Origin of the sequence: Cupriavidus sp. H39 (assembly GCF_050271075.1) — a bacterium.
Taxonomy (GTDB): Bacteria; Pseudomonadota; Gammaproteobacteria; order Burkholderiales; family Burkholderiaceae; genus Cupriavidus; species Cupriavidus necator_B.
The window spans coordinates 1,186,189-1,241,262 of sequence record NZ_CP189846.1; the positions used below are offsets into that span (position 1 = coordinate 1,186,189).

At 67.2% G+C, this 55,074-nt stretch carries 54 protein-coding genes (2 of these 54 cut by a window edge); 21 read left to right on the forward strand and 33 right to left on the reverse strand.

What is annotated here, in order from left to right; genetic code table 11:
- Positions 1-179 carry the 5' portion of a response regulator gene (locus ACOCMH_RS05805; RefSeq protein ID WP_427308202.1) on the reverse strand. Its footprint begins 469 nt before the window's first position, so 179 of the gene's 648 nt are visible here — the first part of the coding sequence; it begins with the start codon at positions 177-179; the stop codon falls past the left edge of the window.
- Between the two features lie 405 nt (positions 180-584).
- Here ACOCMH_RS05805 and ACOCMH_RS05810 point away from each other — a divergent pair, with 405 nt between their 5' ends.
- Together ACOCMH_RS05810 and ACOCMH_RS05815 are read left to right on the forward strand one after the other, a co-directional pair.
- The gene (locus tag ACOCMH_RS05810) at positions 585-749 is read left to right on the forward strand and encodes an FmdB family zinc ribbon protein (RefSeq protein WP_171513866.1); all 165 of its coding nucleotides are present in this window, start codon (positions 585-587) and stop codon (positions 747-749) included.
- 144 nt (positions 750-893) lie between these two features.
- A complete protein-coding gene (locus ACOCMH_RS05815) occupies positions 894-1,148 on the forward strand; it encodes a hypothetical protein (RefSeq protein ID WP_427308203.1) in 255 nt (84 codons plus the stop codon).
- Between the two features lie 18 nt (positions 1,149-1,166).
- Here ACOCMH_RS05815 and ACOCMH_RS05820 read toward each other — a convergent pair whose 3' ends face one another.
- The gene (locus tag ACOCMH_RS05820; RefSeq protein ID WP_427308204.1) at positions 1,167-1,610 is read right to left on the reverse strand and encodes a BLUF domain-containing protein; all 444 of its coding nucleotides are present in this window, start codon (positions 1,608-1,610) and stop codon (positions 1,167-1,169) included.
- A gap of 38 nt (positions 1,611-1,648) precedes the next feature.
- Positions 1,649-2,395 carry a GTP cyclohydrolase I gene (gene folE / locus ACOCMH_RS05825; protein ID WP_427308205.1) on the reverse strand — a complete coding sequence of 249 codons (747 nt, stop codon included), beginning with the start codon at positions 2,393-2,395 and terminating at the stop codon, positions 1,649-1,651.
- A gap of 296 nt (positions 2,396-2,691) precedes the next feature.
- Here folE and ACOCMH_RS05830 point away from each other — a divergent pair, with 296 nt between their 5' ends.
- Entirely contained in the window at positions 2,692-2,883 is a 192-nt protein-coding gene (locus ACOCMH_RS05830) for an arsenite efflux pump ArsB (protein WP_427308206.1), read from the forward strand.
- Positions 2,884-2,892: 9 nt separating this feature from the next.
- Here ACOCMH_RS05830 and ACOCMH_RS05835 read toward each other — a convergent pair whose 3' ends face one another.
- Genes ACOCMH_RS05835 through ACOCMH_RS05845 form a run of 3 tightly spaced genes read right to left on the reverse strand, consistent with a single transcriptional unit; the run spans position 2,893 to position 7,269 of the window.
- Positions 2,893-4,146, reverse strand: a complete 1,254-nt coding sequence (locus ACOCMH_RS05835; protein ID WP_427308378.1) for an arsenic transporter — start codon at positions 4,144-4,146, stop codon at positions 2,893-2,895.
- Between the two features lie 37 nt (positions 4,147-4,183).
- Entirely contained in the window at positions 4,184-6,286 is a 2,103-nt protein-coding gene (locus tag ACOCMH_RS05840) for a penicillin-binding protein 1A (protein WP_427308207.1), read from the reverse strand.
- A gap of 32 nt (positions 6,287-6,318) precedes the next feature.
- Positions 6,319-7,269: an alpha/beta hydrolase gene (locus ACOCMH_RS05845; protein WP_427308208.1), complete on the reverse strand. Its 951-nt coding sequence runs from the start codon at positions 7,267-7,269 to the stop codon at positions 6,319-6,321.
- 190 nt (positions 7,270-7,459) lie between these two features.
- On the opposite strand from ACOCMH_RS05845, the gene ACOCMH_RS05850 reads away from it, so the two are divergent.
- Positions 7,460-7,702 carry a hypothetical protein gene (locus ACOCMH_RS05850; protein WP_171513859.1) on the forward strand — a complete coding sequence of 81 codons (243 nt, stop codon included), beginning with the start codon at positions 7,460-7,462 and terminating at the stop codon, positions 7,700-7,702.
- Positions 7,703-7,739: 37 nt separating this feature from the next.
- Here the strand turns inward: ACOCMH_RS05850 and ACOCMH_RS05855 are convergent, their stop codons facing one another.
- The 11 genes from ACOCMH_RS05855 to ACOCMH_RS05905 all read right to left on the reverse strand — a co-directional run bounded on the left by ACOCMH_RS05855 (position 7,740) and on the right by ACOCMH_RS05905 (position 24,011).
- Complete coding sequence (locus ACOCMH_RS05855; protein WP_427308209.1) at positions 7,740-8,141, reverse strand: DUF779 domain-containing protein; 402 nt, start codon at positions 8,139-8,141, stop codon at positions 7,740-7,742.
- A 2-nt stretch (positions 8,142-8,143) separates the two neighbouring features.
- A complete protein-coding gene (gene adh / locus ACOCMH_RS05860) occupies positions 8,144-9,664 on the reverse strand; it encodes an aldehyde dehydrogenase (RefSeq protein WP_427308210.1) in 1,521 nt (506 codons plus the stop codon).
- A 415-nt stretch (positions 9,665-10,079) separates the two neighbouring features.
- Positions 10,080-11,363, reverse strand: a complete 1,284-nt coding sequence (locus ACOCMH_RS05865) for a c-type cytochrome (RefSeq protein WP_427308211.1) — start codon at positions 11,361-11,363, stop codon at positions 10,080-10,082.
- Positions 11,363-11,923, reverse strand: a complete 561-nt coding sequence (locus ACOCMH_RS05870; RefSeq protein ID WP_427308212.1) for a (2Fe-2S)-binding protein — start codon at positions 11,921-11,923, stop codon at positions 11,363-11,365. The genes ACOCMH_RS05865 and ACOCMH_RS05870 overlap by 1 nt, the downstream gene beginning before the upstream one ends.
- Positions 11,920-14,754 (reverse strand): xanthine dehydrogenase family protein molybdopterin-binding subunit, encoded by a 2,835-nt coding sequence (locus ACOCMH_RS05875; RefSeq protein WP_427308213.1) that lies wholly within the window; start codon positions 14,752-14,754, stop codon positions 11,920-11,922. Before ACOCMH_RS05875 ends, ACOCMH_RS05870 begins: the two co-directional genes overlap by 4 nt.
- Positions 14,755-15,070: 316 nt before the next feature.
- Positions 15,071-17,557 (reverse strand): GcvT family protein, encoded by a 2,487-nt coding sequence (locus tag ACOCMH_RS05880; protein WP_427308214.1) that lies wholly within the window; start codon positions 17,555-17,557, stop codon positions 15,071-15,073.
- A gap of 89 nt (positions 17,558-17,646) precedes the next feature.
- Positions 17,647-18,498 carry an EamA family transporter gene (locus ACOCMH_RS05885; protein ID WP_427308215.1) on the reverse strand — a complete coding sequence of 284 codons (852 nt, stop codon included), beginning with the start codon at positions 18,496-18,498 and terminating at the stop codon, positions 17,647-17,649.
- A 256-nt stretch (positions 18,499-18,754) separates the two neighbouring features.
- Positions 18,755-19,888, reverse strand: a complete 1,134-nt coding sequence (locus ACOCMH_RS05890; RefSeq protein WP_427308216.1) for a 2-aminoethylphosphonate--pyruvate transaminase — start codon at positions 19,886-19,888, stop codon at positions 18,755-18,757.
- Between the two features lie 38 nt (positions 19,889-19,926).
- Positions 19,927-21,750, reverse strand: coding sequence for a putative 2-aminoethylphosphonate ABC transporter permease subunit (locus tag ACOCMH_RS05895; RefSeq protein ID WP_427308217.1), 1,824 nt, complete (start codon positions 21,748-21,750; stop codon positions 19,927-19,929).
- Positions 21,741-22,883 carry a putative 2-aminoethylphosphonate ABC transporter ATP-binding protein gene (locus tag ACOCMH_RS05900; protein ID WP_427308218.1) on the reverse strand — a complete coding sequence of 381 codons (1,143 nt, stop codon included), beginning with the start codon at positions 22,881-22,883 and terminating at the stop codon, positions 21,741-21,743. The genes ACOCMH_RS05895 and ACOCMH_RS05900 overlap by 10 nt, the downstream gene beginning before the upstream one ends.
- Positions 22,884-22,976: 93 nt before the next feature.
- Positions 22,977-24,011 (reverse strand): putative 2-aminoethylphosphonate ABC transporter substrate-binding protein, encoded by a 1,035-nt coding sequence (locus ACOCMH_RS05905; protein ID WP_427308219.1) that lies wholly within the window; start codon positions 24,009-24,011, stop codon positions 22,977-22,979.
- A gap of 264 nt (positions 24,012-24,275) precedes the next feature.
- Between ACOCMH_RS05905 and ACOCMH_RS05910 the strand changes: the two genes are divergently transcribed.
- The 5 genes from ACOCMH_RS05910 to gdhA all read left to right on the forward strand — a co-directional run bounded on the left by ACOCMH_RS05910 (position 24,276) and on the right by gdhA (position 30,498).
- Positions 24,276-24,980, forward strand: a complete 705-nt coding sequence (locus tag ACOCMH_RS05910) for a phosphonate utilization associated transcriptional regulator (RefSeq protein WP_427308220.1) — start codon at positions 24,276-24,278, stop codon at positions 24,978-24,980.
- Positions 24,981-25,041: 61 nt separating this feature from the next.
- On the forward strand, positions 25,042-26,304 hold the full coding sequence (gene phnA / locus ACOCMH_RS05915; RefSeq protein WP_427308221.1) for a phosphonoacetate hydrolase: 1,263 nt from the start codon (positions 25,042-25,044) through the stop codon (positions 26,302-26,304).
- An 89-nt stretch (positions 26,305-26,393) separates the two neighbouring features.
- Entirely contained in the window at positions 26,394-27,857 is a 1,464-nt protein-coding gene (phnY, locus tag ACOCMH_RS05920) for a phosphonoacetaldehyde dehydrogenase (RefSeq protein WP_427308222.1), read from the forward strand.
- Between the two features lie 249 nt (positions 27,858-28,106).
- The gene (locus ACOCMH_RS05925) at positions 28,107-28,862 is read left to right on the forward strand and encodes a DeoR/GlpR family DNA-binding transcription regulator (RefSeq protein ID WP_427308223.1); all 756 of its coding nucleotides are present in this window, start codon (positions 28,107-28,109) and stop codon (positions 28,860-28,862) included.
- Positions 28,863-29,154: 292 nt separating this feature from the next.
- Positions 29,155-30,498: an NADP-specific glutamate dehydrogenase gene (gene gdhA, locus ACOCMH_RS05930; RefSeq protein ID WP_427308224.1), complete on the forward strand. Its 1,344-nt coding sequence runs from the start codon at positions 29,155-29,157 to the stop codon at positions 30,496-30,498.
- Between the two features lie 366 nt (positions 30,499-30,864).
- On the opposite strand, the gene ACOCMH_RS05935 is transcribed toward gdhA, so the two are convergent.
- The 5 genes from ACOCMH_RS05935 to ACOCMH_RS05955 form a co-directional block, all read right to left on the reverse strand.
- Positions 30,865-31,149, reverse strand: a complete 285-nt coding sequence (locus tag ACOCMH_RS05935) for a hypothetical protein (protein ID WP_427308225.1) — start codon at positions 31,147-31,149, stop codon at positions 30,865-30,867.
- Between the two features lie 47 nt (positions 31,150-31,196).
- Positions 31,197-31,496 (reverse strand): hypothetical protein, encoded by a 300-nt coding sequence (locus ACOCMH_RS05940; protein WP_427308226.1) that lies wholly within the window; start codon positions 31,494-31,496, stop codon positions 31,197-31,199.
- Positions 31,497-31,568: 72 nt separating this feature from the next.
- Positions 31,569-31,997 carry a hypothetical protein gene (locus tag ACOCMH_RS05945; protein WP_427308227.1) on the reverse strand — a complete coding sequence of 143 codons (429 nt, stop codon included), beginning with the start codon at positions 31,995-31,997 and terminating at the stop codon, positions 31,569-31,571.
- A 26-nt stretch (positions 31,998-32,023) separates the two neighbouring features.
- Positions 32,024-32,929, reverse strand: coding sequence for a transporter (locus ACOCMH_RS05950; RefSeq protein WP_427308228.1), 906 nt, complete (start codon positions 32,927-32,929; stop codon positions 32,024-32,026).
- A complete protein-coding gene (locus ACOCMH_RS05955) occupies positions 32,926-33,534 on the reverse strand; it encodes a C39 family peptidase (RefSeq protein ID WP_427308229.1) in 609 nt (202 codons plus the stop codon). Before ACOCMH_RS05955 ends, ACOCMH_RS05950 begins: the two co-directional genes overlap by 4 nt.
- Positions 33,535-33,916: 382 nt before the next feature.
- Between ACOCMH_RS05955 and ACOCMH_RS05960 the strand changes: the two genes are divergently transcribed.
- Complete coding sequence (locus tag ACOCMH_RS05960) at positions 33,917-34,222, forward strand: DUF1272 domain-containing protein (RefSeq protein ID WP_427308230.1); 306 nt, start codon at positions 33,917-33,919, stop codon at positions 34,220-34,222.
- Here ACOCMH_RS05960 and ACOCMH_RS05965 read toward each other — a convergent pair.
- Positions 34,219-34,647 (reverse strand): phasin family protein, encoded by a 429-nt coding sequence (locus ACOCMH_RS05965; protein WP_427308231.1) that lies wholly within the window; start codon positions 34,645-34,647, stop codon positions 34,219-34,221. The genes ACOCMH_RS05960 and ACOCMH_RS05965 overlap by 4 nt on opposite strands.
- Before the next feature lie 281 nt (positions 34,648-34,928).
- Here ACOCMH_RS05965 and ACOCMH_RS05970 point away from each other — a divergent pair, with 281 nt between their 5' ends.
- A complete protein-coding gene (locus tag ACOCMH_RS05970) occupies positions 34,929-36,470 on the forward strand; it encodes a methyl-accepting chemotaxis protein (protein WP_427308232.1) in 1,542 nt (513 codons plus the stop codon).
- Between the two features lie 78 nt (positions 36,471-36,548).
- Here ACOCMH_RS05970 and ACOCMH_RS05975 read toward each other — a convergent pair whose 3' ends face one another.
- A complete protein-coding gene (locus ACOCMH_RS05975; RefSeq protein ID WP_427308233.1) occupies positions 36,549-37,931 on the reverse strand; it encodes an esterase-like activity of phytase family protein in 1,383 nt (460 codons plus the stop codon).
- Positions 37,932-38,279: 348 nt separating this feature from the next.
- Here ACOCMH_RS05975 and ACOCMH_RS05980 point away from each other — a divergent pair, with 348 nt between their 5' ends.
- On the forward strand, positions 38,280-40,517 hold the full coding sequence (locus ACOCMH_RS05980) for an NADP-dependent isocitrate dehydrogenase (RefSeq protein ID WP_427308234.1): 2,238 nt from the start codon (positions 38,280-38,282) through the stop codon (positions 40,515-40,517).
- Between the two features lie 93 nt (positions 40,518-40,610).
- Here ACOCMH_RS05980 and ACOCMH_RS05985 read toward each other — a convergent pair whose 3' ends face one another.
- Entirely contained in the window at positions 40,611-40,838 is a 228-nt protein-coding gene (locus ACOCMH_RS05985) for a hypothetical protein (RefSeq protein ID WP_171513832.1), read from the reverse strand.
- A gap of 261 nt (positions 40,839-41,099) precedes the next feature.
- Between ACOCMH_RS05985 and ACOCMH_RS05990 the strand changes: the two genes are divergently transcribed.
- The 4 genes from ACOCMH_RS05990 to ACOCMH_RS06005 all read left to right on the forward strand — a co-directional run bounded on the left by ACOCMH_RS05990 (position 41,100) and on the right by ACOCMH_RS06005 (position 42,651).
- Positions 41,100-41,303 (forward strand): cold-shock protein, encoded by a 204-nt coding sequence (locus ACOCMH_RS05990; protein ID WP_112775604.1) that lies wholly within the window; start codon positions 41,100-41,102, stop codon positions 41,301-41,303.
- A gap of 178 nt (positions 41,304-41,481) precedes the next feature.
- The gene (locus tag ACOCMH_RS05995; RefSeq protein ID WP_427308235.1) at positions 41,482-41,781 is read left to right on the forward strand and encodes a hypothetical protein; all 300 of its coding nucleotides are present in this window, start codon (positions 41,482-41,484) and stop codon (positions 41,779-41,781) included.
- A 67-nt stretch (positions 41,782-41,848) separates the two neighbouring features.
- Positions 41,849-42,175: a hypothetical protein gene (locus ACOCMH_RS06000; RefSeq protein ID WP_427308236.1), complete on the forward strand. Its 327-nt coding sequence runs from the start codon at positions 41,849-41,851 to the stop codon at positions 42,173-42,175.
- Positions 42,176-42,276: 101 nt separating this feature from the next.
- The gene (locus tag ACOCMH_RS06005) at positions 42,277-42,651 is read left to right on the forward strand and encodes a hypothetical protein (protein WP_171513829.1); all 375 of its coding nucleotides are present in this window, start codon (positions 42,277-42,279) and stop codon (positions 42,649-42,651) included.
- Positions 42,652-42,697: 46 nt separating this feature from the next.
- On the opposite strand, the gene ACOCMH_RS06010 is transcribed toward ACOCMH_RS06005, so the two are convergent.
- The 4 genes from ACOCMH_RS06010 to ACOCMH_RS06025 all read right to left on the reverse strand — a co-directional run bounded on the left by ACOCMH_RS06010 (position 42,698) and on the right by ACOCMH_RS06025 (position 44,956).
- The gene (locus ACOCMH_RS06010; protein ID WP_427308237.1) at positions 42,698-42,952 is read right to left on the reverse strand and encodes a translation initiation factor 1; all 255 of its coding nucleotides are present in this window, start codon (positions 42,950-42,952) and stop codon (positions 42,698-42,700) included.
- Between the two features lie 85 nt (positions 42,953-43,037).
- Positions 43,038-43,259, reverse strand: a complete 222-nt coding sequence (infA, locus tag ACOCMH_RS06015; protein ID WP_008646230.1) for a translation initiation factor IF-1 — start codon at positions 43,257-43,259, stop codon at positions 43,038-43,040.
- 104 nt (positions 43,260-43,363) lie between these two features.
- Positions 43,364-43,597 (reverse strand): isochorismatase, encoded by a 234-nt coding sequence (locus ACOCMH_RS06020; RefSeq protein WP_427308238.1) that lies wholly within the window; start codon positions 43,595-43,597, stop codon positions 43,364-43,366.
- Positions 43,598-44,047: 450 nt separating this feature from the next.
- Complete coding sequence (locus tag ACOCMH_RS06025; protein WP_427308239.1) at positions 44,048-44,956, reverse strand: LysR family transcriptional regulator; 909 nt, start codon at positions 44,954-44,956, stop codon at positions 44,048-44,050.
- Positions 44,957-45,104: 148 nt separating this feature from the next.
- Here ACOCMH_RS06025 and ACOCMH_RS06030 point away from each other — a divergent pair, with 148 nt between their 5' ends.
- On the forward strand, positions 45,105-45,782 hold the full coding sequence (locus tag ACOCMH_RS06030) for a hydrolase (protein ID WP_116602618.1): 678 nt from the start codon (positions 45,105-45,107) through the stop codon (positions 45,780-45,782).
- Between the two features lie 86 nt (positions 45,783-45,868).
- The gene (gene ycaC / locus ACOCMH_RS06035; protein ID WP_171513825.1) at positions 45,869-46,495 is read left to right on the forward strand and encodes an isochorismate family cysteine hydrolase YcaC; all 627 of its coding nucleotides are present in this window, start codon (positions 45,869-45,871) and stop codon (positions 46,493-46,495) included.
- A 102-nt stretch (positions 46,496-46,597) separates the two neighbouring features.
- On the opposite strand, the gene ACOCMH_RS06040 is transcribed toward ycaC, so the two are convergent.
- The 4 genes from ACOCMH_RS06040 to ACOCMH_RS06055 all read right to left on the reverse strand — a co-directional run bounded on the left by ACOCMH_RS06040 (position 46,598) and on the right by ACOCMH_RS06055 (position 51,726).
- Positions 46,598-47,965: an MFS transporter gene (locus ACOCMH_RS06040; protein ID WP_427308240.1), complete on the reverse strand. Its 1,368-nt coding sequence runs from the start codon at positions 47,963-47,965 to the stop codon at positions 46,598-46,600.
- A 49-nt stretch (positions 47,966-48,014) separates the two neighbouring features.
- On the reverse strand, positions 48,015-49,619 hold the full coding sequence (locus tag ACOCMH_RS06045) for a benzoate-CoA ligase family protein (protein ID WP_427308241.1): 1,605 nt from the start codon (positions 49,617-49,619) through the stop codon (positions 48,015-48,017).
- An 85-nt stretch (positions 49,620-49,704) separates the two neighbouring features.
- Positions 49,705-51,252: a 3,4-dehydroadipyl-CoA semialdehyde dehydrogenase gene (locus ACOCMH_RS06050; protein ID WP_427308242.1), complete on the reverse strand. Its 1,548-nt coding sequence runs from the start codon at positions 51,250-51,252 to the stop codon at positions 49,705-49,707.
- Between the two features lie 9 nt (positions 51,253-51,261).
- Entirely contained in the window at positions 51,262-51,726 is a 465-nt protein-coding gene (locus tag ACOCMH_RS06055; protein ID WP_427308243.1) for a DUF4863 family protein, read from the reverse strand.
- A 91-nt stretch (positions 51,727-51,817) separates the two neighbouring features.
- On the opposite strand from ACOCMH_RS06055, the gene ACOCMH_RS06060 reads away from it, so the two are divergent.
- The 3 genes from ACOCMH_RS06060 to boxB form a co-directional block, all read left to right on the forward strand.
- Complete coding sequence (locus ACOCMH_RS06060; RefSeq protein ID WP_427308244.1) at positions 51,818-52,780, forward strand: helix-turn-helix transcriptional regulator; 963 nt, start codon at positions 51,818-51,820, stop codon at positions 52,778-52,780.
- Between the two features lie 160 nt (positions 52,781-52,940).
- Positions 52,941-54,599 (forward strand): 2,3-epoxybenzoyl-CoA dihydrolase, encoded by a 1,659-nt coding sequence (gene boxC / locus ACOCMH_RS06065; protein WP_427308245.1) that lies wholly within the window; start codon positions 52,941-52,943, stop codon positions 54,597-54,599.
- 49 nt (positions 54,600-54,648) lie between these two features.
- Positions 54,649-55,074 carry the 5' portion of a benzoyl-CoA 2,3-epoxidase subunit BoxB gene (boxB, locus tag ACOCMH_RS06070; RefSeq protein WP_427308246.1) on the forward strand. 1,002 nt of this gene lie beyond the right edge of the window, so only the first 426 of its 1,428 coding nucleotides appear in the window; its start codon is at positions 54,649-54,651; its stop codon lies off the right edge, out of view.

A 55,074-nucleotide genomic window follows, 5' to 3' on the forward strand; every position in this document is an offset into this window, starting at 1 on the left:
CAGAAATCGGTGATGGCGATATCGGCGGGATGCCGCGCCAGCGTGCCCAGCAACTCGGTGCCGTTGCGGCATTCGCCGCTGATCTGGACGCGCGCGCTGCGCTGCAGGCAGTCGCGCAGCGCGGCCACCACCAGCGGGTGGTCGTCGGCCAGGGCAACGCGCAGGATGGGTTCGTTCATGGGCAATCTCCGGGTAAGACGGCAACCGGGTGCGTGCCGGTGGCGCCGCGCGGTGGCGTTATCACAAGACTCGGATTCTGGCGAGATTCGGCGCCTCGCTGAATCGGAATTCCGCTAGTTCCTGGAACCCGGCGGGGCGCGCAGGTGGCCGGGTCTGGCCAATGTCATGACATGTCTGGAAGATCGGCGGCATGCCGCACCGGCTTGACCCGGGTTTGTGCAGGATCCCTGCGCTTGTCTTGCGATACACCCATTGCGGGAGATCAATGCACGGCAAAGTGCGGCTGCGACGACATCGGCGGCCGCATGCCGGCGGACCGGAATCTTGGCGCTTGGCGGACCGCCGCTGTCCTAGAATGAAGCTGACACGCGCCCCGCGGCGTGTGCACCGCGTGGGGGAATACCATGCCCGTCTATCAATACCGCTGCGAGAAGTGCGGCCATGTGTTCGAAAGATCCGAACATCTCGCAGAACACGCCTCTGCCCATCCACCGTGCCCGAATTGCGGCAGCCAGTCCGTCCAGCACGCACCGGCCCCGTTCGTGGCGGTGACCCAGCGCAAGAGCTGAGTTTCGAACAATAAGATCCCAGGAAGGTGCGGACGCGCCGCCGGCCGGATACCGGGGCGCGTCCTGCTTGATGCGTGGCGCCTGCGGTGCCACGCGCGTTCGCGCTGCGCGCAAGCGGCGATCTCAACCTTGACGGAGGATGCCATGGCAACGAGACCGTTCACTGAATTTCCCGCCGACGAGCAGCAGCAGGTCGTGGACGCATGCAGGCATGTCGGGCTGGCGGCGGAGATGTTCGACATTACCGACGAGCGCGACGGCGACGGCGCGCGGCGCGTCAGCGTACGCCGCGTCGGCACCGACAAGACCAGCGTCTATGAGGCCGGCACCGGAACGGCCTGGATGGAAGAGTTCGAGAGCGACCTGGAGTGCGGCCTGTTCGGCCCGGTCACGGTCTAGCGGCGCCGCTGGCGCGGCTCAGTGGCGTCCGCGCTCGCCGGTGCGCGACACCACCGACGCGCCGGCGATCAGCTCCTTGAGCAGCGCCAGCGAGGCCGCGCCGCCGGTGCGGAAGGGGTCCAGCTCGGCGCGCGCCGAGAACTTGAGCAGGGTGGCGGTATTGAGCCGCGCCGCATTGACCTGCCCCATGGCCCAGCCGGCAAAGTCGCGTGTGCAGGTTTCCTCGAAATGCAGCAGGGTCACGTCGTGGTGGCGCGGATCGCGCGCAATCGACTGGAACAGCTGCGACACTTCCTGCCGGTCGCCTTCCAGCGCCTGCAGGAAGATGCCGTTGCCATGGCACAGCAACCCAGTGATGCCGTGGCGCGGATTGCGTTCCAGGCTGGTAACCAGGATGGCATCGAGCAGGGCGGCATCGATGGCCTGGCGGGCACGGCTGGCATAGAGCAGGCGGACAAGCATGGTCGTGGCGCTCCGTGGTGGCGGCCGGGCTCAGGCGGCTAGCCGCGGTTATGGTTCAGCAGCGTGAGGAATTCGCGGCGCAGGCTGTCGTCCTTCAGGAAGGAGCCGCGCATCACGCTGTTGGTCATCTTGGCGTCGGTGTCGCGCACGCCGCGCCAGTGCATGCAGAAGTGCTCGGCCTCCATCACGATGGCCAGGCCGTCGGGACTCATCTTTTCCTGCAGCAGGTCGGCCACCTGCGCCACCGCCTCTTCCTGGATCTGCGGACGGCACATGATCCATTCGGCCAGGCGCGCGTACTTGGACAGCCCGATCAGGTTGGAATGCTGGTTCGGCATGACCCCGATCCACAGCTTGCCGATGATGGGGCACAGGTGGTGCGAACAGGCGCTGCGCACGCGCAGCGGGCCCACGATCATCAGTTCGTTGAGCTGGCCGATGTTGGGGAATTCGGTCACCGGCGGAGCCTTGGCATAGCGGCCGGCAAAGATTTCCTTCAGGTACATCTTGGCCACGCGGCGCGCGGTTTCCTGCGTGTTGTGGTCATTGTCGACGTCGATCACCAGCGCCCGCAGCACATCCTGCAGCCGGGCCTGGACTTCGGCCTGCAGTTGCTCCATTTCGCCGGGCTCGATGTACGGGGCGATATTGTCGTTGGCGTGGAAGCGCTCCTGCGCGGCTTCCAGCCGCGCGCGGATGCGGGCGGAGACGCTGCCGGGAGGATGGCTGGCTGCTGCGCCGGCGTTGCTGTCCTGGGCGCGATGCGCGGCTTCCTTGCGGGTCATGGATGGGCGTGGTGATGGCGTGAATGGCGGCGCAACGGGAGTGTGCCGGATTCACTATATGGCAGATGCCGGGGCCTCACAACCCGCACTGGCGCTGGAAGCGAGCTTCGCGGTGGGCCGGATACGCCACAACCGACACGCGTTCGATGAAGAGTTCGTGACATCGCTCAAGCCTGCAACGCACGGCGCCGACAAGCCCACATAATGTCTGCACAACGCCAGGCAGCCCGTTGCAGGCTGCCGGCACCCGGCCGCGGCACGCGCGGCCTGACGCCTTGTCGGGAACCCACCTCATCATGCCGATCGCCTTTCCGTGCAGCAGCCTGATGTTGCTTCATGTGGTGACAGTGCCGGTGCCGGCCACGCCGGTGGAAACCGGCGTGGCGGAACACCATGCCAGCGCCGTGCGCCAGGGGGCGGTCGGATTGCGACGGCCGCTGTCGCCGGCGCCGCGCAGCGCCGCGGCCGAGGTTCCCGCCAGCGGCTGAAGGCTGCGTCTAAAGCAGCAGCAGCGCCAGCGCGGGCAGCATTGCCGCCGGCATGACCACCGCGCCCACGCGCAGGAACTGGCCGGCGCTGACCATATGCCCCTCGCGCCGCAGCGCCGTGAGCCACAGCAGCGTGGCGAGCGAGCCGGTGACGGACAGGTTGGGGCCCAGGTCGATGCCGACCAGGACCGCGCCGCTGACCGCGTGCGAGGCCTGCCCGGCCGCCAGCGCCGAAGCGGCGATCAGGCCGGCCGGCAGGTTGTTGGCGACATTGCCCGCCAGCGCCACCACCGCGCCCACGCCCAGCAGCGCCAGCGCGCCCCCATCGCGCGAGGCGGCCGCGACGGCGTCGGCAAGGTGCCGGATCGCCGCGGTCTGCTCCAGCGCCGCCACCAGCACGAACAGGCCCGCCACCATCGGCAGCACACTCCATGAGACCTCGCGCAGCGTCGGCAGCAGCAGTTCGCGCCGGGTGGCGCAGACCAGCAGCAGCGTGGCCACGCCTGCGGCGCAGGTGGGCCAGCCCAGTGCATTGCCGCGCAGCGAGGCCACCAGCAGCACCAGCCCGGTCAGCACGATGCCCAGCGCGCTCAGCCACGCCTGCCGCGACAGCGGCGGCACCGGCACGTCATCGGCGATGGGTTCGGCCAGCGCCGCGCGCTGGGTCCACCACAGCGCCGCCAGCGTGGCCAGGATCGCGGCCAGCGACGGCAGCGCGAAGCTCGCCAGCCAGCCGGCCAGCGGCGGCATGCGCTCGCCAAAGATCACCAGGTTGGCGGGGTTGGAGATCGGCAGCACGAAGCTGGCGGCGTTGGCGATAAACGCGCAGGCGTACAGGTAGGGCAGCGGCTGGCGCACGCGCGCGGCGCGGGTGGCGGCCAGCACCGCGGGTGTCAGCACCACGGCGGTGGCGTCGTTGGACATGAACGCCGTCACCAGCGTGCCGAAGCCGTACACCAGCAGAAACAGCCGCGGCGCCGAGCCGCGCGCCTGCCGCACCGCAAGCGCGGCAACGTGGTCGAACAGGCCGGTTTTGCGCGCCAGTTCCGAGATCAGCATCATGCCGGCCAGGAACAGGTACACGTCGTAGCCGCGCAGCACCGCGGCGAACGCGTCGGGCAGCGCCATCAGGCCGGTGGCGCACAGCAGCAGGGCGCCGGCGGCAGCCCAGAAGGCTTCAGGCAGGCGGAACGGGCGGAACAGGACGCCCGCGGTGGTCAGCGCGGCGGCCGACCAGATCAGCAGCGGGCTGTGGTTGGACAACATCGGGTTCGGCAGGGAAATCGTGGAAGCGGCAAGTCTACAGCGGCGCGTCGGCCGGCGCTGCCGGCGTGGCGGCGCCTGGCGCGTCGCTGGTAACGGGGGTTGGCGCGGCTGCGTCCGGAGCCGTCGGGGCTGGGCCGCCGAGGTTGCTGGCGACCGGATCGCTCGGCGGCGGGCTGGCTGGCGCAGGCGCTGCCGGCGGCGGGAAGCCGATCGCGGCGATGCCGTGGCTGCCGTCGGCATGCTCGGCGTAGATCCAGTCGCCGCCCGCCTGCACCACGCCGGCGGGCGCGTGCGCGTCGGCCACCGGCACGCCGGCCAGGCGGCCCTCCATGTAGGCGGCCCACACCGGCAGCGCGGTGGTCGCGCCGAACTCATGCTCGCCCAGGCTGCGGTTGTCGTCATAGCCCATCCACGCCACCGTGACCACGCCGCCGGCATAGCCGGCGAACCAGCCGTCGACCGAATCGTTGGTGGTGCCGGTCTTGCCGGCCACGTCGTCGCGGCGCAGGTAGCGGCGCACGCCGGCGCCGGTGCCGGCGTCGACCACGCTGCGCAGCAGGCTGTCCATGACGAAGGCGTTGCGGGCGCTGATCACGGCAGGCGGCGCGGGACGGTCGCCCGCCTCCTGGTCGGCGGTGAAGAGCACGTTGCCCTCGCTGTCGGTGATGCGCGCGATCAGGTAGGGCTCGATGCGATGGCCGCCGTTGGCGAACACGCCATAGGCCGCGGCCAGGCGCAGCGGCGAGGTGGTGCCGCTGCCCAGTGCCAGCGGCAGGTAGCGCGGCAAGCGCCGGGGCGAGAAGCCGAAGCGGCTGGCGAATTCCACCGCATAGGGGATGCCGATCGCCTGCAGCGTGCGGATCGCGGGCAGGTTGCGCGATTCGGCCAGCGCCTGGCGCACGGTGATGGGGCCGACGAAGCGGCCGTCGTCGTTGGCTGGCTGCCAGCGCGAACCGTTGGGCAGCGGTGCGTCGTTGACCAGCGTGCCGGGCGACACGCCGCGCTCCAGCGCCGCGGCATAGATGAAGGGCTTGAAGGTCGAGCCGGGCTGGCGCTGTGCCTGGGTGGCGTGGTTGAAGCGGCTGGCAGCGAAATCGGCGCCGCCGACCATGGCCTCGATCGCGCCGGTGCTGGTGTCGAGCGAGACCAGCGCGGCCTGCGGGCCCTGCGACAGGTCCTTGACGAACTTGCGGTGGCGGCGCGCGTAGCCCTCCAGCCCACCGTGCACGGCATCGTAGGCCAGGGTCTGGCGCACCGACGACACCGTGGTATAGACCTTCAGGCCGCGCGTGTAGGCCTCGTCGCCAAAGCGCTCGCGCGCCAGCTGGCGCGCCAGTTCGGCCACATGCTCGGCATGGCCGGCAAAGCTGCCGGGGCTGTCGTCGGTGATGGCCAGGCGCGCGGCGCGGGCCTCGCGGTAATCGTCCTGGCTGATCATGCCGAGCGCCAGCATGCGTCCCAGCACATACTCCTGGCGCCGCTTGGCGCGCGCGAAATTGACCACCGGGTTCATTGCCGAGGGAGCCTTCGGCAGGCCCGCCAGCATCGCGGTCTCGGCCAGCGACAGCGATGCCAGCGGCTTGCCGAAGTAGGCATGCGCGGCGCTGCCGAAGCCATAGGCATGCTCGCCCAGGTAGACCTGGTTCATGTACAGCTCGAGGATGCGGTCCTTGGATAGCGAGTGGTCGATGCGCCAGGCCAGCAGCATCTCATACCATTTGCGCGCCAGCGTCTTCTCGCGTGACAGGTAGAAGGCGCGCGCCACCTGCATGGTGATGGTGGAAGCGCCCTGGGCGTAGCCCTGGCCGAGATTGGCCAGCGCGGCGCGGAACACGCCGGGGATGTCGACGCCCTCGTGCTCGTAGAACTGGTCGTCCTCGGCTGCGAGCAGCGCCTGCACCATGCGCCGCGGCATCTGCTCGAAGGGGATGAACTCGCGGTGCTCGCTGCCGAACTCGCCGATCTGGACGTTGTCGCTGGTGTAGATACGCAGCGGGACATCCGGCCGGTAGTCGCGCAGCGCATCGACGGGGGGAAGCTGGCGCAGGCTGACCACGGCGGCAAAGCCGGCCAGCAAGGCACCGGCGGCAGCCAGCGCCAGCACGGCGCCGCCTGCCTTGACTGCGAATTTTTTCATGGGCCGCATTTTACCCGCTGCGACCGGCCGGATCAGCGGCTGGCAGCCAGCGGCAGCGGATTGCCCAGCTCGTCATGGTCGACCGGCTGCGGTGCCGCGGCGGCTGGCGCTGCCGGCCGCGCCGCGGGCTGCGCGGGTGCCGGCTCGGGCTGGGCCGCGGCCACGCGCAAGCGCGCCTGGCTGTGCTGGCGGGCGAATTCGCAAAGCGCCAGCCAGGTTTCCTCGCGTTCGATGATGGTGAAGTGATCGGTATCCGGCACGGTCTGCAGCGCCACCGGGCCGGGCCAGGCTGCCATGAGCCGTTCCGAGCAGGCGTGGGGCACCACTTCGTCGCTGGCGGCCAGCAGCACCTTGGTGCTTTGCACGACCTTTTTGCAATGCGAGATCGAGTCGAAGTGGTGGCGCATCAACTGGCGCAGCGGCACCAGCGGAAAGCGCTTGCGCACCAGTTCGAGCAGCGAGTCGTAAGGCGTGATCAACTGCAGGCTCTCGAAATCCTGCAGGTCGGCCAGCTGGATCGCCACGCCGGTGCCGAGGCTGCGGCCCACCACGTGCACGCGGGTTTCGGGAAACACGCGCCGCACGTGGAGCAGGAACTGGCTGGCGTCGGCGACCGCGGCGCCCTCGGACGGTCGTCCGTCGGAATGTCCCAAGCCGCGGTAATCGTAGGTGGCGAAGGCCATGCCGGCGGGCAGCCAGCGCGCGTATTGCAGCGTTTCCAGCACATCTTCGCCGCGGCCTGGCAGGTAGAACAACAGGTCGCGCACGGTATCGCCGGGGGCGTGGTAGATGTAGCCGCGCACCACGCCACCGGGGATGCGGTGCGAATAGCCGATGATGCCGTCGGGCAGGTCGCGCGGCGGACGCCGGCGCGCGTCGAACAGCAGCCGGTCCTGGTTCAGGGTCAGGTAGGTCCAGTAGCAGGCGAAGCCGCTGGCGGTCATCAGCGCGGCTGCCAGCGCGCGGCGGGTGTTCAATGGCATGGCGTTCATCAGTGGCCGCGGCCAGGCGTGGCGCGTGTGCGCAGGCCTTGCCGCCCAGCCGAGCAGCCTACCTTATTTTTGCCGGCGGCGTGGCCGCGGCGCAAGCCGGCCGGCGCAGTTCTTGTACGATATGCCTCATTCAGGCGCGCGCACCCCACCGAGACGACGCGCCTTCAGGGAGCCAACCGGCATGAACGAACAGAAGCATGAGCAGTACCGCGCCGAAGAGGCGCAGGCGATGGAGCGCGTGGTCGCCGCCACGCGGCAGGTGCAGGTCGCCTTCACGGCGCTGCAGGCCCACTATCCGCCGCAGGGCAGCGGCAAGCCGTCGAAGCTGGCGCTGCAGACCTTCGACGCGGCGCTGCAGGCGCTGGAGGACGCCCAGGGCGCGTTCGACGAGATCCTCAACGACCTGCTCGACGAGAAGCGCTGAACCGCGGCGCTGAACCGCGGCGCTGAACCGCCCGGCATTACGGTTCCGGCTGTTCCGCCAGCCACGCGGCCTCTGTGTCGCTGAACAGCTCCGAGCGCGTCAGGAACCGCCGGCCGGTGCGTCCCTCCAGCGAAAACATGCCGCCCGCGCCCGGCACCACGTCGATCACCAGCCGCGTGTGGCGCCAGTATTCGAACTGCGCGCGCGTCATGTAGAACGCGGCGCCGCCGATCTCGCCCAGGCAGACATCGCCCGGGCCCAGCAGCAGCTCGCCGGCGGGATAGCACATCGGCGCGCTGCCGTCGCAGCAGCCGCCGGACTGATGGAACATCAGCGGGCCGTGCCGCGCGGCCAGCTCGGCGATCAGCGCGAGCGCGGCCGGCGTTGCCACCACGCGCGCGACCGCCGCCGAAGCCGGCGCGGAGTTCGGGCCCGCCATGGTCAGAAGAACCCGAGCGCGTTGGGGCTGTAGCTCACCAGCAGGTTCTTGGTCTGCTGGTAGTGGTCGAGCATCATGCGATGGTTCTCGCGGCCGATGCCAGACTGCTTGTAGCCACCGAACGCGGCATGGGCAGGGTAGGCGTGGTAGCAGTTGGTCCACACGCGCCCGGCCTGGATGCCGCGGCCCATGCGGAACGCGCGCGCGCCGTCACGGGTCCAGACCCCGGCGCCAAGGCCGTAGAGCGTGTCGTTGGCGATAGCCAGCGCCTCTTCCTCGTCCTTGAAGGTGGTGACCGAGACCACCGGCCCGAAGATCTCTTCCTGGAAGATGCGCATCTTGTTGTGGCCGGCGAAGACGGTCGGCTTGACGTAGTAGCCGCCCGCGAGGTCGCCGTCCAGCATGTTGCGCTCGCCGCCGGCGAGGCACTGCGCGCCTTCCTTGCGGCCCAGGTCGATGTACGACAGGATCTTTTCCAGCTGTTCGGCCGACGCCTGCGCGCCGATCATGGTGCCGGTGTCGAGCGGATGGCCCTGGCGGATCGCCGCGACGCGCTTGAGCGCGCGCTCCATGAAGCGGTCATAGATCGATTCCTGGATCAGCGCGCGCGACGGGCAGGTGCAGACCTCGCCCTGGTTCAGCGCGAACATGGCAAAGCCTTCCAGCGCCTTGTCGAAGTAGGCGTCGTCGGCGGCGAGCACGTCCTCGAAAAAGATGTTGGGAGACTTGCCGCCCAGTTCCAGCGTGACCGGGATCAGGTTCTGCGAGGCGTACTGCATGATCAGCCGGCCGGTGGTGGTCTCGCCGGTGAAGGCCACCTTGCTGATGCGCGGGCTCGATGCCAGCGGCTTGCCGGCCTCCAGGCCGAAGCCGTTGATCACGTTGACCACGCCTGGCGGCAGCAGGTCGCCTATCACTTCCATCAGCACCAGGATCGAAGCGGGGGTCTGCTCGGCGGGTTTCAACACCACGCAATTGCCGGCGGCCAGCGCCGGGGCCAGCTTCCAGGTCGCCATCAGCAGCGGGAAGTTCCACGGGATGATCTGCCCGACCACGCCCAGCGGCTCATGGAAGTGGTAGGCGATGGTGTCGCCGTCGATCTCGGAGATGCCGCCTTCCTGGGCGCGGATGCAGCCCGCGAAATAGCGGAAATGGTCCACCGCCAGCGGCAGGTCGGCGGCGCTGGTCTCGCGCACCGGCTTGCCGTTGTCGATGCTCTCGGCCACCGCCAGCAGCTTCAGGTTGGCCTCGATGCGGTCGGCGATGCGGTTCAGGATGTTGGCGCGCTCGGTGGTGGAAGTGCGCGCCCACGCGGCCTTGGCGGCGTGTGCGGCATCCAGCGCGGCGTCGACGTCCTGCTGGTTGGAGCGCGGCACGCGCGTGAACGGCTTGCCGGTGATCGGCGTGATCGACTCGAAGTACTCGCCGCCGGCGGGCGGCACCCACTGGCCGCCGATGTAGTTGTCGTACTGCTGCTTGTAGGGGTTGCTGACGCCCAGCTGGGCGATTTCCGCCATGTCCATGTCTCGCTCCGTTCGAGTGATCTGTGTGGTGTCGTCACGGCCTTGGGGCCGTGCGCACGGGAGCAGATCGCAAGAGGTGTGCCGGGGGAGCGGGAGGAGGGAAAAGCGGGATGAAGCGAGAATCGGCCGGGAAATCGGGCCGCAAGTGTGCCAGTGCGTGACAGTGGTTGTTCCAGATTGGAACACTCGCTGTACTGCCGATGCGATGCGATGCGATAGCGCATGCCATGGCTACCACCCTTCGCAATCGCACCCCTCTCCCGCGAAGCGGGAGAGGGGTGGGGGTGAGGGCCGGAGCGTCAATGAAGCGAAGCGCGTCGGTATGCCAGCACCCGCCCTCACCCCCGGCCCCTCTCCCGCAAGCGGGAGAGGGGAGCAAACCGGCGGAATGGCTTTGCGCCGCTGGCAGTGGGCCTTAGTGCCCCGGCCCCGCCGCGCGCAGCGCCTTCACATCGCCCGGCTTTACATCGGCCGGCTGCCCGCCCCACGTAGCCCGCAGGTAATTGGCCAGCTGCGCCAGTTCCTCGTCGCTCATGCGCGCGGCAAAGCCTGGCATTTCCTGCATCGCTTCCACGCCGGGAAAGCGCTGCGCCTCGATGCCATCCAGCATCGACACGATCAGGTTGCGCGCATCGGCGTTGCGCACCGTCGAATTGCCGGCCATCGACACCGCCACATGCGGCTTGCCTTCGCCCTCGCGGCCATGGCAGCCCGCGCAGACCGCCACGTACTGGCGGCGCCCCGGTGCGAGCTGCGCGGCATCCGCATGCACCGCCTTCACGGGTTGCGGCGCGGGCGGCTGGTCGCCGAGCAGATAGGTGCTCATCGCGGCCAGGTCGCCCTGGGTCAGGTACTGGCTGCTCAGATGCACCACCGGGTGCATCTCGCCAAAGGCCGAACCCTGCGGCGCGATGCCGGTGGCGAAGAACTGCTGCAGGTCGCTGGCGGTCCAGCCGCGCGCGGCCAGTCCGGCGGGCGTGATGTCGGGCGCGCCGACGCGCGCCAGCGCGGCACCGGCCAGCGGCTTCGACAGGTCCAGGCGGCCAAAGGCGGCGCGCGGCGTGTGGCACTCGGCGCAATGGCCGAGCGCGTTGGACAGGTAGCGGCCGCGCTGCCATGACGCCGAATTGCCGGTGGAGGCGTCAGGCAGCTGGTCCTCGAGGAACAGCAGGTTCCAGCCCGCCAGCGCGAAGCGCAGGTTGTACGGGAACTGCAGGTCGTGCGGACGGTTGGCCACCGCGGCCGGCTTCACCTGCATCAGGTAGGCGTACATGGCATCGGCATCCGCGCGCGACACGCCGCGGTACGAGGTGTACGGCATCGCCGGGTAGAGCTGCTTGCCCGGCGCCTTGCCGTCATGCAGCGCCTGGTAGAAGTCGTCGGCGCTCCAGTTGCCGATGCCGTGGGTCTTGTCCGGCGTGATGTTGGTGCCGTAGAACTTGCCGAACGGCGAGGCCAGCTCCACGCCGCCGGCGAATGGCGCGCCTTGCGGCGCGGTATGGCACGCGGCGCAGTCCGCGGCGCGCACCAGGTAGCGGCCGCGCGCGATCTGCTCGGTGGCGGAGAGTTGTGCCTTGGGCGCGTGGTCGGCGGCGGGAGCCATCGCGTCGGTGCGGCTGCCGCAACCGGCCATGATCGCGGCCGCGGCAATCGCTGCCAGCGCGGCGCGCGTGGCCATCATCAGGGGCGTGCGCTGCATCACTTGTCGCTCCCGCTGTCCCGGACCAGCCCCGGGGTGCTGGTGATCACGTCCTTTACCGCCTCGTAGTAGCGCACATAGCCGGTGCAGCGGCAGATATGGCCGTCCAGCGCCTTGGTGATGGTGGCCTCGACCTGGTCTTTCGGCACCGGGTTGCGCTGGAGCTTTTCCACCAGGATGGTGGCGCCGTTGACGAAGCCCGGCGTGCAGTAGCCGCACTGGAAGCTGAAATGCTCCAGGAACTTCTGCTGCACCGGCGTCAGCTCGACCACTTCGCCTTGCGCGTTGCGCTTGCCGTGGCCTTCCACGGTGCGCACCTTGCGGCCCTGGAACCAGTGCGCGCCGGTGATGCAGCTGCGCACTTCCTCGCTGGTGCCGTCGGGCTTGTCGTGGATCACCACGCAGGCGTGGCAGATGCCCTGGCCGCAGCCCAGGCGCGAGCCGGTCAGGTCCAGGTACTCATGCAGGAAATCGATCATCATCAGGCCTTCGGGCACGTCCACCGGGCCGACGTCCTTGCCGTTGATGTTGAGCGTGATGGGTTGGGTGGCAATGCTCATGCCAGTACCTCCTGGATCTTGGCCGCCGTCACCGGCAGGTCGGTAAAGCGGTGGCCGATGGCATGCGCAATGCCGTTGACGATGGCGCCCACCACCGGGATCATCACCACCTCGGCGACGCCCTTGGGCGGGTCGGTTTCCGAGACCGGCGGCAGCACCGTGCCGGTCTGGGTCCACACCGCCACGTCGCTGGCGCGCGGCAGGTGGTAGCGGTTGAAGTTCCAGGTGCCGTTGCCGGGACCGTCCTCGTAGAGCGGCAGGTATTCATGCAGCGCGTGGCCGATGCCCATGGCAATGCCGCCCTGCAGCTGGCCGGACACCAGCTGCGGCGACAGCTGCGTGCCGCACTCCATGATCGAGTGGTGCGACAGGATGTCCACCTTGCCGCTGGCCTCGTGCACCGACAGCTCGACGAAGGTGCCCACCGCGCTGTAGTAGGTCACCGCGGCGTTGTTGCGCTGTGTTGGGGCGATATAGACCTTGCTGCGATCGAGCACGTGCCAGCCACCGGCGCTGCGCATTCGTGCCTTGCGCGTGGCATCGGCGCCGTCGCCGTAGCGCACCGAGAGGCCGTCCACCGGCAGGCGCGCGGCCTGCCCGTTGATGTCGAAATCGGCTTCGCTCCACTGCCAGCGGTTGAAGACGTGCACGGTGGCGCCGGTCACCAGCCCCAGCTCATGCGCCTTGGCGGCGACCTGTTCGAACGGCAGCGCCTGCAGCCCGCCGGCGCTCAGCTTGCCGTCGACCCAGCGCGCGTCTTCCACGCGCACTACCAGCGAGGCCGCCTGGCCGCCGCCGATGCCCTGGCGCCAGATCGCCAGCGCCGCCGGCCACAGGCCATGCATGAAGATGACGCGCGCGGCCTCGCGCGTGCTGTGCGTGAAGTAGTAGGCCGAGTTGGTGGCGCTGGCCGGCGACGCATAGGCCGGCGACCAGCGCGGGTTGGCCGACAGCTTGTCCTGTTCGGCCTGGCTCATCAGGTAGGGGTCGCCCGAGGTGGTCACCGGCAGGTCGGCCCAGTCGGTGACGGAAGTGCGCACCTCGCCCGCCGGCTTGCCCAGCCAGCGCGCCACCGCGGCGGCCTGCGAGGTCGACATGCCGGTGCCGATCTCGGCGCCGGAGTGATGCAGCACGATGCTGCCGTCGGCCTTCAGCTCGACCTTGGCGAACGACGCTTCCGCGCCGGTGCCGAAATCCTTCTGCACGCAGGCAAAGCCCACGCCATAGCGGCGGCCGGGATTGGCCGCCTCATATTCCGCCTTCTTGCTGGCGCGCTGCGTCCACAGCGGATAGGCCCGGGCCGCTTCCAGCACCTCGTCAACGCGGATCGAGCCGGCGGGGATCGCGCCCTGCGTGTTCTTCATGCCGGAGCGCAGCGCGTTCTTCAGCCGGAACTCGATCGGGTCCAGCTTCAGCTGCTCGGCGAACTCGTCGACCATCATCTCGGTCGCGGCCATGCTCTGCAGCGTGCCGTAGCCGCGCGCCGAGCCCGCGTCGATGGCGCGCGAGGCGATCGCCACGGCGGTCAGGTCGTTCTTCGGGAAGTAGTAGATCGATTGCGCAGCGGTGGCGCCCACCATCGCCACCGACGGCGAGAAGTTGGCGCGCCCGCCGCCGTTGGCTTCCAGGTCGCCCTGGAAGGCCTGGAACAGGCCGGTCTTCTTGTCGACCGCGATGCGGTAGCGCATCCTGAAGGCATGCCGCTTGATCGAAGTCTGGAACTGCTCGAAGCGGTCGTTGGCCAGCCGCACCGGCTTGCCGTCGGCGTAAAGCGCCGTGACCAGGCCGTAGAACGGGAAGTTGTAGTGGTCCTTGGAGCCGTAGCCGACCGTATAACAGGGGTGCAGGAACACCTGCTTCACCGGGAACGCACCCTTGGCCTTCGCCAGCATCTCGGCCGCGCTCTCGCCGACTTCGATCGGCGATTGCGTCGGCACCACCAGGTGCAGCGCCTGCGTGGCCGGGTCGTACCAGCAGTTGGCGTTGTCGGGTTCCAGCGCGGCGGTATCGACCGACTGCGAGTGGTACTCGCGCTCCAGCACCAGCCAGTCAGCTGACGGGCTGGCCAGTTGCGCGCGGATCTGGCCGGCGTGGTACATGCCCTGTTCACCGAGCTGGCCGTGGTCCTTGCCGTCCGGCCATACCGGCTGGTGCTTGCGCATCATGCTGGGGAACACCGGCGCGTGCTTCAGGCTGGAGAACACATCGTCTTCATAGGGCGTGGCGCCGCCTACGCGCACGAAGCGGAAGGTACCCCACGGGTCGCGTTCCAGCGGGCCGGTTTTCGCGCCATAGCGGATGACGTCGTCGCGGAACTTGAGCTTGTCCTTGGCGAAACGGAAGCGGGCGAAATCGTGGTAGATCAGGATCGCCACCGCGTGGCCAAGGTAGGCAGGGGTCTTGCCTGCGGGCAGCAGCATGTCCTCGCCGTAGAAGGCGGGGAAGGCGACGCCGTCGCGTGCCAGGTCATCGGCGGTGACGACGCGGTCAGGCCTCAACTGGTCGCCCAGCACGCCGAGGTCGAAGCCCTTGTAGCGGCGGTCGGCCTGGGTTGCGCGCAGGATGAAGGCATGCGACTGGTGCCGGGGCCAGTGCGGCATGTCGCGCGAGCGGATATCGCGCGCGAACACCTTGGCGCCGGTGACCTTGGCGATGCCGTCGATGCGGAATCTGGGGGCGCCGGCCTTGGCGTCCCACTGCACCGGGGTCAGGATCTTGTCTTCGAACAAGGCCGCGAAAGCCTTGCCGCCGAGGGGCGCGATATAGACCGACACCCCGGCCACGACGCTGGCTTTGAGGAAGGTGCGCCGTGAAGGGTTGAAGCTGGGCATGGAATTCCTTGGGGATTGCGCAAGATTGCGCGGCAAGGGCAGCCATCCGCGGGCCAGCCCGGGGGCTGGCACGGAAACGGTTCAGGTGTTCAGGGAGCGCGGCCGCGATGGTGCGGCCGCTGCAGGGCATGGCGTGCCGCCAGTCACTACGGCTGCGGCGCGGGTGAATCGGGGCGGGGCATGGTTGTCATGGTCCTGGCGCTGAACGGCTGCGCTGACCCCCGCGATTGTCGCCGTGTGGCCTAGGGTTTACCTCAAGGCGGGGCCCTGAATAATGGTTATCAGCCGGCGCGAATATTCCTCGCCGGCTCTCTGTTCAAGCCTTCGGGCGCGCCGAGGCCGGATCGTAGGGCGCGCGCAGGTGCACGCGCGCCGGCAGCACGGCGCCGGCCAGGTCGACGTGATAGGTGCCGGCTTCCAGCCACGCCGCATCGGCCGGCCCGTCCTCGCGCGCCAGCAAGGCCATGCCCACGGGGCAGCCCAGCGTATGGCCGAACGCGGCGGAACTGAGCGATCCCACCGCGCGCGCACTGCCGCCGGGCCCGGTGCGCAGCACGGCTTCGCCGCCCCACAGCATGGCATCGCTGGCGCCGTCCACCGTCACGACCACCATGCGCCGCGCGGGCGCGCCGGCCTGCCGCAGCCGCAGCAGCGCGTCACGGCCGCGGAAGTCGATGCCGCTGGCCAGCTTGCAGGCGAACGACAGTCCCGCCTCGAACGGATTGACCGACGGCGACAGCTCGCGGCCCCAGGCGCGGTAGCCCTTTTCCAGCCGCAGCGACTCGATCGCGTAGTAGCCGGCATCGACCAGCCCGAGCGTGCGGCCCGCCTCGTGCAGCGTCTCGTACACGCCCACCGCGAATTCCACCGGCACGTACAGCTCCCAGCCCAGTTCGCCCACATAGGTCAGGCGCGTCGCGCGCACGGTGGCATAGCCCAGGTCGATCTCGCGCGAGCTGCCGAAGGGAAAGCCGTCATTGGAGAAATCCGCGCGCGACACCCGCTGCAGCAGCTCGCGCGAGCGCGGCCCCATCACCGCCAGCACCGCGAACTGGCCGGTGACGTCGACGATCACGCAGCGCCGGTCGTCCGGGATCAGCCGCTCGATATAGCTGAAGTCGCGCGTGGTCTGCGCCGAGCCGGTCACCACCAGGTACTGGTCGTGCGCCAGCCGCGTCACGGTCAGGTCGGACTCATAGGTGCCGCGCTCGTTCAGCATCGCGGTATAGACGGTCTGCCCCGGCGGCACCGCCACGTCATTGCTCATCACGTACTGCAGCACCGCCTCGGCATCGGCGCCCTTGACCAGGTACTTGGAGAACGAGCTCATGTCGAACAGCGCCACGCCCTCGCGGCAGGCCCGGTGCTCGGCGCCGCTCCATGGCAGCCAGTTCTGCTGGCCGAAGGCGTATTCGATCCGCGGCGATGCGCCCGGCGGTGCGAAGAAGTTGGGCCGCTCCCAGCCCATCTTGCTGCCGAAACTGGCGCCGGCTTCGCGCAGGTGCGCATACAGCGGCGAGCGGCGGAACGGGCGCGCGGTCTCCAGTTCGCGATTCGGCCACGGCATCGCGTAATGCAGACCGAGGGTTTCCTTGATGCGGTCGTGCAACCAGCTCTGGTTGCCGTTGAAGCCGGCGAAGCGGCGGATATCGACGGGCCACAGGTCCATGGTCGGCTCGCCCGCGACGATCCATTCGGCCAGCGCCATGCCGGCGCCGCCGGCCGAGGCGATGCCCATCGAGTTGAAGCCAGCGCCGACGTAGAAGTTGCGCAACTCGGGCGCTTCACCAAGGATGAAGTTGTTGTCCGGCGTGAAGGATTCCGGCCCGTTGTAGAACTGCTTCACCTGCGCGGTTTCCAGCGCCGGCACGCGCACCAGCGCGTTTTCCATCAGGATCTGGAACTGGTCCCAGTCATCGGGCAGCAGCTGGAACTCGAACGGCTCCGGAATGCCCTGCATGCCCCAGGGCTTGGCGTCGGGCTCGAAGCCGCCCATCACCAGCCCGCCGACCTCCTCCTTGAAGTAGATAAAGCCGTCCGGGTCGCGCATCACCGGCAGGTCGGGATGCACGCCGGCGATGCGTTCGGTGACGATGTAGTAGTGCTCGGCCGAGTGCAGCGGCACGGTCACGCCGCACATCTGCCCCACCTGGCGTGCCCACTGCCCCGCGCAGTTGACCACGATCTCCGCTTCGATGCGGCCTTCGTCGCCGGCCTTGTTGCGCCAGCTGACGCCGGTGGCGCGGCCATCGCGGGTATGGACCGCGGTGATCTTCGTGTCTTGCACAATGCGGGCGCCGTGGCTGCGCGCACCGCGCGCCAGCGCCTGGGTCAGGTCGGTCGGGTTGGCCTTGCCGTCGCCCGGCAGCCATACCGCGCCCAGCAGGTCGTCGGTTCGCATCGCCGGCCACAGCTCGCCGGCCTGGGCGGGCGAGATCACCTCGCATTCCACCCCATAGGCGCGCGCCACCGCCGCGGTGCGGCGCAGTTGCGTCATGCGCTCCGCGGTGCGCGCCACCGACAGCGAACCGCATTGCTTCCAGCCGGTGCCCAGGCCCGTTTCCGCTTCCAGTTCGCTGTACAGCTGCGTGGAATAGCGGATCAGCCGGGTCATGCTTTCCTGCGAGCGTAGCTGGCCCACCAGCCCGGCGGCGTGCCAGGTCGTGCCGCACGACAGTTGCCCTTGTTCCAGCAGCACGACATCGGTCCAGCCCAGCTTGGTCAGGTGGTAGGCAACGCTGCAACCGATGATGCCGCCGCCGATGATGACGACGCGGGTTTGAGAAGGGAGGGCAGAGGACATGGGGGTCAACGCGCAGGGCGAAAGCGGTGGGAGATGAATGCCATGGTATGCCACAAAATGCCAATAAACAACGCAAAACGCAACATGCCTTATCGCGCCAGTTGCAGTGTCACGATGCCCAGCAGCACGAACGCGGTCGCCACCACGCGGCGACGGTCGAAGGCCTCGCGCAGCAAGAAATATCCCAGCAGCGCGGCGAAAATCACGCTCGACTCGCGCAGCGCCGCCAGCTTGGCCACCGGCGCCATGGTCATCGCCCACAGCATCAGCGCATAAGAGCCCACGCGGTTGACGCCGCCGATCCACGCGCGCTTCCACTCCGTGCGCAGCAGCGCCACCAGCGCCATGCCGCGGCGGGCGAAGGCATAGCCGGGCATGAACACATGCGACATCGCCTGCAGCCAGACGATGTAGGTAAAGACCTCGCCATGGCGCTTGACCGCGGTGCCGTCGATCACGGTGCCGCCCGCCAGGCAGGCCCCGGCCAGCAGCGCAAAGCCGAGCAGGTCTGCCGGCTGCCGGCGCCAGTGCACCAGGCTGACCAGGCCGCAGCAAATGAGCGCGATGCCGGCATAGCCGCCGGGCCCCAGCCGTTCGCTGCCGGTTAGCAACAGCAGGATCGCCACCATCATCGGCGCCGAGCCGCGCATCAGCGGATAGGCCTGGCTGAAGTCGCCGCGGTTGTAGGCGGCCACCAGCGACAGCTTGTAGACCACCTCGAGCGCCACCGTGGCCAGCAGGAACGGCCACACCTGGGGCGCGGGCGCAGGCACCAGGAACAGGAAGGGCAGGGCCACCAGCAGGCAGAAGGTGTCGATCAGCGCCATCGACGAGAGGCGGTCGCCGCCGATCTTGACGATGGCGTTCCACGACGCGTGCATCAGCGCCGACAGCATCACGGCGGCAAAGGCTAGGCCGTGGAAATCGGGGGGGAGGGACATGAAAGGGTGGTGGTTCTTGTGGTCGGCTGCGTCGGGGCGTTTCGCGATTCCCCCTTGTTTTCTCCCCTCTCCCGCGGGCGGGAGAGGGGCAGGGGGTGAGGGCAGGCGGTGGCAATGGCGCAGGATTCCACAGTGCGACAGGCAGTCTTGCATCGCGATGCGGTGGCCTGCGGTACTGCAAGCTCCGGCCCTCACCCCCACCCCTCTCCCGCAGGCGGGAGAGGGGAGCTTGCTGCCGGCGTTGAAGGAAATTGACTCAAGCCGCCTCCGCCAGCGGCGCCTGCATCGCGATCCCCATCTCCCGCAGCACTTCCCCGATCGCCGTCACCACGTTGCGCATCTCGTTGTCGTCGATCGCGCCGATGCAGCCCACGCGGAAGGTCTCCACCTGGGTCAGCTTGCCCGGATACAGGATGTAGCCGCGCTCGCGCACCTTGCTGTAGAACGTCTTGAAGTCATAGCGCGCATCCGCCGGCGCATGGAAGGTGACGATGATCGGCGCCTGCACCGCCGCCGGCAGGAAGGCGCGGAAGCCCAGTGCCGCCATGCCTTGCACCAGCGTGTCGCAGTTGCGGCGGTAGCGCGCGCCGCGCGCCGGCTGGCCGCCTTCCTCGAGGTACTGGTCCAGCGCCGCGCGGAACGCCGCGACCACGTGCGTGGGCGGCGTGAAGCGCCACTGCGTGGTCTTCTGCATGTAGACGTACTGGTCATAGAGGTCGAGCGCGAGCGAGTGGCTGTTGCCTTGGCTGGCTTCCAGCACGTCCTTCCTCACCAGCACGAAGCCCATGCCGGGCACGCCCTCGATGCACTTGCCGGTGGCAGCCACCAGCGCGTCGAACGGCATGGTGCGGGCATCGATCTCGATCGCGCCGAACGAGCTCATGGCGTCGACGATCAGGCCCTTGCCCAGCCGCTGGCACAGCAGGGCGATGTCCTGCAGCGGGTTGAGCACGCCGGCGCCGGTCTCGCAGTGCACCTGCGCCACGTGCGTGATCGACGGGTCGCGCCGCAGCGCCTCTTCGATCAGCGCGGCGCTGGCGGGCTGGTCTTCCGGAATCGGCAGTTCCACGCTGGCGCGCCCCAGCACCTTGCAGATCTTCAGGATGCGCTGGCAGTAGGCGCCGTTCTGCGGCACCAGCACCTTGCCGTCGCGCGGCACTACGTTGGCGATCGCCGCTTCCACCGAGAAGGTGCCGCTGCCCTGCATTGGCACGCAGACATGGGTGCCTTCGCCGTGGACGATGCGCACCAGGTCGTCGCACAGGCTGCGCGTGATGGTGTTGAAGGCGGCGTCCCACGAGCCCCAGTCGCGCAGCATGGCCTGCTTGGTCGCGAGCGAGGTGGTCAGGGGGCCGGGGGTCAGAAGGATCGGGTCGTTGCCGCGGATCATGGTGAGCTCCTGATTGGGAAGGAGTGAAAGAGGGAAGGTCAGTCGTTGCCCTGGCCCTGGCGCCAGGCCTGGGTCTTGCAATCGAGCACCCGTTGCAGCAGGTAATAGAGCAGGCAGGCGAAGGCCGAGGTCAGCACCACCAGCGTGGCCATCGCCGCGGCCGGGCCGATGTCGCCGGACTCGTCCAGGTTGACGATCTCCACCGAAGCCAGCTTGGTGTCGGCGCCGTACAGGAACACTACCGCCGAGACCGTGGTCATCGCATTGATGAACAGGTAGCGCGAGATCTCCAGGATGGCGGGCAGGCAGGCCGGCACCGTGACCTTGAAGAAGGTCTTGTAGAACGGCACCTTGAGCGACGCCGACACGGCCTCGAACTCGCTGTCGAGCTGCTTGAGCGCCGTCACCGCCGTCAGGTGGCACGAGGCGTAGTAGTGGACGATGGTCACCAGCACCAGGATGCCCAGGGTCTGGTACAGCCCGTGCATGGGGTTGGCGTGCGGCACGAAGAAGAAGATGTAGCCCAGGCCCAGCACCAGCCCCGGCACGCCCATCGGCAGCACCGCCATCAGCCGCACGAAGCTGCGCAGCCAGTCCATGCCGCGGGTCTTCTCCAGCAGGTAGGCGGTGGCGAAGATGAACACCGGTCCGATCACCGCGGCCAGGCCCGCCATGCGCACGCTGTTCAGGTAGGAATCGACCACGCCGCCCTCGACCAGTCCCACCCGGTAATGGTTCAGCGACAGCGAGAAGTTGTACGGCCACAGCTTGACGAAGGACGCGTACACCGCCATGCCCATCACCGCCAGCATCAGCGCCGCCATCAGCCAGCAGAACACCGCCATGGCCAGGTCGTAGCGCGGGCTGCGGCGCGGCACATAGGGCACCGAGCGCGACGACATCAGCGCCATCTGGCGACGTTGCACGCGCGCATCCACGCAGTAGGTCACGGCCACCGGCACCAGCAGCATCAGCGACACCACCGCGCCCTGCGAGAAGTCCTGCATGCCGATCACCAGCTTGTAGATGTCGGTCGCCAGCATATGGAAGTTGCCGCCGATCACCTTGGGGATGCCGAAGTCAGAGATCGCATAGGTGAACACCACCATGGCGGCGCTGACCAGGCCGTAGCGCGCGCCGGGCACGGTGATGGTGAAGAACTTGCGCACGGTCGAGGTGCCGAGCGCGTCGGCGGCTTCGTACAGCCGCGCGTCGGTGAGCGACAGCGCCGTGATCAGGATCATCAGTGCGTGCGGAAAGGTGGCGAACACCAGCGAGGCGACGATGCCCAGCGGCCCGTAGATCTGCGTGCTGCCCATCCACGGCTTGAACAGCCCCTGGTTGCCGAACCAGAAGATGAACGAGATCGCCGCCAGCAGCGAGGGCGCCAGCAGTGGGATCAACGCCAGGTTGCGCAGCAGGCCCTTGCAGGCGATGCGGCTGCGCGTGAGCGCGTAGGCAAAGCCGAACGCCAGCGGCACCGTGATGCAGGTGGCGAGCGCCGAGACCCACAAGCTGTTCCACACCGAGCGCAGCAGCGCGGGCGACTCGAAGTAGGCGCGGAAGTGCGCGATGCCGGCCAGCGTGCCGTCGCGGTTCTGCACGCTCTTGGCCAGGATCATCACGATCGGCGCCAGCACGAAGCAGGCCAGCGCCAGCGCGGCCAGCGCCAGCAGCAGGTGGGCGAGGCGGTCGGTCCAGTGCGCGCGCACCGAGGTGGCGACCAGCGCCGCTGGCGCGGGCTGCGCGCCGTGGTTGGCAGGCCCTGGCGGCACGCTGGCGGCGGGGGTGGCGGAAAGGGTGTCGGTAGCGGGCATGGTGGCAGACGTAGTGGCCGGCGCCGCAGTCAGGCTCATGCGCATGCGTGGCGGAAGATGCGGAGTCGGTCAGCGGGAATGGCCAGGCGCAGCCGGTCGCCGGTGTGCGGGCGCAGCTCGTGCAGGTCATTGAGCGAAAGGTCGGCATACAGCGCGCTGCCCGTTGCGCCGGCGCCACCGGGTGCCGCGGGCGCGGCGTCCGGCAGCCGCAGCGTCAGGCGCGAGAACGCGCCGAGAAATTCGATCTTGTCGACGGTGGCCTCCAGCACATTGGGGCCATGCTGTTCGATGCCGCGCACGCACACGTCTTCCGGGCGGAAGAACACCTGCACGTCCTCGTCGGGGCAGCAGCCCGCGGGCGCGGCGCAGCGCATGCGCACGCCGCCCAGGTGCAGCTCGCCGTCGCCGCAGATGCGCGCGCCCAGCATGTTGGTCTTGCCGACGAAGTCCGCCGCGAACGGCGTGGCCGGACGCTGGTAGATCTGCGCCGGCGTGCCGACCTGCTCGATCGCACCCTGGTTCATCACCACAATGCGGTCCGCCATCGACAACGCCTCTTCCTGGTCGTGCGTGACCAGGATGGTGGTGATGTTCAGCCGCTGCTGCAGCGCGCGGATCTCGCTGCGCAGCCGCACCCGCACGCGCGCGTCGAGCGCCGACAGCGGCTCGTCCAGCAGCAGCAGGCCGGGCGAGGTGGCCAGCGCGCGCGCGATCGCCACGCGCTGCTGCTGGCCGCCCGACAGCTGCGCCGGGTACTGGTTGCGGCGGTCCGGCAGTCCCACCAGGGTGAGCAGCTCGGCCACGCGCGCGCGGCGCTGGTCGCGCGGCATGCGCCGGTTGACCAGGCCGTAGGCGACGTTGTCGGCCACCGTCAGGTTTGGGAACAGCGCATAAGACTGGAACACGATGCCGTAGTCGCGCTCCATCGGCGGCAGCGTGGAGATGTCGCGCCCGCCCTGGCGGATGGTGCCGGCGCTCTGCGACTCCAGCCCGGCGATGATGCGCAGCAGCGTAGTCTTGCCGCAGCCCGACGGGCCCAGGAAGCACAGCAGCTCGCCCTGGCGCACGTCGAGGTCGATATGGTGGAGCGCGACAAAGGCACCGCTGCTGCCGCCGAAGCGCTTGTGGATGCCTTTCAGGCTGAGGTAGGTCTCGGCCGTGGATGTGGAGGTCTGCATGGCGTGGGGCCTGTGTGTTCTGTTGGGGGGACCCCGGCACCGCCTGCCCGGGAAACGGGCCGGCGGCGCCGGTACAGGACGGCGCTCAGGCGCTCAGGGCTGCTTTTCCGACTTGCTGGCGTAGCGCTTCTGCCATTCGGTCAGCACCCGCTCGCGGTTCTTGGCGATGTAGCTGAAATCGTTCTTGACCAGCATCTGCTCGTAGTTGGCCGGGATGGTCTCCACTTTGCGCGCCACGCCCGGGTAAGCCACGATGGCCCAGTCCCTGGCGAACAGCTGGTTGGCTTCCTTGCTGGCGAGCCAGTCCAGGTAGCGCTGCGCGGCCTCCATCTTCTTGGTGCCCTTGACGATGCCGGCGGCCTCGATGTCGTAGCCCAGGCCTTCCTTGGGGAAGATCATCTCGATCGGCGCGCCCGAGGCCAGCGTCTTGTGCGCGCGCAGCTCGAACGAAATGCCGATCGGGAATTCGCCGGCGCCTGCCTGCTTGCATGGCTTGGAGCCGGAATGCGTGTATTGCGCGATGTTCTCGTGCAGCGCGTCCATGTATTTCCAGCCGTCCTGCTCGCCGAAGAGCTGCAGCCAGGCGGTCACGTCGAGGAAGCCGGTGCCGGAAGAGGCCGGGTTGGGCATCACGATGGTGCCCTTGTAGACCGGCTTGGCCAGGTCCTTCCAGGTTTCAGGGCGCGGCAGGTTGCGCTTCTTGGCCTCGACTGTGTTGAAGCAGATGGTGGCGCCCCAGACGTCCAGGCCCACCCATGACGGCGGACTGGCCTTGTCGCTGTAGTCGCGCGTGAGCTTCTCGAAACCCTTGGGGGTGTACGGCGTCAGCATCCCTTCGTGCTTGAGCAGTTCCAGGCTCGACGCCGCCAGCCCGGCGATCACATCGGCCTGAGGGTTGCTTTTTTCGGCCAGCGCCTTGGCGGTGATGACGCCGGTGGAGTCGCGCACGTATTTCAGTTCGATATCGGGGGCCACCTTGGCAAAGCCTTCGGCATAGGGCTTGAGGGTCTCGGTCTCCCACGCCGTATAGACGATCAGCGTGGTCTTCTGGGCCAGCACAGTGCCGCTGGCGGCTAGCGCAAGCACGGCGGCGGCGGTGCGCAGGGTGGTGGTGAAGGACGGTTGCATGGGGACTCCTTCCGGCATTGTAGGTGGAGAAATGTGTCAATGTGGTGAATCTGTTGCAACGCCATGGGGCGCGCCGCACAACATTGAATCACCGTAAAACCCTTGTGCTACAACACTTGCAAGACATATGCCTAACTTTTTGCGCGCTGTGTGTCACCCGTTGCTCTGCGCCGATGTCTTGATTGTTGACAATATACAAACCGCTTGCTTTAATGGCAATAAGGATTTTCGATATTGCTGAATCCGTCACAAACGGGAGCTTTCATGTCACGCCAAGCGCCGCTGGCGAGCGAAATCACCATCCTGCAGAGCCAGTCCCTGACGACGCTGGTGCAGCGGGAACTGGAGTTGCGGATCATGTCGGGCGAGCTCGCACCCGGGGCCAAGCTCAACGAGATCGAAGTCGCGGGGCAGCTCAATGTGTCGCGCGGGCCGGTGCGGGAAGCCTTCCGTGCGCTGGAGCAGGCCGGGCTGCTGCGCACCGAGAAAAACCGCGGCGTGTTCGTGCGCGCCATCTCGGTGGAGGAGGCCGATGAAATCTATGAACTGCGTGCCGTGCTGGATGAGTTCATCGGCCGGCAGCTGGCCGCCCGCATCACGCCCGAGGACTTGCGCGAATTGCGCGCACTGGTGGAGGCCCTGGACGCGGCCAGCCAGGCGCGCGATGTCGATGAATACACGCGCCTGAACCTGGCGTTCCACGACCGCATGGTCGCGCTGGCCGGCAACCGCAAGCTGCTGGAGACCTACCGGCGCCTGGTCAAGGAACTGACGCTGTTCCGGCGCGAGGCGCTGTCCCGCAGCCACGCCGCCATGCCCGATTCCACCCGCGAGCACCGCGCCATCGTCTCGGCGATTGCCGCGCGCGACGGCGGACTGGCCGCGCGGCTGATGCGCGAGCACGTCGAGCGCGGCCGCGCGCGCATGCATGCCGCGGTGGCCTCATCCGGCACCGATGCCGCCGCCTGAACCTGACCGAATCCACTGCCGCTACCGCCTTACCGACCGCGATCCCGCACAGGAATCAACCATGCCTGAGACCAACGCCCGCACTATTACCGTCAACCAGCGCAGCTACCGCTGGATGCAGCAGCCCGTCGTGGTGGTCTGCGTCGACGGTTGCGAGTTCGATTACCTCGAAGCCGCCGCCGCCAGCGGCCGCGCCCCTTACCTGAAGCGCCTGCTGGACAGCGGCTCCGCGTTCCGCGGCGCCTGCGTGGTGCCGACCTTCACCAATCCCAACAACCTGTCCATCGTCTGCGGCGCGCCGCCGGCGGTGCACGGCATCTGCGGCAATTACTTCTTCGACCGCAGCGCCAATGGCGGGCGCGGCGAGGAAGTGATGATGAACGACCCCAAGTACCTGCGCGCCGGCACCATCCTGGCCGCCTTTGCCGAGGCCGGCGCCAGCGTCGCCGTGGTCACCGCCAAGGACAAGCTGCGCCGGCTGCTGGGCCACGGCATGCGCGGCATCTGCTTCTCGTCGGAGAAGGCCGACCAGGCCACGCTGGCGGAAAACGGCATCGACGGCGTGCTGGAGCTGGTGGGCATGCCGGTGCCGGATGTCTACAGCGCCGAGCTGTCCGAGTTCGTTTTCGCCGCTGGCGTGCGCCTGATGGAAACGCGACGCCCAGACCTGATGTACCTGTCCACCACGGACTATATCCAGCACAAGTTCGCGCCCGGTTCGGACGGTGCCAATGCTTTCTACGCGATGATGGACAAGTACCTGGCGCGGCTGGACGAACTGGGCTGCGTGGTGGCGCTGACCGCCGACCACGGCATGAACGCCAAGCACGACGAGGCCACCAAGGCGCCCAACGTGATCTACCTGCAGGACCACCTGGACGACTGGCTTGGGCGCGGCGTGGCAGACGGCGGCGCGCGCGTGATCCTGCCGATCACCGATCCGTACGTGGTCCACCACGGCGCGTTGGGCTCCTACGCCACCATCTACCTGCCCGACGATGCCGACCCTGCCGCCATCCAGGCGCGCCTGTCCGACCTGCAAGGCGTGGAGAGCGTGCTGACCAATGCCGAGGCCTGCGCGCGCTTCGAACTGCCGCCCGACCGCGTCGGCGACCTGGTGGTCACCAGCGACCGGCACGTGGTGCTGGGCACCAGCCGCAGCCGCCATGACCTGTCCGGCCTGGACGCGCCGCTGCGCTCGCACGGCGGCGTGTCGGAGCAGACCGTGCCGCTGGTGTTCAACCGCGCTACCGCCGGCATTCCCGGCAAGGCCGTGCTGCGCAATTTCGACATCTTCGATGTCGCGCTGAACCACCTGCACTGAACGCGTGGATCATATCGAGCGGTTCGGGAACGCAGCTTGAAGCTGCTGTTCGAGCCGCTGTTGGAGCTTGTATTGACCGGAGGAGACTCATGAACGCCCCCCAATTTCCCGCTGGCGCCGTCAGCCCCCATTTCCGCGCCGAGGCACTGCGCATCGATGGCCAGAAAATCGTGCGCGAACGCGTGATCGAAGTGCGCAATCCGTTTGACGGCTCGCTGGTTGGCACCGTGCCCAAGGCCACGCTCGAGGACGTGCGCCGCGCCTTCGAGGTGGGCCAGGCCTACCGCGCCACGCTGACGCGCTATGAGCGCGCCGCCATCCTGAACCGCGCCGCGGCCCTGCTGCGCGAGCGTACCGACGAGGCGTCGGACCTGATCACACTCGAATCGGGCCTGTCCAAGAAGGATTCGCTGTATGAGATCGGCCGCGTCGCCGACGTGCTGGGCTTTGCCGCCACCGAGGCGCTGCGCGACGACGGCCAGCTGTTTTCTTGCGACCTGACGCCGCACGGCAAGAAGCGCCGCGTGATGACCCAGCGCGAGCCGCTGATGGGCGTGATCTGCGCGATCACGCCGTTCAACCACCCGATGAACCAGGTCGCGCACAAGGTGGCGCCTTCGATCGCCACCAACAACCGCATGGTGCTCAAGCCGTCGGAAAAGGTGCCGCTGTCGGCGTTCTACCTGGCCGACCTGCTGTATGAGGCCGGACTGCCGCCGCAGATGCTGCAGGTGGTCACCGGCGACCCGCGCGAGATCGCCGACGAGCTGATCACGCACCCAGCGGTGGACCTGGTCACCTTTACCGGCGGCGTGGCGATCGGCAAGTACATCGCCAGCAAGGCCGGCTACAAGCGCGTGGTGCTGGAATTGGGCGGCAACGACCCGCTGATCGTGCTGGACGACGCCGACCTGGAGCGCGCCTCCGATCTGGCGGTGCAGGGCTCGTACAAGAATTCCGGCCAGCGCTGCACCGCGGTCAAGCGCATGCTGGTGCATCAGGCCGTGGCGGCGCGCTTCACCGAACTGGTGGTGGAGAAGACCCGCGCCTGGAAGTATGGCGACCCGATGGACCGCGGCGTCGACATGGGCACCGTGATCGACGAGCAGGCCGCGCAGCTGTTCGAAGCCCGCGTCAACGAGGCGGTGGCGCAGGGTGCGCGCCTGCTGGCGGGCAACCAGCGCAATGGGGCCAGCTACTCGCCCACCGTGCTGGACCGCGTCGATCCCTCGATGACGGTGGTGCGTGAGGAAACCTTTGGTCCGGTATCGCCGATCATCACCTTCCGCGACGTCGACGACGCCATCCGGATTTCCAACGGCACCGCGTTCGGGCTGTCGTCCGGCGTATGCACCAACAATATCGAGGCGTTCACCAAGATCGCCAATGCGCTGCATGTGGGCACGGTCAACCTGTGGGAAGTGCCCGGCTACCGCATCGAACTGACGCCGTTCGGCGGCATCAAGGATTCGGGGCTGGGGTACAAGGAGGGGGTGCAGGAGGCGGCGAAGAGCTTTACCAATCTGAAGACGATTACGCTGCCGTGGGGGTGAGTTCAGCCTGAAATCTCCTGCGGGTTTGCTCCCCTCTCCCGCTTGCGGGAGAGGGGCAGGGGGAGAGGGCAGGCGCCGGCCATAGCGACAGCCTGCACTTCGTTGACCCTCCCGCCCTCACCCCAACCCTCTCCCGCAAGCGGGAGAGGGAGCATGCAGGCGGTTGTTCGGGGCACGGCGCCTCGGCACGCCAAGGATAGGCTGCGCTAGAATCAGCTCCCAACGTCCCCTGAGCTTCCCGGAGTCACCGTGCTCGCCGAACAACGGCAGAAATACATCCTCGACCAGCTCTCCGCGACCGGCGCGCTGGCCATCAGCGAACTGGTGAGCGAACTCGACGTGTCGCGCGAGACCATCCGGCGCGACCTCAACGCGCTGGCCACGCGCGGGCTGCTGGTGCTGACCCATGGCGGCGCGCTGGCCCCGGACCGCACCGAGCCCGATACCCAGACGCGCGCGCTGGTCAATGCCGAAGGCAAGCGCGCCATCGGCGTGCGCGCGGCCGAGCTGGTGCGCGACGGCGCTTCGCTGATCCTGGACTACGGCACCACCACGCACGCGGTGGCGCAGGCGCTGCATGGGCACCACAACCTGCTGGTCTACACCAACGACCTTGCCATCGCCCAGCTGCTGGGGCGGCGCAACGGCAATCGCGTGATCGTGCTGGGCGGCGAGCTGCAGGACAACGAAGACGCCACGCACGGCTGGGACACCATCGAGCAGCTGTCGCGCTACCACACCGACGTTGCCTTTATCGGCATCGGCGGCATCACGCCGCGCGGCGAAATCTGCGATTTCTCGCGCGCCGCGGCCGAGCTGCGCAGCCGCATGCTGCTGGCCGCGGACGTGGCCTGCGTGGTGGCCGACCATACCAAGTTCGGCCGCAACACCGGCATCACCATCAAGCACGCCGAACTGGCGGCCTGGGTCATCACCGACATGGCGCCGGAGCCTGAGCTGGGCGCGGCCCTGAAGGAACGGGGCAACAAGCTGCTGATTGCGTAAGCGACGGTGCCTCAGCCCGGGGGCGCGCCTATGTCCGCTGATCGCACGGAAATCCCCTTGCAGTTGCACCAAAATGCGGCTTTGACGCCGCTGTCACAGGTGTTTTAACTGTCGGATGCCCCACGCCGGTGCTAAAGTGCGGGGTTGTCGGACAGGCATGGCCCGCCCTGGTTGTCCTAACAATGCGGAGGCGACCCACCTTCCATCGGCGCACGCCAGACGGCACCGCAGACCGGCACCCAGCCGGCAAGGCTGCCGGATCACTGCCACTCCAGCACAGCAAGAGACATTCGTGAATTCTCCTTCCCTTGACGCATTTCTGGCGGGGGTTGCCCGCCGCGACCCCAATCAACCCGAATTCCTCCAGGCCGTGAAGGAAGTCATGATGACGCTGTGGCCCTTCGTCGAGCGCAACCCGCGCTACGCCGACCAGGCCCTGCTCGAGCGGCTGGTGGAGCCCGAGCGCGTGATCCAGTTCCGCGTGGCGTGGACCGACGACCAGAACCGCGTGCAGGTCAACCGCGCGTTCCGGGTGCAGCACAGCTCGGCGATCGGGCCGTTCAAGGGCGGCATGCGCTTCCACCCGACCGTGAACCTGTCGGTGCTGAAGTTCCTGGGTTTCGAGCAGACCTTCAAGAACGCGCTGACCACGCTGCCCATGGGCGGCGGCAAGGGCGGCTCGGACTTCGATCCCAAGGGCAAGTCCGACGGTGAAGTGATGCGCTTCTGCCAGGCGCTGGTGACCGAGCTGTACCGCCATCTGGGCCCGGACACCGACATCCCGGCCGGCGACATCGGCGTGGGCGCGCGCGAAGTCGGCTTCATGGCCGGCATGATGAAGAAGCTGTCGAACCAGTCGGCCTGCGTCTTTACCGGCAAGGGCCTGGCCTACGGCGGCAGCCTGATGCGCCCGGAGGCCACCGGCTACGGCACGGTCTATTTTGCGCAGGAAATGCTGCACCGCCGCGGGCGCGGCTTCGACGGCCTGCGCGTGCTGATCTCGGGTTCGGGCAACGTGGCGCAGTACGCGGCCGAGAAGGCCATCGAGCTGGGCGCCAGGGTGCTGACGCTGTCCGACTCCGGCGGCGTGCTGCACTACCCGCAGGGCATGACCACCGAACAGCTGGCCGAAGTCATGGCCTTCAAGAATGAAGAACGTGGCCGCCTGTCGGACTTCGCCGCCCGCCACGGCATGGACTTCGAGGCCGGCCGCACGCCGTGGCACGTGCCCGCCGACGTGGCGCTGCCGTGCGCCACCCAGAACGAACTGGACGGCAACGATGCCGAGACCCTGCTGGGCAACGGCGTGATCTGCGTGGCCGAAGGCGCCAACATGCCGTCGACGCTGGAAGCGGTGGACCGCTTTGTCGACGCGAAGATCCTGTATGCGCCGGGCAAGGCCAGCAACGCCGGCGGCGTTGCCACCTCGGGGCTGGAGATGTCGCAGAACGCCATGCGCCTGTCGTGGCACCATGCCGAGGTCGACGAGAAGCTGCACGCGATCATGAAGGACATCCACCAGAACTGCATCCACCACGGCCAGAAGGCGGATGGCTACATCAACTACGTCGAAGGCGCCAACATCGCCGGCTTCGTCAAGGTGGCCGACGCCATGCTGGCGCAAGGCGTGATCTGACCGGAAGCCAGCGGCCGGCGCCATGCCGGCCGCTATCACGAGGTGGCTAGGATTGCTGCCGGCGCTGCTCTGCCATCCAGGCCCGGCGCGCGACCAGCGACATCCACAGGATAAGCAAGGGAACGACGCCTGCACCATATGGGGCCAGCGCTAGTCCGGACGGCAACACGTAACGCAGGAACAGGTAGTTCGTGCCCCAGACGGCTCCAAGCGCCACTGCTGCATGCAGGTAATGGCGGTCTTCAAAATGCGGGCGTCCCAGGAGCCGTGGGACGACGTACAGGAAGACGAAGCACAGATAGAGTGCTTTCAGCAGGGTGTGGTCCGCAGAGGGCTGGGAATGCGTCCATGTCCGCCATCCCGCGATTAGCTTGCCGGCGGCCGGGTCGTGGCCCCGGCCGGGAAGCGGCGAGCCGTGGCGCGATGGCATAGCAGCAGCGACACGCACAAGCTGAGGCAGGTACCGGCGAAGGCTTCATCGAGCGGTAAGCGCGGCTTGGCCGGCATCAGCACGGAAAATATGCAAAGGTTGAGCGCCAGTACGCCGGCCAGCGCAGCGGCCGCCCAGCCATACAGGCGCTGGCGAAGCGCCGGGATAAACCAATACTTGGGCGCCAGCACGATGAGCACGATGACGGTGTAACCGAACATGGCGATGCCTGGGACGGTGAGCTGGAGGCCTGCGATTGGGGTGCCTGTCATCTGCGACGCCCCGCACTGGTGAAGTAGCCGGGATTGTCTTTTTCGATCTTGCAGTGGAGCAGTGCCATCAGCAGGCTCATCACCGGGCCGAAGCATGCGCGGTAGAGCGTTGGCGCGGCTTCGCCGCCGAGGGTCTGCCACAGCACCAGACAGTTTGCTGCGAGCGCTGCGCACAATATCATCACCGTGCGCAGATAGCGCTCGCCATACAGCGACGGGAACAGCAGGTACCTCGGCACGAGATAGAAGAAGACCAGGCCGTTGCAGAGCACTTGGAGCCTTGCGTACTCAGTCATGCCTAAGTCCATGTCCATGAAAGGTCGTGAGCGGCCGGCGTCGATGGCGCCAGCCTGTTAACCTGACGTGCGTCAGCAAGCCAGCCCGGCAGCGCCGCATTTCTGCAGCGGCGGCTCGGGTAGTGCTGGGATGAACGGCGCGGCGCCGGTTGCCAGCACGGTGCCTACCTTTGGCAAGGTTGTCGCGATGCCACCCAGGAAGCCGGAGGTGAAGCCCGTTCCCGCGTTCCACGCCAGTCCGGCTGCGGTGGGGTTGGGCGTATTCACCCAATAGAACCCGCCATTGGCGACCGCGCCGGCGGCCGCGGCAACACCGGCAATGACGACCGGTGCCACCGACCCTTCCACCGATTCCATTTCCGTCGCCGACAGATGGCTGATGTACCGGCCTGATACGGTGTCCGCACGCTCGATCTCTTCGAATGTCACCGCCCTGGCGCACGCCGTGCCGCCGAGACTGGCCAGCGCAACCGCGGCCAGGGTCTTCTGAACAAGATCCATGGATGTTCTCCTTAGCTCAAAGCAAGTTATTGCAAACGTTCCCTTGCGGGCATGGCGCCCAGCTTCACTACCGTACCGAGCGTGATTTGCGCACCCCCGCGGCCGCTGATATTGGCGTTGCCGCTCAGGGAAATGGTGGACCGGTCACTGGCGCGATAGCCCAGGCCGAAGACCAGTGCGGTTTGCGTGCTGCGTTGCGCGGGCAGTCCTTGCGGGTTGTTGTCTGCCTGCTGTAATTGCCAGTTGATGCCGCCGTAGAGCGTGACGGTCTCATTGGCGGCAAATCCCACCTGCGGCGTCAGCATCAACACGTTGCCCGGCCTGGCGGTGCCGCCATGCCGCGGCGGGTTCAGGCGATAGGACGCATTCACGCTGAGCACGACCGGATCGATGGAGCGATAGAGCGTGCCGCCGGCGGTGAAGCTGCTGAAGTACGAGGCCGCATCGCCGCTGTGTTCCACCGCGCCGGTTTCGAGGAAGGCGACCAGGCCGGGGCTGCCTTGCTCCTTGAGCAAGCGGTGGCTGATGGCCAGGGACAGGCTGGAAAACCGGGTGCGATGGCTGGACTGCTGATCGATGCCCTCGAACAGCGTCCGCTCGCTTGTGTATGAACCGGTGCCGGAGAACGACAGCTCCGTATTCGCGGAGTAGCCGTAGCGCAAGCCGGCATACGCCACCAGCGAATCGACATTGCGCGTCTTCGGCACGACACCGGTCGCCACCGGGATGATGTTGGGACCCACCTGGATATAGATTGGCCCACGTGCCGCGGTGCCGCTTCCTTCCTGGTTGAAGTAAGACAAGCCGGCTTCGGCTCGCCACCGGTTCTGGGCCGTCAGCAAGTCTTCCAGCGTGGGTACGAATTGCGACCACGCGTGGCACGGCGCAAACGCGGCCGCGGCGGTGGCTACGCGTGTCAGGCGGCGGATCATGGCCGGAACGGTCTCAGGGTCAAACCGGCGAACCTGGCCGGAATCGGCCGCATGAACGCCGGATTTCCGGCTCGGCTTGCGTCGCGCGGCATCACGATCAAGGCGCGCCCCGGGTAGTCCCGACTCAGTCGGGTAGTCCACAGCCGCAAGAAATCCGTGGTGCTGTAAATGCGATTGCCGAGCGAAGGGTCGGCCAGTTCCACCGAATGCGCATCGATACTGCGCAGGACCGAAAAGTGATTGTCGTTACCCACGTGGAGAAACACGATCGCGGGCAGGTTGACCTGCCGCAGTGCCTCGAGCGACAGCGCATAGCCGCGCGCTTCGTAGCCAAAATGCGTTGCAGCGGCCGACAAGCTGCTGAGCGTCGCCGGGCCTTTGGCGGCGATCTGTTCCAGGACCTCAGCCTCGCTGACCGCGTCGCCGTAGTAGTGCTGCAGCAGCGTGGCCAGTGCCGCGGCACCGCAGGAGTAGTCATACTGTTGCTTGACCACGCCTTCATCGCGCATCGCCTTCCATGAGCGGACCGGCGGCCTGGCGGACGCCGTGGCGTGGCAAACCTGGGCAAGAGCCAGTGCCAGAAGCGTGATGGTCCGCCTGTGCATGTCAGTAGGTCGGGAGCCCGCCCTCGAGGTGTGGGCGCATCGCATGGTTGGAAATGATTCTCATTGCAGCCGATGTGATGCAGGTTAACGACGCCGGCTGGCCGACGGCGTCCGCGCATTCAGCAAAGCCATGTAGTGGTGGCTGTCCGGTGCAGAGAGATGTCTGCAGATGAGGAAGAATCTTCCGCCTGGGCATGCGCGGTCATGCCTGGATCGGCAAGCGCGCTCGGCGGTTGGAAGGCGTGGCGCAGAGAAGCGCCGGGGAAGTGGGCGGCGCGAAGCGGGAAGCAGCCCGGGTGCGCGCAGTCGTCGACAGGCCCGCGTGGAATCCGGCTACGATACCGGGATCCCGAAACCCTCATCCAAGACGGAACCAGGCGACATGCTGGAACTCAGACCAGGCTGCGAACACTGCAACAAGCCCCTGCCACCGGATTCCGCCGAAGCGCGCATCTGCTCGTACGAATGCACCTTCTGCGCGGGCTGCGTCGACCTGCTCGCCAACGTCTGCCCGAATTGCGGGGGCGGTTTCGCGCCGCGGCCGGTGCGCCCGGCGCGGGACTGGAAGAACGGCAACTACCTGGGCAACGACCCGGCCGGTACCAAGGTCAAGCACCGGCCGGTGGACCTTGCCGCGCATGCCCGCCTGGTCGAGGCGGTGGGCCAGGTCCTGCCTGAGCGGCGCTAGCCTTTGGATTTCGGCTGGAGCAGTTCGCCAGCCTCCTTCACGTTCTGCTCGGCGCGCTTGCTGATGACCGCAAGCGCCTCGGCTTGCGCCTTTTGCGCGGTCTCGGCCAGCGCGCGCATGTTTTCCAGCGCCAGGTGCAGTTGCTGTTGCACGAACTCGCTGTGCCTGGCCATGGCCTCGGCCGGATTGCCCGCCGTTCCATACTGCTGGGCGGCCGCCTGCAGCTGCTGCATGGTCTGGGCGAAGATCTCCTGCTGCTTCTTCACGACGGCCTGCATGCCTTCATAGGCCAGCCGGTTGGCCTCGGTCAGGGCCTCGATGTCCTTGCGGCGCGCTTCGATTACCGCGCTCATGTCCACGCCCGGCAGGCGGAACTGTTCCATCATCCTGGTGAAATCTGCAAAGGGGTTGGGAGGCGTGGCCATGCTGGGTCTCCTGGGGGAAGGACTGGCAGGTCGGCCGGCGGCTGGGATGGCATGCCCTTTGGCCGGGATCCTGTCCACTATAGCCGGTATCCGCACACTTCTGGCCGTCAATCGAGGAAGACCCTAAAGTTAGCGCCCCCCATGCCGTTGGCATCCATAGCCCGCCTGTGCGTCGGCCCGACCCGGCCCGCCCCGCGGACGATGAGAGCGAAGAGCGCTGCGCCGAGCCGTCTCGTGCGCTGCAGCACTTCGCCATGACCAATGCTAATCAGGTAGAAGATATGAAGAATCTAGGTATCGGGGTTCGCCTCGGCATCGGTTTTGGGGTGGTATTGCTGCTGGCGGCGCTTATGACGGGTTTGGGCATGCTGCGGCTGCAGCAGGTGGCCGAGCGCACTCACGCCATGATGCAACAGCCGCTGACCAAGGAGCGACTGGTCAGTGACTGGTACCGCCTGATGCATACCAGCGTGCGCCGCACCACCGCCGTGGCGCGCAGTGCCGACCCATCGCTGGGCGCGTTCTTCGCGGCCGAGACCAAGGCCTCGATCGACGGCATTGCCGCCTTGCGCGACAAGCTGCAGCCGCTGCTTGCGTCGGAACAGGAAAAGGCCGCGTTCCAGAAGATCCTGAGCGTGCGCGAGCCGTATAACAACGGCCGCGACAAGATCACCAGGCTCAAGCAGGAAGGCCTGACCGAGGAGGCCAACCAGGTACTGGAGAAAGAGTTCGTCCCCGCCGGCGACGCCTACCTGGCCGAGATCCAGAAGCTGCTCGACATCCAGCGCGCCAGCATCGACGCCACCGCACGCGAGATCAACGGCATCTACGTCAACGCGCGCAACAGCCTGATCGGGCTGGGCGTGGTGGTGCTGGGTATCGGCATTGCGTTCTCGGTCTGGCTGACCAGCGGCATTACGCGCCCGCTGCATCGCGCCGTGGCCGTGGCTCGCACCGTTGCTTCCGGCGACCTCACCAGCCGCATCGACGTCGACAGCCGCGACGAAACCGGCCAGTTGCTGCAGGCATTGGCGGACATGAACGCCAATATCCTGCGCATCGTGCGCCAGGTGCGCGCCGGCACCGAATCGATCGTATCGGGCACCAGCCAGATCGCGGCCGGTAACACCGACCTGTCGCAGCGCACCGAGGAACAGGCTTCGTCGCTGCAGCAGACCGCGGCCAGCATGGAAGAGCTGACCAGCATTGTGCGGCAGAACGCCGACAACGCGCGCCAGGCCAGCACGCTCGCCATCAATGCCTCGGATATCGCCGAGCAGGGCGGCGAAGTCGCGGGCAAGGTGGCCGAGACCATGGCAGAGATCAACGGCGCGTCGAAGAAGGTGGTCGACATCATCGCCGTGATCGAGGGCATTGCGTTCCAGACCAATATCCTTGCGCTGAATGCCGCGGTGGAAGCAGCGCGCGCGGGCGAGCAGGGCCGGGGCTTTGCCGTAGTGGCGGGCGAAGTGCGAACGCTGGCGCAGCGCAGCGCGACCGCGGCCAAGGAGATCAAGGCACTGATCGGGGATTCGGTGGACCGCGTCGAAAAGGGCTCCATGCTGGTGACGCATTCGGGCCAGACCATGGAAGAGATCGTCGCGGCGGTCAAGCGCGTGACCGACATCATGGGCGAGATCAGCGCCGCGTCGGCTGAGCAGAGCTCGGGCATCGAGCAGGTGAACCAGGCGGTGACGCAGATGGATACGGTGACGCAGCAGAACGCGGCCCTGGTGGAACAGGCGGCCGCGGCGGCGGGTTCGCTGGAGGAGCAGGCGCAGCGGCTGAAGGAGGCGGTGGCGACGTTCAGGCTCGCGGCTTGATCGCGAGCCGCTGGTTTTAGCCCCTCTCCCCCTGGGAGAGGGGTGGGGGAGAGGAGCGCACACCAAGCTGCGCGGAAGCTACCGCGCCTGCAAAAACTCCCCCACCTCCAGCAACACCAGTTCATTGTCATCCGCGCGATTGGGTTCGCGGCTGCTGCTGAAGGGCAGGTTGTTGTCGTTGCCGACCACGATGTGCGTGGCGTCGACCACTTCGACGTTCTCGATGGTAAAGAACGGGAACGCCAGCATCCCGTCGGTCAGCGGCTTGCGCGCCAGCTTGCGCGGGTCGGCAATGCGCAGCAGATCGACATAGCCGATCTTGCGCAACGGCCCGCCGGCATTGGCGTCGGTCAGTTCGACCTTGTAGACCCGCTTGAACTTCGCCACCTCATCGAAGCAATCCGGCCGCTTCTGCCCGGCGGGGCAGGCCTTGTCGGGCGTGCCCTCGCCGTTGTCGCGCTCGATGATCAGGCCGGTATTGGCGTCGATCATGTTGAAGTCGCCGATGGCGTGGCTCGCGTCTTCCGGCACGTACTTCCAGTGGCGGCCGGTCCAGGCCTGCTGCTTCACGTCGAATTCCAGCACGCGCAGGTAGGGTTTGCCGGCTTCGCTCTCGTAGCGCTTCGCGGCGTCGTTCCAGAGCGCGCCTTCCAGCAGCGCATACAGCTTGCTGCCGTCGGGCGACGCGGCCATGCCCTCGAAGCCCTTCGAACGCTTCACCTGGAACTTGATACCGCCGTCCGGCGCGGCGGGCGTGGTCACCGCCGGATGATCGGGCGAGCGCACCACCTTGCCGTCGACCATGGTTTCGAACACCGCCAGCACCTTGCCGTCCATGTCGGCCTTGATCAGGAACGGGCCAAACTCATCGCCGATCCAGATGGCGCCCCCCGCGAACTGGAAGCTCTCGGTATCGAAATCCGAGCCGGTCAGGTAGCGCTGCTTCGTGCCCTCATGGACGATGCGGAACGGCACCTTCTTGTCCGGATCGTGCAGGAATATCGTCTTCAGCCGCCGGAACTGGCCGGTGCCGAAATCCACCTGGTAATGGTTCAGGTACAGCATGAAGTCCGGCGAGTTGGCCTTGGCGCCCGCGCCATTGTCGGTCAGCAGCCAGAAGCTGCCGTCGGCCATGCGCTTGATGCCCGAGTGTCCCTGGGCCGGCTGGCCGCGGAACGGCAGCGAGACGCCGGTGGGCCGGCCGTTGGACTTCCCTTCGATCGTGCCCGGCGCCTCGGTGCGCTGCGCGGTGGTGAACTTGCCGCTGACCTGCAGGTCTGCCGGCGCATCCTTGGGCGCGGCCAGCAAGGTTTGCGCGGGCAGCACCGCATGGCCGGCGAGGGTGGCGGGGAAGGCTTGGGGCGCATCGGCCCAGGCGGGCAGCGCGCCAAGCAGCGCCGCGGCCACGGTGAGCCGGGCAAGCGGCCGGGCAAGCGACAGGGCAGGCAAAGGGTGGGACATGAACGGTTCCTTGGCGTTGAGAGGACAAAAGCCAACATTGTCGGCGCCCAGTTTGACAGCTCTGTGATCCGTCGGGCGCACTTCAAGGATGGCTCGCTTGGCCTCACCTCGCCCCGAAATGTCAACTGGAATACCAGACCGGCACCGTTCGGGTGCAACGGGCGAAAGCTGGCGCCGCCAGGCCGGACGCCGGCGCCATTTTCTTTCCGATTGCCGCGCAAAATGCGCTGGTTTTCAGATTCCTGAAAGCAAACTGAGGCAAAATTCTACTTTTCGCCTAGTTTGTTGCCCTGACCGTGACCCGGCAGGCAGAAGTCCTACCCACCGATAGAGGATCTGAGAGAGCCAATGAGTACCCAGCAACCCACCATCATCTACACGCTGACCGACGAAGCCCCGCTGCTGGCGACCAGTGCGTTCCTCCCGATCATCCAGACCTTCACCAAGCCGGCCGGCATCAACGTGACCACCAGCGATATCTCGGTGGCCGGCCGTATCCTGGGCGAATTCCCCGAATTCCTCACTGAAGAACAGCGCGTGCCGGACAACCTGGCCGAGCTGGGCAAGCTGACGCAGCTGCCGGATACCAACATCATCAAGCTGCCGAACATCTCGGCCTCGGTGCACCAGCTGGTCAGCGCCATCCGCGAACTGCAGGGCAAGGGCTACAAGGTGCCCGACTATCCGGAAGACCCGAAGACCGACGAAGAAAAGGCGATCCAGAAGCGCTATTCCAAGTGCCTGGGCTCGGCCGTGAACCCGGTCCTGCGCGAAGGCAACTCCGACCGCCGCGCCCCGGCCGCGGTCAAGAACTACGCGCGCAAGCACCCGCACAGCATGGGCGAGTGGAGCATGGCGTCGCGCACGCACGTGGCCCACATGAAGCACGGCGACTTCTACCACGGCGAAAAGTCGATGACGCTCGACAAGGCGCGCGACGTCAAGATGGAGCTGATCACCAAGAGCGGCAAGACCATCGTGCTCAAGCCCAAGGTGTCGCTGCAGGACGGCGAGATCATCGACAGCATGTTCATGAGCAAGAAGGCCCTGTGCGCCTTCTATGAAGAGCAGTTCGAAGACGCGCGCAAGACCGGCGTGATGCTGTCGCTGCACGTCAAGGCGACCATGATGAAGGTGTCGCACCCGATCGTGTTCGGCCACGCCGTCAAGATCTTCTACAAGGAAGCCTTCGCCAAGCACGGCGCGCTGTTCGACGAACTGGGCGTCAACGTCAACAACGGCCTGGTCAACCTGTACGAGAAGATCGAGTCGCTGCCCAGCTCCAAGCGCGAAGAGATCATCCGCGACCTGCACGCCTGCCACGAGCATCGCCCGGAACTGGCGATGGTGGATTCGGCCAAGGGCATCTCGAACCTGCACGCGCCGAACGACGTGATCGTCGATGCCTCGATGCCGGCCATGATCCGCATCGGCGGCAAGATGTGGGGCGCCGATGGCCGTCCGAAGGACACCAAGGCGGTGATCCCGGAAAGCACTTTTGCCCGCATCTACCAGGAAATCATCAACTTCTGCAAGACCAACGGCAATTTCGACCCGACCACCATGGGCACCGTGCCCAACGTCGGCCTGATGGCGCAGAAGGCCGAGGAATACGGCTCGCACGACAAGACCTTCGAGATCGCCGAAGACGGCGTCGCCAATATCGTCGACCTGGCCACCGGTGAAGTGCTGCTGACGCAGAACGTGGAAGCGGGCGACATCTGGCGCATGTGCCAGGTCAAGGACGCGCCGATCCGCGACTGGGTCAAGCTGGCCGTCACGCGCGCGCGCAACTCGGGCATGCCGGCGGTGTTCTGGCTGGACCCGTACCGTCCGCACGAGGCCGAACTGATCAAGAAGGTGGAAACGTACCTGAAGGACTACGACACCACCGGCCTCGACATCCAGATCATGTCGCAGGTGCGCGCCATGCGCTATACGCTGGAACGCGTGATCCGCGGCCTGGACACCATCTCGGTGACCGGCAACATCCTGCGCGACTACCTGACCGACCTGTTCCCGATCATGGAACTGGGCACCAGCGCCAAGATGCTGTCGATCGTGCCGCTGATGGCCGGTGGCGGCATGTATGAAACGGGTGCCGGCGGCTCGGCGCCGAAGCATGTCAAGCAACTGGTGGAAGAGAACCACCTGCGCTGGGATTCGCTGGGCGAATTCCTGGCACTGGCGGTGTCGCTGGAAGACGTCGGCATCAAGACCGGCAACGCCCGTGCCAAGATCCTGGCCAAGACGCTCGACGCCGCCACCGGCAAGCTGCTCGACAACAACAAGAGCCCGTCGCCCAAGACCGGCGAGCTGGACAACCGCGGCAGCCAGTTCTATCTGGCGATGTACTGGGCCCAGGAACTGGCCGCGCAGTCGGACGACGCGGAACTGGCCGCCAGGTTCGCGCCGCTGGCGAAGACGCTGACTGACAACGAGAAGAAGATTGTCGGCGAACTCGCTGCGGTGCAGGGCCAGCCGGTGGACATCGGCGGCTACTACCAGCCGGACGCCGCCAAGCTCAGCGCCGCGATGCGCCCGAGCCAGACGCTGAACGCCGCGCTGGCCTCGGTCGCAGCCTGAGCTGTCGGTCCGCATTGCGGGCCGGCACTAACCAAAAACCCCGGACCCTGGTCCGGGGTTTTTTTCTTTGCGCGGCAAGTCCGCCTATGGCTGCTATGGCTGCTGTGTTTCCGTAACGATGTCCCAACCCTGTTCCGGGCCGCTCTTCTGGTCGCGGTAAGTCCACAGGGCACCGCAGTCCTGGCAGACAAAGCTGCTGATGGTGACGGCCGCGGAGCGCGGCGGCTTGATGCGTTGGGTATCGGTGATGCGGAGCGCGGCGTGCCCGGGGGCGCCGCGCACATGGCGTTCGATAGCCTGGCAGGCAGTGCAGAGTGTCATCCGTGTGTGGTTCCGTTCGATGGGCCACTGTAGCACGCTGCCGCAATCGGGCGGGGAGCCCCTCAATCCGCACTTTCGGGTGAAGTTTGTTGACATGGCAGGGGGCGACCTGTATAAGGGTGGATGCAGGATCTTTCAAGCAGCAATCTAGAAGTCCAGGTGCTTGCCCACACGGCGCCACTTTTTCTCCTTGTGTCTTCCTTGATCGTCATGCCTTGCCGGCGCTTTTGCCGGTGAGAAAAACTTATTGAGGAATCCAACATGGAAACCGGTACCGTCAAGTGGTTCAACGATTCGAAGGGTTTTGGCTTCATTACGCCTGATGCAGGCGGCAACGACCTGTTCGCGCACTTCTCCGAAATCCAGGGCAACGGCTTCAAGTCGCTGGCAGAAGGCCAGAAGGTGCGTTACGTTGCCGGCGTCGGCCAGAAGGGCCCGGCCGCAACCAAGATCGAGCCGATCTGAATTGCACCGAACCCGTTGAGCTGAGCGCCCCAGCGCCAGTTCGATAAAAAAAGCTCCGCGATGGCGGAGCTTTTTTATTTTGGCCACCAAGAGGCCCGCCGATGGCGAAATAAAGCCACTGCGCGCACTTCAACAGGCGTAGAGTGGGGGCAACACCACCATCCCGGCGGAGGCTGCCATGGATATCTATCCGGCTGCGACTTACAAGGGGTATGACCTTTACCCCCTGGTGTACAAGCACACCATCACACGCGTGTGGCCAGAGCCGCGGCCCGACCGCTCGTTCGATGCGGCGGTGGTGATCTGCCTCGAAGGCGAGTCGCCGGAAGGCGCGCAGGCGCGCACGTTCCGCCTGGACGCCACGCCGTGGGATAACGTTGGCGGTGCACGCCGTGGTGTGCTGCGCTATGCCGAGGCCATCATCAACGGCGCAGTGCCGGGGCTTTCGGTGGCATCGTCTGGTTTGCCGGCGTCCTGAGCCAGGCCAGGCGCCGGTCCTGGATTTTCTTCCCTATCAACGCGGCACGATGCCGCATGGAGCCGTCGTGAGCGACAGCAGTCCCAGCCGCAGTCCCGGCAACAATGTTCCCGGCAGCACGCCCTTTGCCAGCTACAAGGGTTTTGACCTGTACCCCCTGGTTTACCGCCACCGGCCCACGCAGGGCTGGCCGCGCACCAAGCCCGACAACAGTTTCCTGGCTTCCATCGTGATTTGCCGCGAAGGCTATCGCCCCGGCGAAGACCATGCGCGCGTGTTTCCCGTGGGCGAGTCGCGCTGGGAGAATATCGGCTCGGCGCGCCGCGGCGCGCTGCAGTTCGGCGAAGACATCATCAACGGGCTGGTTGCCGGCGAATCGGTGGCGTCGCTGTAGGCGCCGCTCCAGGCGCAGGTGTTGCAGCGTGCCGGTCCGTCCGGCCCGCTGCACAACCGGAGGCGCGCGGCGTCATCCGTCAGACTGCAAGGAGTCCGTTCATGGACATGCGTACGGGATCATCCGGTTTTCTGTGCACGTTGCCCGGCGAGGGCAAAGGCATCACCTACCACGTGGCGATCTGCTTTATCGATGCCGAGCGTCCCACCGGCGTGCTGTTCACCAGCTTCGTGGGCGTGGGGCGGCGTTCGTTCGGCGTGCTGACCGACCCGGCGACATTGCGCGGCGAGCTTGCCACCAGCGGCGAGGCGTTGTGCCGCCTGGCCATCGGCCAGGTGGTGCGCGACCAGCTGCATGATAAGGCGCGCGAGGGCGACTACGTGCTGGATCTGGCCGCCGCCTCATGGGACGGCGAATTGCGGTCGGTCGGGGCCGGGCTCAGGACGGCCCGGCCGCATGTGCGCGTGCTTGGCTGACGTGTCAGTGCGCCAGCCGCAACGGTAGCGCCGACCCGCGTCCGGCTCAGATCTTGAACACCGGGTCGCCGTGGCGCTCAAGCAGCGCTTCGATCAGCGCCATGTCGGTGATCTCGGGGGTGCGGTCTTCCACCGCGCGCGACGGCCCGCAATAGGTGGCGGTCACGTGCCGCCTGACCGTCAGCACGCCCGCCGCGGGCGGCGCGACTTCAACGGCCTGCCAAGGCGCATGCCGGTAGCTGCCCGGCTGCCAACCTTCCGGCGTCAGGTGCACGGCTTCCCATTCTTCGATGACGGACATGATCGGTTCTCCTTGATTGAGGGATGAGGCGTTGGGGGATGGCACGCGCCGCTGCGGCGCATGCCATGGCGAAGGGCGCGTCCGGCTACGACTTGTGCCGATAGTTGATGCGGCCCTTGGTCAGGTCGTAGGGCGACATCTCCAGCGTGACGCGATCGCCCGCCAGCACGCGGATGCGGTTCTTCTTCAGCCGGCCGGACGAATACGCCCAGACTTCGAAGCCGTTTTCCAGGATCACGCGAAAGCGGTTGTCGGGCAGCACTTCCGACACCTTGCCGCCAAATTCGACCAGTTCTTCTTTTGCCAAGGGGACTCCTTGCTGTAGCCGCGCGGCTTGTGCGCGTGCTTGGGGTGGTGGCCAGCCGATGGCGGCGGACCGAGGGTATGGGGCTGACTGCGGCTTGCCGCCGCTTACTGCAGGCGCAGGCGCGCTGCGGCATGTTCGCCAGCGCGGCGGGCAGCCTGCCTGGCGCGGGCTTCGGAGCGGTGGGTGTCGTGGCGCATGGCCACGTTGGCCACGATGCGTTCGGCGCCATTGCGGTATTCCGCAATCATGTAGGTCGCGAACCAGAGGCCGGGTTCCTGCTCGATCGGATAAACGGAAACGGTATAGGGGCTGTGCTGGATGGTGTTGACTCGATTCAATGGGTTACCTGTTCATGGGCGCGGCCGTGGCGGCGCGCTGCATCGGCATGCCGATGCAGCGGGTGGCGCGGTGGTGGCCGTCAGCCGTTGCGATGTGCCAGGGTCTCGGCCCGCGCGGCAGCACGAGCATTGCCTCTGGCGTGAAGTGGACCATGCCTGCGCAAGCCGATGCGCCGGCGTACCGGGTGCAGGGTACGGGCCATCGTTGCGGAGCGGACTAGCCGCCGGTCGGAAAAGGGTGATGGGCCTTCTGGCCCGAAGACGCACCGGGTATCGGTCCGGGTTTGCGCCTGATATGCCGCTGCTGAAGTGCTTGCAGTGGAGAGATCTGCGGCAGACATGCAGGAGTCTGGCGTTGCCGATCTGATCTGCGACCCCGCATCATACCACTTCCGGGCCAAGCCTGCCCGCATGACGGGCGCTATCCCTCGCGCGGGTGCGCCGCAGCGCTCAGGGCTCGTTGAGCTGCGCGAAGCGTTGCGACAGGAAGTCGATCAGCTCCCGCACCGACGGCAGCAACCCGCGCCGCGACGGAAACACGGCATGGATCACGCCGGCCTTGACCGACCATTCCGGCAGCACCTTCACCAGGCGGCCATCGCGTAGTTCGTCGGTCATCATCATCACCGGCAGCTGGACGATGCCGGCGCCGGCCATCGCGGCGGTGCGCAGCATGATCATGTCGTCGGTCACCAGCCGCGGCTTGTGGTGCAGTTCGGCGCTGGCGCCGCCGGGCCCGTACAGCGACCAGGTGTGCGACGGCCGGGGCGGACCCAGGTCCAGCGTGGGCAAGGCATTCAGGTCCGCCGGTGCCAGCAGCGGCCCGCGTCCGGCCAGCAGCGCCGGGCTCGCGACAAAGCACCAGGCGCGCTGGGCCAGCACCCGCATCACCAGGTCGCTGTCTTCCAGCGGCGGCACGCGCACGCGCACGGCCAGGTCGATGCCCTCGGCGACCACGTCGACGCGCCGGTTGGTGGCCTCCAGGTGCACGATGACCTTGGGATTGGCCGCCATGAAGTCTGCCACCATCTCGCCCACGCGCGCGTGCAGCAGCGCCACCGGGCAGGTCATGCGCACCAGGCCGCTGGGCTCGGCGCGGCTTTGCTCGATCGCGCTCTCGGCGGCCTCGGCCTCGACCAGCATCGCCTTGCAATGGGCGTAATAGGTCTGCCCCAGTTCCGTTACCGAAAAGCGCCGCGTCGAGCGCTGGATCAGGCGCACCCCCAGACGCTCTTCCAGCAGGGCCACGCGCCGGCTGAGCTTTGACTTGGGAATGCCCAGCACGCGCCCGGCCGGCGCAAAACCCTGGTGGTCGACTACCTGCGCGAAGTAGTACAGGTCATTGAAGTCCGGATGCAAAGGCGGCTCCTGTCGTCCTGCCAGTAGGACGCTGAAGGCGGATTTTCCGGCCTACCGGTGGCATTTGCCAAGTCCTATGCTTTCCCAACACGGTCGGTTCCGGATGATCCGGTCCGCCGGTTTTGCCAACCGCATAGGAGAATGCCCAATGACCACACCCGCCAATTTCAACGGCAAGCGTCCGGCCATCGATCCCGCCGATACGGCAATGCTGCTGATCGACCATCAGAGTGGCCTGTTCCAGACCGTGGGCGACATGCCGATGCCAGAACTGCGCTTGCGCGCCGCCGCGCTGGCCAAGATGGCGACGCTATGCAAGCTGCCCGTGATCACCACCGCTTCGGTGCCGCAGGGCCCCAACGGTCCGCTGATCCCCGAGATCCATGAGAACGCCCCGCACGCCAAATACGTCGCCCGCAAAGGCGAGATCAACGCCTGGGACAACCCCGACTTTGTCGCCGCGGTGCGCGAAACCGGCAAGAAGACCCTGATCATCGCCGGCACCATCACCAGCGTGTGCATGGCGTTCCCGTCGATCAGCGCGGTGGCTGACGGCTACAAGGTATTCGCGGTGGTGGACGCCTCGGGCACCTATTCCAAGATGGCGCAGGAAATCACCCTGGCGCGCATCGTCCAGGCCGGCGTGGTGCCGATGGATACCGCCGCCGTGGCCTCGGAGCTGCAGCAGAGCTGGAACCGCCCGGACGCGCAGCAATGGGCGGAGGTCTACACCAAGATCTTCCCCGCATACCAGCTGCTGATCGAAAGCTACATGAAGGCGCAGGAAGTCGAGAAGAAGCACGAGGTGCTGGACTCCCAGCGTTAACCACCTGACCTGCAGCCACTGCATTTCAATACGGGCGCGGCAAGGGATCCCCGGCCGCGCCCGCAATTTCTCCACAGGAGCACGCCATGAGTAAGCCCTACAAGCGCCTGGACAAGAACCAGGCTGCCGTGCTGATGGTCGACCACCAGGCCGGCCTGCTGTCGCTGGTGCGGGACATCGAGCCCGACAAGTTCAAGAACAACGTGCTGGCGCTGGCCGACCTGGCCAAGTACTTCAAGCTGCCGACGGTGCTGACCACCAGTTTCGAGGACGGCCCCAACGGGCCGCTGGTGCCCGAGCTCAAGGCCATGTTCCCGGATGCGCCGTTCATTCCGCGCCCCGGCCAGATCAACGCCTGGGATAACGAGGACTTCGTCGCGGCGGTGCGCGCCACCGGCAAGAAGCAGCTGCTGATCGCCGGCGTGGTCACCGAAGTGTGCGTCGCCTTCCCGGCGCTGGCGGCGATCGAAGAGGGCTTTGAAGTGTTCGTCGTGACCGATGCCTCGGGCACCTTCAACCAAATCACGCGCGATTCGGCCTGGCAGCGGATGTCGGACGCCGGCGCGCAGCTGATGACGTGGTTCGGCGTGGCGTGCGAACTGCACCGCGACTGGCGCAACGACATCGAGGGCCTGGGCACGCTGTTCTCGAACCATATCCCGGATTACCGGAACCTGATCACGGCGTATACGACGGTGAAGGGCAGCAAGTAGGCCACGTACGGTGGCACGCCGCTGGTTTGCTCTCTCTCCCGCATGCGGGAGAGAGAGCAAGCAGATGGCACGCGGGCGGACCCGCGCAGCAGGCCAGTTCCCTCAGGCTTCCCCCACAGCCGCCCGCATCGGCGCAACCGCTTGCGCCTGCGCCGACGCCGACCTGCGGTGGTTGATCATCGACACCGCCCCCACCGCGATCACCGCCGGGATCGCCATCGCCATGAAGTTCTGCTGCAGCGGCAGCGACATCCCCACCAGCACCCCAATCACGATCGGCGCCAGGATGGCACCGCTGCGTCCCACGCCGGAGGCCCAGCCGATACCGGTGCCGCGCACCGCCATCGGGTAGAACTGGCCCGCGTAGGCATAGGTGACGATCTGCGTGCCGATGGTGGAAGCGCCCGCCAGGCCCACCACCACGAACAGCGCGGCGCTGGGCATGGGATAGCCCAGCAGCGTGATCGACACCGCCGCGAGTGCATACATGCCGATCAGCACATGCTTGATCGGTAGGCGGTCGGCCAGCCAGCCGCCGCCGATGGCGCCCAGCATCGCGCCGAAGTTCAGCACCAGCACGAAGGTCAGCGCCGAGCCCAGGCTGTAGCCCGCGCCCGCCATCAGCTTGGCCAGCCACGAGCTGAGCGCGTACACCATGAACAGGCACATGAAGAACGCGACCCAGAACATCACCGTGCTGACGCCGCGGCCGTCCTGGAACAAGCGCCGGATGGGCGCGCTGCCGGCTGCGCTGGCAGCACCCTCGTCCGCAGGCAGGATAAACACATCGCCGGCCTGCGGGCGATGCGACGGCGCGAGCCGCGACACCACCGCCTGCAGCGCCGCGCTCTGGCCGGTGCGGATCAGGTAGGGCATCGACTCCGGCAGCGCGCGCAGCACCAGCGGAATCAGCACCACCGGCAGGCCCGCGGCCAGGAACACCGACTGCCAGCCGTAGCTTTCGATCAGCCCCTTGCCCAGCAGCGCGGCCAGCATGCCGCCGACCGAATAGCCACTGAACATCAGCGTCACCAGCGTGCCGCGCAGCTTGCGTGGCGAGTACTCGGTCATCTGTGCCACCACGTTGGGCATCACCCCGCCGATGCCCAGCCCCGCCAGAAAGCGCGTGACACTGAAGCTGACCGGGTCGCTGGTCAGACCCGCGATCGCGGTGAACACGCTGAACAGCGCGATGCAGATGGCGATGGCGCGCCGGCGCCCGATGCGGTCGGCCACGGTGCCGAGAAAGATGGCGCCGAACATCATGCCGAACAGCGCCGAGCTGACCATGAAGCCCGCGCTGGTGGCGGTCACGCCCATCTCCTTCATGATCGATGGCAGGGCGATGCCCGCCACCGCCAGGTCATAGCCGTCGAAGATGATAATCAGCGCGCACCAGAACAGGATGAGCGCATGGAAGCGGTTGAAGCAGGCCGAGTCGGCCAGCTGGTGGACATCGATCTGACGCATGGTTTGTCTCCGGGATGGGTGGGATGGCGGGAGCGGGCGGCGTTGCCGCTCACGCCACCGCGGCGGCGCGCTCTGCGGCGGCCTGCAGTTCCTGTTCGCGCAGCAGGAAGCGCTGGATCTTGCCGGTGGCGGTCTTGGGCAGCGCCTCGACGAACGCAATCGCGCGCGGGTACTTGTAGGCGGCCAGCCGCTCCTTGACGAAGACCTTCAGCTCGCTTTGGTCCAGTTGCGCGCCCGCCTTCAGCACCACGAAGGCCTTGGTCTTGACCAGCCCGTCCTGGTCGGGCACGCCGATCACCGCGGCTTCCAGCACCGCGGGGTGCTGCACCAGCGTGGCCTCGACCTCGAACGGCGACACGTAGATGCCACTGACCTTGAGCATGTCGTCGCTGCGCCCGGCGTAGCTGTAGCTGCCGTCCGGGTTGCGCACGTACTTGTCGCCGCTCTTGGTCCAGCCGCCGCGGAAGGTCTCGCGCGACTTCTCCCGGTTGGCCCAGTACATCATCGCGGCGCTGGGGCCCTGGATATACAGGTCGCCGATTTCCCCGTCGGGCACGGGGCGTCCGTCTTCATCGCGCAGCTCGATGGTGTAGCCCGGCACCGGCCAGCCGGTGGTGCCGTAGCGCACCTGGCCGGGACGGTTGGACAGGAAGATGTGCAGCATCTCGGTGGAACCGATGCCATCGATGATCTCGCAGCCGAAATGCGCGGTGAAACGCTCGCCGATCTCCGCGGGCAGCGCTTCGCCGGCCGACGAGCACAGCCGCAGCGCCACCTCGGCGCGAGCCGGCAGCGCCGGCGACGCGAGCAGGCCGGCGTATCCGGTCGGCGCGCCGAAGAACACCGTCGGCTGGTGCCGCAGCCAGCGGCGGAAGGTGGCATCGGGCGTGGGCCGCTCGGCCATCAGCACGACCGTGGCGCCGACGCTGAGCGGAAAGCTGAGGCCGTTGCCCAGACCGTAAGCGAAATACAGCTTGGCGGCGGAGAAGCATACGTCCTGCTCCTGCAGGCCCAGCACCGGCCCGGCATAAAGCGCCGCGGTCCAGTACGGGTTGCCGTGGCTGTGCACCACGCCCTTGGGCTGGCCGGTCGAGCCGGACGAGTAGAGCCAGAAGCCGGGATCGTCGCAACCGGTGGCGGCGGGCGCCTGCAGCGGCGCGTGCGCGGCAAGCGCCGTCTCCAGCGCGACCATGCCGTCGGGCAGCGGGGCCTGCGCGCGCGATACCAGCACCTGCCGCACCTCATGCCCGGGCCGCGCCAGCGCGTCCTGCAACACCGGCAGCAGCGCCGCCGACACCAGCACCGCCTGGGCGCGGCTGTGCTGCAGCATGTAGGCGTAGTCGTCGGCGGTCAGCAGCGTATTGACGGCAACCGGCACGATGCCGGCGTACATCGCGCCAAGAAAGCACACCGGCCAGTCGGTGCAGTCGTGCATCAGCAGCAGCACGCGTTCTTCGCGGCGGATGCCGGCGCCGAGCAGCGCCGCGGCCAGTTGCCGCACCTGCTGCGCCAGTTCGCCATAGGTGAGCTGGCCGTCGTCATCGAGATAGGCGACCTTGCCGGCGCGCCCGGCGTTGCAGTCGAGCAGGTGCGCGGCAAAGTTGAAGGGGGTGCCGGGTGGCCGGACGGGTGGCGCTGCGGGCGTGGCGTTCATGGGTTGTCTCCCCGTTGCTGGTGTACGGTGTGCCGCGCGCCGCCATGCGAATGTGGCGACGCGAGCGAGCGGTGGGCGGGATCGGTCAGGCGAAGGTGTCGAGCACCGCGGTGCTGGCCTGGATGGCGCTGCGGCGGTGATAGAAATGCAGGGCGCGCAGGCCGCCCAGTTCCTCGCCGCCGCCGGCGCGGCCCGGGCCGCCGTGCAGCGATTGCGGCATGACATTGCCGTGGCCGGTATGCAGCTGCGCCACGTCGGGCGAAATCACATGCACGCGGCCATGGCTGTCGGCCAGCTCCAGCGCGGCGGCGCCGAGCGCACCGGCGTCGCTGCCATAGAGCGAGGCCACCAGCGATCCCTGGCCACGGCGCACCAGCGCCAGCGCATGGGCCGTGTCGCGGTAGGGCAGCAGCGTGGCGACCGGGCCGAACACTTCGGTGTCGTGCACCATGGCGGCCGCGTCCGCATCGGTCACGCCGAGCAGCGTCGGGCCGATGCAGCAGGCCACCGCCGCATCGGCATCGACCAGCGGCTGCCGCGCACCGTCGTGCAGCACTTGCGCATGACGGCCCAGGCTGGCCAGGCCCGCCTGCACGGCGTCGAACTGCGCGCGGCTGACCAGTGCGCCCATGCGTACCGTGTCGTTGCGCGGGTTGCCCACGGTCACTTTCGCCAGCCGTGCGCCGATGGCCTCGGCGGCCTGCGCGTACAGGGCCTCGGGCACGAACACGCGCCGGATCGCGGTGCATTTCTGGCCGGACTTGACCGTCATCTCGCGCACGACTTCCTTTGCCAGCAGGTCGAAGGCGGCGCTGTCGTGGCCATCCTGCGGCAGCAGTACGGCGGCATTGATGCTGTCCGCTTCAATGTTCACGCGCACCGAGTGCTGGGCGATGGCCGGATGCGAGCGGATCACCGCGGCGGTGTCGGCCGAGCCGGTGAACGACACCACGTCAAAGGGGTGCAGCGCGTCCAGCAGTCCCGCGGAACTGCCGCACACCACCGACAACGCGCCTGCTGGCAGTATCCCGGCCTCGATCACGTCGCGCACCATGCGCTGGGTCAGCCAGGCGGTGGCGGTAGCGGGTTTGACGATCACCGGCACGCCCGCCAGCAGTGCCGGCGCGGCCTTCTCCCACAGTCCCCAGGCCGGGAAATTGAAGGCATTGATGAACAGCGCCACGCCGCGCGTGGGCACCAGCACGTGCTGCGACTGGAACAGCGGGTCCTTGCCCAGCCGCGCCGCGTCACCGTCCAGCAGGTAATGCCGCTCGCCGAGCGTGTCGCCCAGCTTTGCGTAGGTGCCGAGCGTGAAGATGCCGCCGTCGATGTCGACCGCGGAGTCGTTGCGCACGGTGCCGCTGTTGGCGGTGGCGATGTCGTAATACGCATCGCGATTGGCCTGCAGGACCTTGACCACCTCGCCCAGCAGCGCGGCGCGTTGCTTGTAGGTCAGCGCGCGCAGCGCGGCACCGCCTTGCTCGCGGGCGAACGCGAAGCCGGCCGCAAGGTCCAGGCCGGTGGCGTCGACGCGCACCAGCTCGTCACCCAGCACCGGGTCGAACAGCGGGGTGCCGGCACCGCTGCCGCGTTGCCAGGTGCCGCCTAGGTAATTGGAAAGGAGTTCAGTCATTGGGGAATCTCAGCGCGTGAAGTCGATGCGGCCTTGCGGCAGCAGGTACAGCACCAGCGCGCGGCCGTTGCTGACGGTAGGGCGATGGGCGCTGCCGGGCGGGCACACCAGCCAGCCGGCCGGGCGGCCGTCGAACTGCGCCTCGCCTTCGAGCGGCATGATCAGGTCGATCTCGCCATCGGGATGGATATGGTGCGGGCCGGCCACATCCTGCATGTCGACCACGTCGACCGAAAAGCCATGCAGGTCGTCGGCGGGCTTGAAGACGCGGCCGTAGCGGATGCCGCCGGCTTCGCGGTCGCACAGCCAGCCCGCGGCCACGCCGGCCTGGCAAGACGCCTTCAGTTGCTGATAAACAGGGCTGCCGGGGCCATGTTCGGCATTGAGCCAGGCCTCGAGGGCGGCATCGAGCGGGCGGCCGGCGAGTTGCGCGGTGAGGTGCGCGATCTGGCTGCGGAATTCAGTGGGGAACATATAGAAAGGGGGCTCCGTCTGATTCGCCAGTTGCCTTCACTGGCATCATGCATTATTGTGCATGTATGAAAAATAGAGCCGCGCGGAAATCATGTCAAGCACTATATTGCATGAATCTGGGTTAACCCCGGATCCGGAACTGCAGCATGGTTCAAGGCCGGGTGCTGTGAATGAGCCCGAGAAAAACCCTTTCCTGGTGTCACTGGGCGAACGCGTGCGCGAGCTACGGGCGTGCCGCGGCCTGACTCGCAAGGCCACCGCGCAGGCGGCCGGTGTCTCCGAACGGCACCTAGCCAATCTGGAATACGGTTCCGGCAACGCGTCGATCCTGGTGCTGCAGCACGTTGCCGATGCGCTGCAGTGCTCGCTGGCCGGGCTGCTGGGCGATGTGACCACGTCGTCGCCGGAATGGATTTTGTTGCGCGAACTGCTGGAGCACCGCGACGAAGCCACGCTGCGGCGCGTACGCATTGCCGTGGGCGAGATGCTTGGCACCGGTGGCGAGAATGCGGCCCAGGCGGCGCGCAGCCCGCGCGTAGCGCTGATCGGGCTGCGCGGCGCCGGCAAGACCACGCTGGGCGGCATGCTGGCCGAGGACCTGGATTTCCCCTTCGTCGAGCTGAGCCGCGAAATCGAGAAATTCGCCGGCTGCAGTATTTCCGAGATCCAGGGCCTGTACGGCATGAACGCCTATCGCCGCTACGAGCGGCGCGCGCTGGAGGAGGCCATCCAGATCTATCCCGAGGCCGTGATCGCTACCCCCGGCGGCCTGGTCTCGGACCCGGCCACCTTCAACCTGCTGCTGGCCCACTGCACCACGGTCTGGTTGCGGGCCGAGCCGGAAGACCATATGGAGCGGGTGCGCGCGCAGGGTGACTTCCGCCCGATGGCGGCCAGCAAGGAAGCCATGGAAGACCTGCGGCACATCCTGGCGGGCCGCGCCGCTTTTTATTCCAAGGCCGAGTTCGCGCTGGACACCAGCGCGCAGCCGCTCGAGCCCACTTTTGCCGCCCTGCGCGAGCTGGTGCGGCAGGCGTTGCGGATGCCGTTGTGATGGTTCTGGCGCAATTAGCCGACGCGGGGAGCACGGCCGGTCACGTCTTCTGAAATCTGCACAATAGTGCTTGCGTGAAATCTGTTTGATGAACTATAGTTCGTTCAAACCAGATTCCAGTTCATGCACGATAGTGCAGTTTCGCCGAGGAGACCACGCCGTGACCACCGCCCCCCGCGTCGACTACCAGACCGATCCTTCTCAATACAAGCACCTGAAGCTGGCCTTCGACGGTCCCGTCGCCACCCTGGCGGTGGACATCGACGAGAACGCCGGCCTGCGCCCCGGCTACAAGCTCAAGCTCAACAGCTATGACCTCGGCGTCGATATCGAACTGAACGACGCGCTCAACCGCGTCCGTTTCGAGCACCCGGAAGTGCGCACCGTGGTCGTCACCAGCGGCAAGGACAAGGTGTTCTGCTCCGGCGCCAATATCTTCATGCTCGGCGTCAGCAGCCATGCGTGGAAGGTCAACTTCTGCAAGTTCACCAACGAGACCCGCAACGGCATCGAGGACTCGTCGGCGCACAGCGGCCTGAAGTTCCTGGCCGCGGTCAACGGCGCGTGCGCCGGCGGCGGCTATGAACTGGCGCTGGCCTGCGACGAGATCCTGCTGGTGGACGACCGCTCGTCGGCCGTCAGCCTGCCGGAAGTTCCGCTGCTGGGCGTGCTGCCGGGCACCGGCGGCCTGACCCGGGTGACCGACAAGCGCCATGTGCGCCATGACCTTGCCGACATCTTCTGCACCACCACCGAGGGTGTGCGCGGCCAGCGCGCCAAGGACTGGCGCCTGGTCGACGATATCGCCAAGCCGGCGGTGTTCGCGCAGAAGGTGCGTGAACGCGCGCTGGCGCTGGCCGCGCAGAGCGACCGCCCGGCCGATGCGCAAGGCGTGGCGCTCGCGCCGATCGAGCGGGTCATTGAAGCCGATGCGCTGCGTTACGCCCATGTCACTGTCGAAATCGACCGCGGCGGCCGCACTGCCACCTTCACCATCAAGGCGCCCACCGGTAACCAACCGCGGGATATCGATAGCATCGTGCAGGCCGGCGCCGCCTGGTACCCGCTGCAACTGGCGCGCGAGCTGGAAGACGCGATCCTGTCGATGCGCACCAATGAGCTGGAGATCGGCACCTGGCTGATCAAGACCGCCGGCGACGCCGCCGCGGTGCTCGCCAACGACGCCACGCTGCTGGCGCACAAGGACCACTGGCTTGTGCGCGAAACCATCGGCCTGCTGCGCCGCACGCTGAGCCGGCTGGACGTGTCGTCGCGCAGCCTGTTCGCGCTGATCGAGCCGCAGTCATGCTTTGCCGGCACCTTCCTGGAGCTGGCGCTGGCGTGCGACCGCAGCTACCACCTGGCGCTGCCCGACGACGAGGCGCGCGCGCCGAAGATCACGGTGGCCGAAGCCAACTTCGGCCTGTACCCGATGGCCACTGGCCAGAGCCGCCTGGGCCGCCGCTTCTACGACGAGCAGCCCGCGCTGGACGCGGTACGCGCCAGGGCAGGCCAGCCGCTCGACGCCGACGCCGCCTACGCACTGGGGCTGGTCACCGCCAACCCGGATGACATCGACTGGGCCGACGAAGTGCGCATCGCGCTGGAAGAGCGCGTGGCGATGTCGCCCGATGCGCTGACCGGCATGGAAGCCAACCTGCGCTTCAACGGCCAGGAAAACATGTTCACCCGCATCTTCGGCCGCCTGACCGCGTGGCAGAACTGGATCTTCCAGCGCCCCAACGCGGTCGGCGACAAGGGCGCGCTGAAGGTCTACGGCAAGGGCGACAAGGCCGCCTTCGACTGGAACCGGGTCTGATAGCCACCCCCTGAACGCAAACCGAATCGCCCGCACCACGGAGACCAGCATGTCCGGCATCAACTACAGCGACAAGATCCCCAACAACGTCAACCTCAGCGAAGACCGCACCCTGCAACGCGCGCTCGAGCAATGGCAGCCCAACTACCTGAGCTGGTGGAACGACATGGGCCCGGAAGGCTCGCACCAGCATGACATCTACCTGCGCACCGCGATCAGCGTCGACCCGCAGGGCTGGGCCCACTTCGGCCACGTCAAGATGCCGGACTACCGCTGGGGCATCTTCCTGAACCCGGCCGAGGCCAACCGCAAGATCCACTTCGGCGACCACAAGGGCGAGGACGCGTGGCAGGACGTGCCCGGCGAGTATCGCGCCAACCTGCGCCGCATCATCGTGACGCAGGGCGATACCGAGCCCGCGTCGGTCGAGCTGCAGCGCCACCTTGGCCTGACCGCGCCCAGCATGTATGACCTG

Bases quoted from the DNA above. Each gene is read 5' to 3' on its own strand.
- ACOCMH_RS05810 (WP_171513866.1), top strand. From the start codon at position 585: ATGCCCGTCTATCAATACCGCTGCGAGAAGTGCGGCCATGTGTTCGAA.
- ACOCMH_RS05815 (WP_427308203.1), top strand. From the start codon at position 894: ATGGCAACGAGACCGTTCACTGAATTTCCCGCCGACGAGCAGCAGCAG.
- ACOCMH_RS05820 (WP_427308204.1), bottom strand. From the start codon at position 1,610: ATGCTTGTCCGCCTGCTCTATGCCAGCCGTGCCCGCCAGGCCATCGAT.
- folE (WP_427308205.1), bottom strand. From the start codon at position 2,395: ATGACCCGCAAGGAAGCCGCGCATCGCGCCCAGGACAGCAACGCCGGC.
- ACOCMH_RS05830 (WP_427308206.1), top strand. From the start codon at position 2,692: ATGCCGATCGCCTTTCCGTGCAGCAGCCTGATGTTGCTTCATGTGGTG.
- ACOCMH_RS05840 (WP_427308207.1), bottom strand. From the start codon at position 6,286: ATGAAAAAATTCGCAGTCAAGGCAGGCGGCGCCGTGCTGGCGCTGGCT.
- ACOCMH_RS05845 (WP_427308208.1), bottom strand. From the start codon at position 7,269: ATGCCATTGAACACCCGCCGCGCGCTGGCAGCCGCGCTGATGACCGCC.
- ACOCMH_RS05850 (WP_171513859.1), top strand. From the start codon at position 7,460: ATGAACGAACAGAAGCATGAGCAGTACCGCGCCGAAGAGGCGCAGGCG.
- ACOCMH_RS05855 (WP_427308209.1), bottom strand. From the start codon at position 8,141: ATGGCGGGCCCGAACTCCGCGCCGGCTTCGGCGGCGGTCGCGCGCGTG.
- adh (WP_427308210.1), bottom strand. From the start codon at position 9,664: ATGGACATGGCGGAAATCGCCCAGCTGGGCGTCAGCAACCCCTACAAG.
- ACOCMH_RS05865 (WP_427308211.1), bottom strand. From the start codon at position 11,363: ATGCAGCGCACGCCCCTGATGATGGCCACGCGCGCCGCGCTGGCAGCG.
- ACOCMH_RS05870 (WP_427308212.1), bottom strand. From the start codon at position 11,923: ATGAGCATTGCCACCCAACCCATCACGCTCAACATCAACGGCAAGGAC.
- ACOCMH_RS05875 (WP_427308213.1), bottom strand. From the start codon at position 14,754: ATGCCCAGCTTCAACCCTTCACGGCGCACCTTCCTCAAAGCCAGCGTC.
- ACOCMH_RS05880 (WP_427308214.1), bottom strand. From the start codon at position 17,557: ATGTCCTCTGCCCTCCCTTCTCAAACCCGCGTCGTCATCATCGGCGGC.
- ACOCMH_RS05885 (WP_427308215.1), bottom strand. From the start codon at position 18,498: ATGTCCCTCCCCCCCGATTTCCACGGCCTAGCCTTTGCCGCCGTGATG.
- ACOCMH_RS05890 (WP_427308216.1), bottom strand. From the start codon at position 19,888: ATGATCCGCGGCAACGACCCGATCCTTCTGACCCCCGGCCCCCTGACC.
- ACOCMH_RS05895 (WP_427308217.1), bottom strand. From the start codon at position 21,750: ATGCGCATGAGCCTGACTGCGGCGCCGGCCACTACGTCTGCCACCATG.
- ACOCMH_RS05900 (WP_427308218.1), bottom strand. From the start codon at position 22,883: ATGCAGACCTCCACATCCACGGCCGAGACCTACCTCAGCCTGAAAGGC.
- ACOCMH_RS05905 (WP_427308219.1), bottom strand. From the start codon at position 24,011: ATGCAACCGTCCTTCACCACCACCCTGCGCACCGCCGCCGCCGTGCTT.
- ACOCMH_RS05910 (WP_427308220.1), top strand. From the start codon at position 24,276: ATGTCACGCCAAGCGCCGCTGGCGAGCGAAATCACCATCCTGCAGAGC.
- phnA (WP_427308221.1), top strand. From the start codon at position 25,042: ATGCCTGAGACCAACGCCCGCACTATTACCGTCAACCAGCGCAGCTAC.
- phnY (WP_427308222.1), top strand. From the start codon at position 26,394: ATGAACGCCCCCCAATTTCCCGCTGGCGCCGTCAGCCCCCATTTCCGC.
- ACOCMH_RS05935 (WP_427308225.1), bottom strand. From the start codon at position 31,149: ATGTTCGGTTACACCGTCATCGTGCTCATCGTGCTGGCGCCCAAGTAT.
- ACOCMH_RS05940 (WP_427308226.1), bottom strand. From the start codon at position 31,496: ATGACTGAGTACGCAAGGCTCCAAGTGCTCTGCAACGGCCTGGTCTTC.
- ACOCMH_RS05945 (WP_427308227.1), bottom strand. From the start codon at position 31,997: ATGGATCTTGTTCAGAAGACCCTGGCCGCGGTTGCGCTGGCCAGTCTC.
- ACOCMH_RS05950 (WP_427308228.1), bottom strand. From the start codon at position 32,929: ATGATCCGCCGCCTGACACGCGTAGCCACCGCCGCGGCCGCGTTTGCG.
- ACOCMH_RS05955 (WP_427308229.1), bottom strand. From the start codon at position 33,534: ATGCACAGGCGGACCATCACGCTTCTGGCACTGGCTCTTGCCCAGGTT.
- ACOCMH_RS05960 (WP_427308230.1), top strand. From the start codon at position 33,917: ATGCTGGAACTCAGACCAGGCTGCGAACACTGCAACAAGCCCCTGCCA.
- ACOCMH_RS05965 (WP_427308231.1), bottom strand. From the start codon at position 34,647: ATGGCCACGCCTCCCAACCCCTTTGCAGATTTCACCAGGATGATGGAA.
- ACOCMH_RS05970 (WP_427308232.1), top strand. From the start codon at position 34,929: ATGAAGAATCTAGGTATCGGGGTTCGCCTCGGCATCGGTTTTGGGGTG.
- ACOCMH_RS05975 (WP_427308233.1), bottom strand. From the start codon at position 37,931: ATGTCCCACCCTTTGCCTGCCCTGTCGCTTGCCCGGCCGCTTGCCCGG.
- ACOCMH_RS05980 (WP_427308234.1), top strand. From the start codon at position 38,280: ATGAGTACCCAGCAACCCACCATCATCTACACGCTGACCGACGAAGCC.
- ACOCMH_RS05985 (WP_171513832.1), bottom strand. From the start codon at position 40,838: ATGACACTCTGCACTGCCTGCCAGGCTATCGAACGCCATGTGCGCGGC.
- ACOCMH_RS05990 (WP_112775604.1), top strand. From the start codon at position 41,100: ATGGAAACCGGTACCGTCAAGTGGTTCAACGATTCGAAGGGTTTTGGC.
- ACOCMH_RS05995 (WP_427308235.1), top strand. From the start codon at position 41,482: ATGGATATCTATCCGGCTGCGACTTACAAGGGGTATGACCTTTACCCC.
- ACOCMH_RS06005 (WP_171513829.1), top strand. From the start codon at position 42,277: ATGGACATGCGTACGGGATCATCCGGTTTTCTGTGCACGTTGCCCGGC.
- ACOCMH_RS06010 (WP_427308237.1), bottom strand. From the start codon at position 42,952: ATGTCCGTCATCGAAGAATGGGAAGCCGTGCACCTGACGCCGGAAGGT.
- ACOCMH_RS06030 (WP_116602618.1), top strand. From the start codon at position 45,105: ATGACCACACCCGCCAATTTCAACGGCAAGCGTCCGGCCATCGATCCC.
- ycaC (WP_171513825.1), top strand. From the start codon at position 45,869: ATGAGTAAGCCCTACAAGCGCCTGGACAAGAACCAGGCTGCCGTGCTG.
- ACOCMH_RS06040 (WP_427308240.1), bottom strand. From the start codon at position 47,965: ATGCGTCAGATCGATGTCCACCAGCTGGCCGACTCGGCCTGCTTCAAC.
- ACOCMH_RS06045 (WP_427308241.1), bottom strand. From the start codon at position 49,619: ATGAACGCCACGCCCGCAGCGCCACCCGTCCGGCCACCCGGCACCCCC.
- ACOCMH_RS06050 (WP_427308242.1), bottom strand. From the start codon at position 51,252: ATGACTGAACTCCTTTCCAATTACCTAGGCGGCACCTGGCAACGCGGC.
- ACOCMH_RS06055 (WP_427308243.1), bottom strand. From the start codon at position 51,726: ATGTTCCCCACTGAATTCCGCAGCCAGATCGCGCACCTCACCGCGCAA.
- ACOCMH_RS06060 (WP_427308244.1), top strand. From the start codon at position 51,818: ATGTCAAGCACTATATTGCATGAATCTGGGTTAACCCCGGATCCGGAA.